41 protein-coding genes and 2 pseudogenes (2 of these 43 cut by a window edge) are annotated in these 57,671 nt (G+C 73.7%); 20 read left to right on the forward strand and 23 right to left on the reverse strand.

The window, feature by feature from the left end:
- The 4 genes from BS72_RS09705 to BS72_RS09720 form a co-directional block, all read left to right on the forward strand.
- A protein-coding gene (locus BS72_RS09705; protein WP_037908694.1) for a LamG-like jellyroll fold domain-containing protein crosses the window boundary here: on the forward strand, positions 1-7,722 show its 3' portion. It extends 2,430 nt beyond the left edge of the window; the window shows 7,722 of its 10,152 coding nt (coding positions 2,431-10,152); the start codon falls outside the window, past its left edge; the stop codon is at positions 7,720-7,722.
- Entirely contained in the window at positions 7,719-8,369 is a 651-nt protein-coding gene (locus BS72_RS09710) for a hypothetical protein (protein WP_157856194.1), read from the forward strand. The genes BS72_RS09705 and BS72_RS09710 overlap by 4 nt, the downstream gene beginning before the upstream one ends.
- The gene (locus BS72_RS09715) at positions 8,357-8,878 is read left to right on the forward strand and encodes a hypothetical protein (protein ID WP_157856195.1); all 522 of its coding nucleotides are present in this window, start codon (positions 8,357-8,359) and stop codon (positions 8,876-8,878) included. The genes BS72_RS09710 and BS72_RS09715 overlap by 13 nt, the downstream gene beginning before the upstream one ends.
- Positions 8,879-8,991: 113 nt before the next feature.
- On the forward strand, positions 8,992-9,771 hold the full coding sequence (locus tag BS72_RS09720; RefSeq protein ID WP_051950879.1) for a hypothetical protein: 780 nt from the start codon (positions 8,992-8,994) through the stop codon (positions 9,769-9,771).
- A gap of 64 nt (positions 9,772-9,835) precedes the next feature.
- Here the strand turns inward: BS72_RS09720 and BS72_RS09725 are convergent, their stop codons facing one another.
- On the reverse strand, positions 9,836-10,909 hold the full coding sequence (locus BS72_RS09725; RefSeq protein WP_037908702.1) for an LLM class flavin-dependent oxidoreductase: 1,074 nt from the start codon (positions 10,907-10,909) through the stop codon (positions 9,836-9,838).
- Between the two features lie 537 nt (positions 10,910-11,446).
- Between BS72_RS09725 and BS72_RS09730 the strand changes: the two genes are divergently transcribed.
- The 4 genes from BS72_RS09730 to BS72_RS09745 all read left to right on the forward strand — a co-directional run bounded on the left by BS72_RS09730 (position 11,447) and on the right by BS72_RS09745 (position 14,498).
- Positions 11,447-11,959, forward strand: a complete 513-nt coding sequence (locus BS72_RS09730) for a SigE family RNA polymerase sigma factor (protein WP_037908704.1) — start codon at positions 11,447-11,449, stop codon at positions 11,957-11,959.
- A 196-nt stretch (positions 11,960-12,155) separates the two neighbouring features.
- Entirely contained in the window at positions 12,156-13,031 is an 876-nt protein-coding gene (locus tag BS72_RS09735) for a hypothetical protein (protein WP_051950880.1), read from the forward strand.
- Between the two features lie 368 nt (positions 13,032-13,399).
- The gene (locus BS72_RS09740) at positions 13,400-13,702 is read left to right on the forward strand and encodes a muconolactone Delta-isomerase family protein (RefSeq protein WP_037908707.1); all 303 of its coding nucleotides are present in this window, start codon (positions 13,400-13,402) and stop codon (positions 13,700-13,702) included.
- A 151-nt stretch (positions 13,703-13,853) separates the two neighbouring features.
- On the forward strand, positions 13,854-14,498 hold the full coding sequence (locus BS72_RS09745) for a GOLPH3/VPS74 family protein (protein WP_037908709.1): 645 nt from the start codon (positions 13,854-13,856) through the stop codon (positions 14,496-14,498).
- A gap of 73 nt (positions 14,499-14,571) precedes the next feature.
- Here BS72_RS09745 and BS72_RS09750 read toward each other — a convergent pair whose 3' ends face one another.
- Positions 14,572-15,267: a type 1 glutamine amidotransferase domain-containing protein gene (locus BS72_RS09750; protein ID WP_198545835.1), complete on the reverse strand. Its 696-nt coding sequence runs from the start codon at positions 15,265-15,267 to the stop codon at positions 14,572-14,574.
- A 441-nt stretch (positions 15,268-15,708) separates the two neighbouring features.
- Between BS72_RS09750 and BS72_RS09755 the strand changes: the two genes are divergently transcribed.
- Entirely contained in the window at positions 15,709-16,095 is a 387-nt protein-coding gene (locus BS72_RS09755) for a nuclear transport factor 2 family protein (protein ID WP_037909829.1), read from the forward strand.
- Between the two features lie 161 nt (positions 16,096-16,256).
- On the opposite strand, the gene BS72_RS09760 is transcribed toward BS72_RS09755, so the two are convergent.
- A complete protein-coding gene (locus BS72_RS09760; RefSeq protein ID WP_037908711.1) occupies positions 16,257-16,664 on the reverse strand; it encodes an ester cyclase in 408 nt (135 codons plus the stop codon).
- Positions 16,665-17,045: 381 nt separating this feature from the next.
- Entirely contained in the window at positions 17,046-17,885 is an 840-nt protein-coding gene (locus BS72_RS09765; RefSeq protein WP_037908713.1) for an SDR family oxidoreductase, read from the reverse strand.
- Positions 17,886-18,223: 338 nt separating this feature from the next.
- Here BS72_RS09765 and BS72_RS09770 point away from each other — a divergent pair, with 338 nt between their 5' ends.
- Positions 18,224-19,111: a helix-turn-helix transcriptional regulator gene (locus tag BS72_RS09770; RefSeq protein ID WP_037908715.1), complete on the forward strand. Its 888-nt coding sequence runs from the start codon at positions 18,224-18,226 to the stop codon at positions 19,109-19,111.
- Between the two features lie 462 nt (positions 19,112-19,573).
- Here the strand turns inward: BS72_RS09770 and BS72_RS09775 are convergent, their stop codons facing one another.
- Entirely contained in the window at positions 19,574-20,086 is a 513-nt protein-coding gene (locus BS72_RS09775) for an NADPH-dependent FMN reductase (protein WP_037908718.1), read from the reverse strand.
- Between the two features lie 305 nt (positions 20,087-20,391).
- Positions 20,392-20,481 carry a putative leader peptide gene (locus BS72_RS39820; protein ID WP_407638951.1) on the reverse strand — a complete coding sequence of 30 codons (90 nt, stop codon included), beginning with the start codon at positions 20,479-20,481 and terminating at the stop codon, positions 20,392-20,394.
- A gap of 768 nt (positions 20,482-21,249) precedes the next feature.
- Here BS72_RS39820 and BS72_RS09780 point away from each other — a divergent pair.
- From BS72_RS09780 to BS72_RS09790, 3 genes are all read left to right on the forward strand, one after another.
- Positions 21,250-22,362 (forward strand): ABC transporter substrate-binding protein, encoded by a 1,113-nt coding sequence (locus BS72_RS09780; RefSeq protein WP_107498720.1) that lies wholly within the window; start codon positions 21,250-21,252, stop codon positions 22,360-22,362.
- Between the two features lie 156 nt (positions 22,363-22,518).
- Positions 22,519-22,977, forward strand: a complete 459-nt coding sequence (locus tag BS72_RS09785) for an RrF2 family transcriptional regulator (RefSeq protein ID WP_037908720.1) — start codon at positions 22,519-22,521, stop codon at positions 22,975-22,977.
- Positions 22,978-23,106: 129 nt separating this feature from the next.
- The gene (locus BS72_RS09790; RefSeq protein WP_232792298.1) at positions 23,107-24,345 is read left to right on the forward strand and encodes an acyl-CoA dehydrogenase family protein; all 1,239 of its coding nucleotides are present in this window, start codon (positions 23,107-23,109) and stop codon (positions 24,343-24,345) included.
- A gap of 503 nt (positions 24,346-24,848) precedes the next feature.
- On the opposite strand, the gene BS72_RS32130 is transcribed toward BS72_RS09790, so the two are convergent.
- Positions 24,849-25,517 carry an SDR family NAD(P)-dependent oxidoreductase gene (locus BS72_RS32130; protein WP_157856196.1) on the reverse strand — a complete coding sequence of 223 codons (669 nt, stop codon included), beginning with the start codon at positions 25,515-25,517 and terminating at the stop codon, positions 24,849-24,851.
- A gap of 266 nt (positions 25,518-25,783) precedes the next feature.
- Positions 25,784-26,998 (reverse strand): TIGR03084 family metal-binding protein, encoded by a 1,215-nt coding sequence (locus tag BS72_RS09800; RefSeq protein WP_232792299.1) that lies wholly within the window; start codon positions 26,996-26,998, stop codon positions 25,784-25,786.
- Between the two features lie 1,066 nt (positions 26,999-28,064).
- On the opposite strand from BS72_RS09800, the pseudogene BS72_RS37985 reads away from it, so the two are divergent.
- The 3 genes and pseudogenes from BS72_RS37985 to BS72_RS09810 form a co-directional block, all read left to right on the forward strand.
- A pseudogene (locus tag BS72_RS37985) lies at positions 28,065-28,235 on the forward strand (helix-turn-helix transcriptional regulator); the annotation flags it as partial.
- A 75-nt stretch (positions 28,236-28,310) separates the two neighbouring features.
- Positions 28,311-28,760 carry a hypothetical protein gene (locus tag BS72_RS37990; protein ID WP_232792376.1) on the forward strand — a complete coding sequence of 150 codons (450 nt, stop codon included), beginning with the start codon at positions 28,311-28,313 and terminating at the stop codon, positions 28,758-28,760.
- A gap of 755 nt (positions 28,761-29,515) precedes the next feature.
- Entirely contained in the window at positions 29,516-31,168 is a 1,653-nt protein-coding gene (locus BS72_RS09810) for an MFS transporter (protein ID WP_051950883.1), read from the forward strand.
- Here the strand turns inward: BS72_RS09810 and BS72_RS09815 are convergent.
- The 6 genes from BS72_RS09815 to BS72_RS09840 form a co-directional block, all read right to left on the reverse strand.
- A complete protein-coding gene (locus BS72_RS09815; protein ID WP_198545837.1) occupies positions 31,137-31,790 on the reverse strand; it encodes a hypothetical protein in 654 nt (217 codons plus the stop codon). The genes BS72_RS09810 and BS72_RS09815 overlap by 32 nt on opposite strands.
- A 196-nt stretch (positions 31,791-31,986) precedes the next feature.
- Complete coding sequence (locus tag BS72_RS09820) at positions 31,987-32,580, reverse strand: flavin reductase family protein (RefSeq protein WP_063836014.1); 594 nt, start codon at positions 32,578-32,580, stop codon at positions 31,987-31,989.
- A complete protein-coding gene (locus BS72_RS09825) occupies positions 32,577-33,116 on the reverse strand; it encodes an acyl-CoA thioesterase (protein WP_051950884.1) in 540 nt (179 codons plus the stop codon). The genes BS72_RS09820 and BS72_RS09825 overlap by 4 nt, the downstream gene beginning before the upstream one ends.
- Before the next feature lie 70 nt (positions 33,117-33,186).
- On the reverse strand, positions 33,187-39,132 hold the full coding sequence (locus BS72_RS09830) for a type I polyketide synthase (protein ID WP_037908724.1): 5,946 nt from the start codon (positions 39,130-39,132) through the stop codon (positions 33,187-33,189).
- A complete protein-coding gene (locus tag BS72_RS37995; RefSeq protein WP_051950885.1) occupies positions 39,129-40,124 on the reverse strand; it encodes a hypothetical protein in 996 nt (331 codons plus the stop codon). The genes BS72_RS09830 and BS72_RS37995 overlap by 4 nt, the downstream gene beginning before the upstream one ends.
- The gene (locus BS72_RS09840; RefSeq protein ID WP_322942179.1) at positions 40,124-42,082 is read right to left on the reverse strand and encodes an ASPIC/UnbV domain-containing protein; all 1,959 of its coding nucleotides are present in this window, start codon (positions 42,080-42,082) and stop codon (positions 40,124-40,126) included. Before BS72_RS09840 ends, BS72_RS37995 begins: the two co-directional genes overlap by 1 nt.
- Before the next feature lie 392 nt (positions 42,083-42,474).
- Here BS72_RS09840 and BS72_RS09845 point away from each other — a divergent pair, with 392 nt between their 5' ends.
- The 3 genes from BS72_RS09845 to BS72_RS09855 are packed head-to-tail and all read left to right on the forward strand — an operon-like array spanning position 42,475 to position 45,734.
- Positions 42,475-43,005 (forward strand): DUF5987 family protein, encoded by a 531-nt coding sequence (locus BS72_RS09845; protein ID WP_037908728.1) that lies wholly within the window; start codon positions 42,475-42,477, stop codon positions 43,003-43,005.
- Complete coding sequence (locus BS72_RS09850; protein WP_037908731.1) at positions 43,002-44,657, forward strand: FAD-dependent oxidoreductase; 1,656 nt, start codon at positions 43,002-43,004, stop codon at positions 44,655-44,657. Before BS72_RS09845 ends, BS72_RS09850 begins: the two co-directional genes overlap by 4 nt.
- Before the next feature lie 3 nt (positions 44,658-44,660).
- On the forward strand, positions 44,661-45,734 hold the full coding sequence (locus BS72_RS09855) for a carboxymuconolactone decarboxylase family protein (protein ID WP_051950886.1): 1,074 nt from the start codon (positions 44,661-44,663) through the stop codon (positions 45,732-45,734).
- Positions 45,735-46,247: 513 nt separating this feature from the next.
- Here BS72_RS09855 and BS72_RS09860 read toward each other — a convergent pair.
- From BS72_RS09860 to BS72_RS09900, 9 genes and pseudogenes are all read right to left on the reverse strand, one after another.
- Positions 46,248-47,531: a cytochrome P450 gene (locus BS72_RS09860; protein ID WP_078901282.1), complete on the reverse strand. Its 1,284-nt coding sequence runs from the start codon at positions 47,529-47,531 to the stop codon at positions 46,248-46,250.
- Positions 47,532-47,614: 83 nt separating this feature from the next.
- The gene (locus tag BS72_RS09865) at positions 47,615-48,601 is read right to left on the reverse strand and encodes a DUF1702 family protein (protein ID WP_037908736.1); all 987 of its coding nucleotides are present in this window, start codon (positions 48,599-48,601) and stop codon (positions 47,615-47,617) included.
- A pseudogene (locus BS72_RS09870) lies at positions 48,598-49,628 on the reverse strand (DUF1702 family protein). The gene BS72_RS09865 and the pseudogene BS72_RS09870 overlap by 4 nt, the downstream one beginning before the upstream one ends.
- Positions 49,629-50,320: 692 nt before the next feature.
- Entirely contained in the window at positions 50,321-51,793 is a 1,473-nt protein-coding gene (locus BS72_RS09875) for a sulfatase-like hydrolase/transferase (protein ID WP_037908738.1), read from the reverse strand.
- Positions 51,790-52,815 (reverse strand): aliphatic sulfonate ABC transporter substrate-binding protein, encoded by a 1,026-nt coding sequence (locus BS72_RS09880; protein ID WP_037908741.1) that lies wholly within the window; start codon positions 52,813-52,815, stop codon positions 51,790-51,792. The genes BS72_RS09875 and BS72_RS09880 overlap by 4 nt, the downstream gene beginning before the upstream one ends.
- 51 nt (positions 52,816-52,866) lie before the next feature.
- Positions 52,867-53,655, reverse strand: a complete 789-nt coding sequence (locus BS72_RS09885) for an ABC transporter ATP-binding protein (protein ID WP_037908743.1) — start codon at positions 53,653-53,655, stop codon at positions 52,867-52,869.
- A complete protein-coding gene (locus BS72_RS09890; protein WP_078901196.1) occupies positions 53,652-54,392 on the reverse strand; it encodes an ABC transporter permease in 741 nt (246 codons plus the stop codon). The genes BS72_RS09885 and BS72_RS09890 overlap by 4 nt, the downstream gene beginning before the upstream one ends.
- Positions 54,393-54,515: 123 nt before the next feature.
- Positions 54,516-55,793: an ROK family protein gene (locus BS72_RS09895; RefSeq protein WP_037908746.1), complete on the reverse strand. Its 1,278-nt coding sequence runs from the start codon at positions 55,791-55,793 to the stop codon at positions 54,516-54,518.
- Between the two features lie 206 nt (positions 55,794-55,999).
- The gene (locus BS72_RS09900) at positions 56,000-56,977 is read right to left on the reverse strand and encodes a formylglycine-generating enzyme family protein (RefSeq protein ID WP_037908749.1); all 978 of its coding nucleotides are present in this window, start codon (positions 56,975-56,977) and stop codon (positions 56,000-56,002) included.
- A 483-nt stretch (positions 56,978-57,460) separates the two neighbouring features.
- Between BS72_RS09900 and BS72_RS09910 the strand changes: the two genes are divergently transcribed.
- Positions 57,461-57,671: the 5' portion of an arabinofuranosidase catalytic domain-containing protein gene (locus BS72_RS09910; protein WP_063836015.1), read on the forward strand. It continues 1,487 nt past the right edge of the window; only the first 211 of its 1,698 coding nucleotides appear in the window; its start codon is at positions 57,461-57,463; the stop codon falls past the right edge of the window.

A 57,671-nucleotide genomic window follows, 5' to 3' on the forward strand; every position in this document is an offset into this window, starting at 1 on the left:
CAGGTCGGCGACTACACCACCTCCGCGACGGACGCCTCCGTGGCCGCGGTGGGCCCCGCGCTCGACGTGTCCCGTACGTACAACTCGCTCGACCCGCGTACCTCGCTGCTCTTCGGCGCCGGGTGGTCCTCTCGGTACGACATGACCGCGCAGCCGGACAACGACAGCTCCGGCGGCGTCGTGGTGACCGGGGCCGACGGGCGGCAGGAGCGGTTCGGCCGCAACAGCTTCGAACTCGACCAGATCGCGGGTGTGGGCGACCAGACCGGCGACGGGGTGGACGACGCGGTCGCCGTCGACCAGAGCACCGGAAAACTGTGGCTGTACAAGGGGCCGGACTACTCGGCGCTGTCCCGGATGCAGATCGGCAACGCCGGCTGGAACGGCATGAAGTGGCTCACCGGCGGTGACGTCAACGGCGACGGCATCGGTGACCTGATCGGCGTGCACACCGCGGACGCCACCCTGCGCATGTACCCGGGAACCGCCGGCGGCGGCCTCGGCACCCCCGTGCAGATCGGCAACGCGGGCTGGAACGGCATGGCGAACCTCGCCCTGACCGGCCCGCTGGGCAGCGACGGCAAGAAGGACCTGGTCGCCTCCGAGATCTCCACCGGCGAGCTGTGGGCGTACCCGGTGAACAGCGACGGCACCCTCGGCACCCGCATCGAGATCGGCGACGGCGGCTGGAACGGCATGACCGAGCTGATGGGCGGCGACTTCAACGGCGACGGCCACGGTGACGTCGTCGGCGTCGAGATCTCGACCGGAAAGCTGTGGCTCTACCCCAGCTACGGGTCCAACGCCCTCGGCACCCGGGTGCAGATCGGTAGCAGCTGGGGGCAGATGGAGGACCTGGCGCCGGTCAGCGGCATCAGCGGCGACGGCACCGTCGACTTCCTGGCCACACTGAAGTCCAGCGGCGTGCGGTACCTCTACCACTCCGGTGCGAGCTTCGTCGCCAACACCTCCTACGCCGGCCCCACCAGGACGCCCACGGCCATGGCCGTCTACACGCCGGCGGCGGGCGAGTTCGAGACCTTCGGGCCGCTGGCCGGAGCCGCCGGGGGCTGGGAACTCCAGGACAAGTCCGGGACCACGTACACCTTCGGCCAGCAGGCCGGCGCGGTGTGGAAGCTGACCCGGATCACCGACCGGCACAACCGGGCCGAGACCCTCGGGTACAACACCGACGGCACCCTGGCCACCGTCACCAACGCGGTCAGCGGCCGAACACTGCACTTCACCTGGAGCGGCGGCCACGTCACCCAGGTGGCCACCGACCCGGACAAGGCCGGGGACCCGCCCGCGACCTGGACGTACTCCTACAGCGGCGACGACCTCACCGAGGTCTGCCCGCCCACCTCCACCACCGCGTGCACCGCCTACTCCTACACCGGCGGCTCGTCCTCCGGCTCGCACTACCGCTCGGCGGTCCTGGACGCCAACCCGTCCTCCTACTGGCGGCTGACGGAGTCCTCGGGCACGGCGGCGGCCAGCGAGGTCGCCGTCAACGAGGGCACCGACGCAGGGAAGTACTCCGCGTCGGGCGTCACGCTCGGCGCCGCGGGCCCGCTGCCCGGCTCGCCCACCACCGCGGCCACGTTCAACGGCACCGGTTACGTCACCGTCCCGTCGGCCGGCCTGCACGAGAACACCGACGGCCGGGCCGTGTCGCTGTGGTTCAAGACCTCCTCGGAGGGCGTCCTCATCGGCGACCAGTCGGTGTCCGTCAGCGGCGCGACCGCCGCGTCGGGCAGCTGGACCCCGGTGCTCTACGTCGGCTCGGACGGGAAGCTGCACGGGCACTGGTGGAGCGTCAGCGGCTCCGGCGGCACGGCCTTCGGGTCCGCGTCGGCGGTCAACGACAACACCTGGCACCACGCGGTCCTGTCCTCCGACGGCACCACGCAGACGCTGTACCTGGACGGCACCGCCCAGGACACCTTCACCGGACTGCCCAACGACCAGGCCAACACGACCACCTACATCGGCGCGGGCTTCACCACGACCTGGGTCGACTCCCCGGGCGCGGTCAGCTACTTCACCGGTCAGATCGCCGAAGTGGCCTTCTACGCGCACCCGCTGGGAGCCCCCGCAGTCCAGCAGCAGTACGCCGCCGGCAGCAGCCCGGCGCGTGAACTGACCTCCGTCACGCTGCCGTCGGGCAAGACCCGGATGGCCGCGACCTATGACGCGGCCAGGGACAGGGCCTCGCAGGTCACCGACGCGAACGGCGGCACCTGGAAGCTCGGCGTGCCCTCGACGACCGGGTCCGGCTCCTACTACCACGGCGCGGTGCTCACCGACGCGCCCTTCGACTACTGGCCGCTGTCGGACAGTTCGGGAGCACAGGCAGCCAACGCGGTTTCCACCACGAACGCCATCACGTTCGGTTCGGACGGAGACGCCGCCTACCACAACGTGACCCTCGGCGTGGGCGGCCCGTTCAGCGGCGGCACCGAGACCGCCGCGCAGTTCGACGGCACCAGCTCGTACACGTCGCTGCCCCAGGAGGTCTTCCCCTTCTACGGGGGGTCGGGCGAGGCGGCGCTCTCGATCGAGCTCTGGTTCAAGACGAGCACCGCGGGCGAGACGCTCTTCAGCTACCAGAGCGGCCCCATCGGAACCGCGCTGTCGGCCCAGTACACTCCCGCTCTCTACATCGGGGCGGACGGACACCTGTACGGAGAGTTCTGGGACGGCTACCTGTCCCCGATGGAGTCCACCGCCTCGGTGGACGACGGGGCCTGGCACCAGGCGGTGCTCACCGTGGACCTGGACGACCAGGAGACGCTCAACGTCGACGGCCAGCAGGTGGACACGCGCAGCGGCAGCGACATCCAGTTCACCCAGCCCTACGTCTCCCTCGGCGCCGGCTACCTCTCCGGCGACTGGCCGTCGCTTCCCGGCGCCAACCCGCAGGGCTACTTCAAGGGCAGTCTCGCGCAGGTCTCCTTCTACGACGAGGCGCTCGACACCGCCGCCGTCGCCGACCACTACGCCGCCCGCGGAGCCGCCTCCGGGTCGACACCCGTCACCGCCGCCACGGTGACCGATCCCGCCGGGAAGGCGATCACCTACCGCTACGACGCCGGCCACAACGAGCGGCTGCTCTCCACGACCAACGCCCTCGGGCAGACCTCCTCCTACGGCTACGACAGCGACGGCTACCCGTCCAGCACAGCCGACCCCGACGGCACCGTCACCGCCCTCACCTACAACACCCGCGGGGACGTACTCTCCCAGACCACCCGGGACAGCTTCGGCAGCGTGACCGGCTACTACGCCTACCCCGCGGACGGGACCTACGGCGTCACCGATCCACGCGCCGACGAGCCCACGTCATACGCCGATCCGCGGTCCTCCGGGCCCAGCGACACCACCTATGCCACGGCGTACACGTACTCGGCCAAGGGCGACCTGCTCACCAGCACGGACCCCGACGGGAACCGGTCCGTGGAGACGTACACCGACGGTACCGAGCCCGCGACGGACGGCGGTACCGAACCGGCCGGCCTCCTGGCCACCAGCAAGGACGCCGACGGCAACACCACGAACTACAGTTACGACGCGTCCGGTGATCTCGCCCGGGTGACCGCACCGACCGGCAGCGCGACCAGCTACGGCTACGACGCACTCGGCCGCCGGGTGACGGCGACGCAGGTCTCCGACACCTACCCCGACGGCGTCACGACGAGCTACGCCTACGACCCGGACAACCGCCTCGCCGGTCAGACCGGCCCGGCAACCACCGACGCGGTCGCCGGCACCACCCACACGCCGCAGGTGAGCTACGCCTACGACGACGACAGCGACGTCACCACCCAGACCCTGGCGGACACCACCGGCGGGGACGACCCCCGCACGACCTCGTGGACGTACAACGACCACGACCAGGTCAAGGAGGTCACCGACCCGGCCGGACGGAAGACCGCCTACGGCTACGACGGCTACGGCAACCTCGCCGAACGGACCGACCCCGGCGGTGACGACTACCGCTTCGACTACTCGCCGACCGGCGAGCTGCTGACCACCACGCTCACGAACTACACCGCCGACCCGGTCTCCCCGTCGTCCGCCACCGCCCTGGTACTGGACTCCCGCGCCTACGACCCGGCCGGCCTGCTGTCCACGGACACCGACTCGATGGGCCGGACGACCAAGTTCTACTACGACGAAGAACACCGGATGACGGCCAGTTGGCTGGAGTACCGGAACGACGACGGCTCCACCTCGGACAAGGAACTCCAGCAGTACGACTACGACGACGCCGGCCACGTCGTGACGAGCTGGCGCACCGACGACGACATCGAGACCGACTACACCGTCGACCCCGCCGGCCGCACCACCGGTGAACTCTTCGACCCCGACAACCTGAACACCTCCACCGCCAGCACCTACGACCCCGACGGCAACGTCACCTCCCGCTCCGTCACCCCCGGCACCCCTGACGGCCCCGGCGACGGCCCCGCCACCGACCGGACCGACTACGCCTACAACGCCCTCGGCGAGGTCACCGCCACCACCGTCCACAACGGCTCCGACACACTGGTCACCAGCAGCACCTACGACCAGCGCGGCGCGCTCACCTCGACCACCGACCCGCGCGGCAACACCCCGGGCGCCACCGCCGCCGACCACACCACCACGTACACCACCGACGAGGCCGGGCGGGTCACCCAGGTCGTCGAGCCGGTGGTCAGCGCCGAGAGCAACGGCGGCACGGCACAGCAGGTGCACCCGATCACCCTCCACGGCTACGACACCTTCGGGGACGAGACCTCCACCGACGACCCCGACGGCAACATCACCACGTACACCTACGACGCGGACGGCGAGCAGACCGCCGCGTCGGCACCGGCCTACACCCCGCCCGGCTCCACCACGCCGATCACGCCGACCGCGACCGCGGAGTACGACGCGACCGGCAAACTCAAGACCGTCACCGACGAGCTGCACCAGGTCACCCACTACACCTACGACCAGTTCGGCGACCTCGCGCAGATCCAGGAGCCCCCGGTCGACGGCCACACGCCGACCACGCACGCCATCTACGACACCGACGGCGAGACGCTCCAGGTCACCGACCCGACGGGCGCGGTGTCGGCGGCGACCTACGACGACCTGGGCCAGACCCAGACCATGAGCCAGGCCGTACGCCAGCCGACGCCGACCACCGCGACGACGACGTTCGGGTACGACGGCGCGGGCAACCAGACGTCGGTCAGCCTGCCGGGTGGCGAGACCTACACCGCGGAGTACGACCACGCCGGAGACCAGACCAGCGCGACCGACCCCCTGGGCCACACCACCGACTACACGTACGACGTCGAAGGCCGGCTGACCAGCACCACGCTGCCGGACGGCACCGCCACCACGCGGACCTACGACGAGGCCGGCCGGCTCACCGACACGGCCAGCCTCGACGCGACCGGCGGCACACTCACCCACAGCTCCTTCGCCTACGACGCGGCGGACGACCCGGTCGCGGCCACCGACGCCGACCAGCACACCACCGACTACGCCTACGACGCCCTCGGCGACCTGGTGAAGCAGACCGAGCCGGTGACGTCCACCTCCAGCATCACGACCACCTTCGGCTACGACGCGGCCGGCAACGCCACCCGCTACACCGACGGTGACGGCAACGCGACCATCACCACGTACAACACGCTCGGCCTGGCCGAGTCCAGCGTCGAACCGGCCACCAGCGCCTTCCCGAACGCCTCGGACCGCACCACCACCGTGGCCTACGGCGCCGACGGTCAGCCCCGCACCATCACCCGGCCGGGCGGCGTCACCCTCACCGACACCTACGACGCCGACGGGCGGCTGACCGCCCAGACCGGCACCGGCGCCGAGGCGGCCACCGCCGACCGCACGTTCGGCTACGACGCGGACGGCCGCCTCACCTCCACCAGCGCCCCGGGCGGCACCAACACCTACACCTACGACGACCGCGGCGACATCCTCTCCGCCGCCGGCCCGTCAGGGACCGCCTCCTACGCGTACAACTCCGACGGCCTGCTCAGCTCGCGCACCGACAAGGCCGGCACCGCCGCCTACACCTACAACGGCGACGGGCAGGTGAAGACCGCCTCGGACCCGCTCACCTCCGCGAACCTCACCTACGGCTACAACGAGGTCGGACAGGTCAACGACATCTCCTACGGGGACGCCGCGGCCGACCAGTCCATCAGCTACGACGCACAGCACCGGCTGACCGACGACACCCTCACCGCCCCGGACGGAACCACCGAGGCATCGGCGTCCTACGGGTACGACGACGCCGGACTCGTCACCTCCCAGACCACCGCGGGCACCGCCGGCGCCGGCGCCCAGACGTACGCCTACGACGACAGCGGCCGGCTCACCTCCTGGACCAACGGCTCGGCCACCACCGGCTACGGCTACGACGACGCCGGCAACCGCACCAGCGTCACCGCCGGCGGCACCACGACCACGGCCTCCTACAACGCCCGCGACCAGCTCACCGGCACCACCGGTGGGTCGGCCACGACCAGTTACGCGTACAGCCCCCGCGGCACGATGTCCTCCGTCACCGGTAGCAGCGGCACGGAGAACCTGTCCTACGACGCCTTCGACCAGCTCACCTCCGACGGCACCACCAGCTACAGCCACGACGCGCTCGGCCGCCTGGCCACCGCGGGCAGCAGCACCTTCAGCTACGACGGCACCGGCGGCTCGATCGTCTCGGACGGCACCGAGACCTACGGACGCGGAGCGCAGGGCGACCTGATCAGCGTCGGCGGCAGCGGCGGCGCGGCTCTGGCCTACGCCAACCAGCACGGCGACCTGACGGGCACCTTCACCGCGACCGGCACCGGCCTCGCCGGGTCGACCGCCTACGACCCCTTCGGCCAGACCACCGCCACGGCTGGAACACAAGCCGACCTCGGCTACCAGGAGGGCTGGACCGACCCGGCCTCCAACCGGGTGGCCACCGGCAGCCGCTGGTACGACCCCTCCACCGGCGACTTCACCAGCCAGGACGCCACATCCCAGGCGCCGTTCCCGTCGGCCGCGGCCAACCCTTACGCGTACGGCGCCGACGACCCGGTCGACAACGCCGACCCCAGCGGTGACAGTTCCTGCTCCTCCAGCCCGTACCACGCACCGTCGCCCACACCCTCGGGCTCGCCGGTGTCCGGTTCCAACTACAGTGCCGAGCTGGCCCGCTGGGCGAACACGCTCGCCCGCTGGTACGGCTACCTCCAGGTGGCGTACTCGATAGGCCGCGGGCTGCTGTCCGCCCTCGGCTCCATGCACGCCACGTCCGGCGGCTCGCACACCAGCACCCTCACCAAGATCCGCAACGCCGTCGGATCGGTCAACAGCAGCGTCAGCTCGTCCGTCGGAGGCGGCGCCCTCGGCAAGGCCGCAGGAATGACCGCAGCCGGTGTGGTGCTGCTCGGCTTCGGGGCCGCCTTCGCCGGATACGGCAGCTGTGATGTCTCCGCCACCCGGTACACGCCCCCGCCGCCCCGCCGCCCACGGCCGAGACAGGACTGCACGAGAACCCGGGCGCGCGGCCGACCGGCCAGGCCACCGGCCCCGGAACCACCCCGGAGCCCGGCACCAAGACCGCGAACACTGGCCCGGGGGTGGTCGCCCCGGTCACACCGGCCGGTGCGGCCCCCGCCGGAACGTCCTACACACCTGCGACCAGCGCCGCCGCGGCCACGACCGCGGCGATGACCACCGCCCCGACCAGCAGCCTCGGCAGCACCCTTCCCATCGACCCGAGCGCGGCCAACGGCACCACGCTGGTCAACCCAGCCGACGGGGGCGCGGGCCTGCCCAACACGCTCATCACCCCGGCGGACCCGGCGGCAGGCCTACCCACCACGCTGCCCACACCACTCGATCCACCGGCGCCCTTGACGACCCTGTTCCCGTCCGTTCCGCAGACGGGGAACACCCTGCTGAAACAGAACGCGTGGGTCAGCGTTCAACAGGCGCCACCCGGTTGGACCGTTGATGGAAGAGTTTCGGACGCCGCTGCCCTGCGGGACGACCTGGGCCAAGCCGCGACCGGTAACCTCAGAACCTCCGCCTGGACCGGCGCGGTACACCTGCCGACGGGCACCATAGCGGTGGGCTGCTCGGGCACCTTGCTGGGAGCCGCGCAGGGCCAGTGCGCGGAGCCGAACATCCTCGACGTGACAGGCTGGCATCCGGCGGATGTCCTGTTCATCCGCGCCATGCGTCGCGAGGACCGTGGTGACGGGATGGGTAAGATCTGGCAGGAGAAGGAGATCTGCGAGAAGTGCCAAGTCCGTTATCCGCCGGATAACTTCGTGGAGGGAGTCCTCTCGGACATAGATGGGGTGTGGAACAGGTGAGCGTCAGAACATCCGTCCTGGAGATCGGACGGCACGACTGGGCGTCCCTGGGCTGTTCATGCGGCAAAGGGGCAGGGCATCTTGCGACGGACCTCAAGGCTCTTCTGGAGGCGGCAGATCCCAACGAGGTCATGGGCATAACGCTCGACGGCCACGTGGAGGACTGCTCGCTGCTTTTCGAATGCGCCGTCCCCGTCGTCCCTGTGATCCTCCAGGCCCTTCAGGAAGACCTTGCCGGATTCGTGCGGGGCCATCTGCTGATCACCCTCTGGCGTATTTCCCTGGGCGACGTCCACGCCGACGAGCCAGCCGCCCGGCGGCGCGATATCCCGGGGGAGTGCCGGGCTGAACTTCTGCGAGGAATCAACGTTCTCTACCGCGAGGCTGTTTCCGGTGACACGGAGACGGTCCTGGAGATCCTGGACGAGGTCGAACCGGACCGAGACCGCCTTGAGTACTACCGCCGCGCACTGAGCGAGAGGCTGGAGAAACAACGCCGGCGCTCCTGACCGGCGGGCGGCGATTCGTGGTGCTCATCCTGTCCGGAACCTCCGGTTGTGAACCTGGAACGAGACGTCCCCGCTTCGGCCGGCTGCTGGCCAGACTTCTGCGCCACCGCGGGGTGGACGCCGTCTGGCTGTCCGCCGCCTCCGGCGTACCGGAGAGCGAACTCCAGCAGGTGCTCGCGGGCGAGCCGCCGACGGCCCCGCACCTGGGCGCCCTCGCCCGCGCGCTCGGCTTCCACGCCGCCGACCTCCACGTGATGGCCGGAGTGCCGGTGCCTGACGCCCTCGCCCCCGTAGACCCGGCAGCCGGACCGGCGACGGCGCGGCTGCTCCGGATCACGATGGCGCTGCCGCCGGATCAGCGGGACCACGTCCACCGCTCGGTCGAGCGGCTCCCGCAGGAACCCCCGGACGGCACCGTCGAACGGCCGGGGGCCTACGACCAGGAGCACGCGGGCTTCGGCGCGATGCTCGTGAACCTGCTGTGCGGAAACCGGAACCTGCACCCGATGTCCGCCGCGGTCCACACCCTGGGGCTGCTGAGCGGGGGACATGTGGTCCTGTCCCCCTCCACCGTCAACGCGGTCGGCCGGGGACGCGCCGAGTTGACCCCCAGTCGCGTTGCGGGCTTCGCCGCCGCCCTCGGCATTCCGGCCGGGGACCTCGCCGCCGTCGCCGGTGTCGGACTCCCTGAGCCGTCGTGGCCCGACGATCCGCTGGCGGCCGAGGCGGCGGGGCTGCTCTGGAACTGCCGGCGCCTGACCGGCTCCCAGGCCGAGCGGCTGCGGGTCGAGGCCGAAGCGATGCTTGTGGCGGTGCCTGATGACGCCGCCGACGAGGACTGGAACCGGGTTCATCACATCGCCGGACGTTGGTGGGGTGCACCGAAGCGGTGACGGGACCGGCGTCAGACGGCGCTCGGGGGCGCCTGCCGGAGCTCGGTTGGCGGCCTTGGTGCCGTCAGACCGGGTCCGGCTTCTGCAACAGGGTGAGCAACTGGTCGCCTACGCGGGCGATCTCCGACCGGTAGGGGGTGTCGGAGAGCACGAAGTGGGTGACCCCCAGGGCGCGGTAGGCGCGCAGGGCCGCGGCCACCTCGTCCGGCGAGCCGACCAGCCAGGTGCTGCCCGCGCCCCCGCCGCCGAGGCGGGCGGGGGCGGTGTAGAGGCACGAGTCCAGCACGTCGCCGCGCCGGGCGAGGTCGTACAGGCGCTGCTCACCGACGGCCCGGCGCCGTTCGTCGGTCATCGTGGAGTCGGCGCGGCCGGCCATCGCGGCGACCTTCTGCTCGGCGTCCCGCCACGCCTCCTCGCTGGTGTCCCGGACGAGTGTGGTGACGCGCAGGCCGAACTCCAGCGGAGCGTGCTCCCGGCCCAGGGAGGCACTCAACTCCCTGAGTCGGCTGATCCGTTCGGCCACGCCGTCGAGCGGCTCGCCCCAGAAGAGCTGCACGTCCGCCTCGGCGGCGGCCACCTGTTCCGCTGCCGCCGAGGCGCCGCCGAAGTAGAGCCGCGGCGTCCTGCCGTGCTCGGCGCCGTACGGCCGCGGGTTCAGCGTCGAGTCCTCGACGGTGTAGAACCCGCCGCGGAAGGTGACGTTCTCCCGCGTCCACAGCCGGCGTACCAGGCGCAGGAACTCCCGGGTGCGGTCGTAGCGGCGGGGCTGTTCGGCCTCGCCGTCGCCGTAGGCCCCGGCGTGGTCCAGGCCGCTGACGACGTTCACCAGCAGTCGGCCCTGGCTGAGGTGGTCCAACGTGGCCGCGGCGGCGGCGAAGTGCGCGGGCTGCCAGTAGCCGGGGCGGACCGCGACCAGCGGTTGGAAGGTGGTGGTGCGGGCGGCGAGCGCGGTGGCCACGGTGAAGGTGTCGGGCCGGCCCCACCCGGCGCCGATGAGCGCGCCGCCCCAGCCGTGGCGTTCGGCGGCGAGGGCGAGGTCGGTGGCGAAGTCGAGGGTCCCCCAGCCCGTCGTCGTGGTGTCGCCGCGATGGCCGGGCTCGACGGTGTTGGGGATGTACCAGAGGAACTCGGACGTCATGGCCGTACTCCGAATCGTCAGGGGGCCGAGGGCGCGGGCGCGTGCGGTGCTTCCGGGCGGCGGACGAACGTCCGTCGCGCGGGCGGTCCTGGCAGGTGGGCCGGCGAGCGGGACGCTCCGTAGCACCTCGGAGGGCGCGATCAGGCCGGCCGCCGTCCGCGGAGGAGCACCGAGCGGCGCGCGTCGGCCGAGCCGGAGGAGTCACCTCGCGCCGCGCGCGACGGCGCGGCCACGGCTCAGGGGGCTACGGGCGACAGAGCATGCCGGCCGACCGGAGGAGGTCGACGTAGGCGCGCGTGGTCAGCCTTGTCCCTTCATGCACGGCTCAACGCTAGGCGACGCCGCCCGGCCCTGGCAATGGCACCCGAAATGCGGCATGGGGCAAGAGGGCGAGGTTCAAGTGGCAACGGACGGACGGTACTTCGACCCCGTCCCCGTCGCCCGGGGCGGGCGCGACCCGCGGGCCCCGGCCCGTAACGTTTCCCCGCCCCCATCGCGTCATTGGAGTGTCGGACCGTAGGGGAGGGGCGAGGCAGGATGCGTAGTGCGGCGACCGATGCGTACAAGGAGTTCGCGACAGCGCGGGCGGGGCACCTTTTCCGCTCCGCGTGCCTGCTGGCCGGCGGGGACACCCACCTGGCCGAGGATCTCGTCCAGGAGACGCTGGGCCGGATGTACGTGGTGTGGGGGCGGATGGGCAAGGTCGCCAACCCGGCGGGCTACGCCCAGACCGTCCTGGTGCGCACCTTCCTCACCCACCAGCGGCGGCGCAGCAGCCGGGAGAGCCCGTCCGCGGTGCTGCCCGACCGCGCCTCGCGCGACTCCGGCGGTGACGCGGCGCTGCGGGTCGCCCTGTTGACGGCGCTGGCCGCGCTCGGGCCCAAGGACCGGGCCGTGTTGGTGCTGCGCTACTGGGAGGACCGCAGCGTCGAGGAGACCGCGACGGTCCTGCAGTCCAGTCCCGGCGCCGTACGCACTCGCGCGGCACGTGCCCTGGCCCGGCTCCGCGAGGAGTTGGACGGAAGCCTCGCCGATCTCGTGGCGGGCTGAACGCCCCTCGGCCGCAGCGTCGTTCGGCCGATCCCGCCTCCTGATTCCGGCCCGGGTCGCCGTCCCGGTGCCGCGTGCCCGAATCCGGTCCGTGGCCGCGTCCACGCCGCGCTGTCGCTACCGCTCTACCGCCGCACCGCCTTGCCACCCCCATCTCCATCCCATCCCACTGCGACACAGGAGACGGTGATTCGCCATGCCCATCGACCCCGAACACGCCCCGCACACCGATCCGGCGGAGGCCGCCGAGGCCGCCGCGTTCACCACCGCGCTGCACCGCACCGCCGACGGGCTGCCGGCCGCCGACGGCCTGTCCCTGGTGTCGGCCGGGTACGCGCGCGGCCGTACGCTGCGTCGCCGCCGCGCGGCGACCGTCACCGCGGGGGCGGCGGTCCTCGCGCTCGCCGGCACCGGCGGGGTGCTGGCGACGGGCGCCGGCCATGGCGCCGCCCACGGCGGGGTCGCGAACGGGCCCGCGGTCGTGGCGCCCCCCGCGTCCTCCGGCCGAGCGTCCGGGACGCCCTCACCCACGGCAACGGCCGCACCGGGATTCACCGCGCGGCAGGTGGAGGACCTGCTGGTGTCGATGCTGCCCCCGGGCACGATCTCCGGTCGCGAGGGGCGCGGCACCGACAGCGAACTGCCGCCGTACGCTGACGTGGTCTTCGACGACGGCCACGGCCTGTCCTCGATCGGGGTCTCCGTCCAGCCCGACGGCCAGCTCCCGCCCTGCACGCAGACCAAGGCCGGCGGCTACTCGTGCACGCAGTCCCACGTCCACGGCGGCACGCTGGTCGTGCTGAAGGGGTACGAGTACCCCGACCGCCGTGTGGACACCAAGGACTGGACCGCCGAGTTCCGCGCGAGCAACGGGTCTCTGGTGACGGTCGACGAGTGGAACGCGGCGGCCGAGAAGGGCGCCCCGGTGAGCCGCCCCGAACCCCCGCTGAGCGCGAGCCGGCTCGGCGCGATCGCGACGAACAGCACGTGGCAGCAGGTCATCGCCGCGATGCCGACCGATGTCAAGGGCGGCCTGCCCGCGTCCACCGTCAGTCACGCGAGCACCGGCTGACGGGGGCGGGTGCAGCACCCACCGAGTGGTTGAAGTTCGAACGGAGTCGGTCAGGAAAGCAGGAAGGAGGGGAGCAGGAAGGAGGGAGGCAGGAAAGCGGGAAGCGGGAAGCCGGAAGGCCGGCCGTGGCGGGGCTTCCTCGATGGACGGAGAATGAGAGAACGGAGGCCGGGCCGACGCGACGTGCGCGCACCGTACCGCCGCACCGGACCTGGGGCCTGCGGTGGTGTGCGGCACGCGCTCGCGGTCGCGGTCCGGGTCGAGGGCACGGTCGTGGTCGCGGTCCGTGGCGCGGTCGTGGTCGCGGAGCGTGCGCTGGGTCGGGTGCTCAGGTCGCCGCCGGACGCGCCGTGGAGTGGAGGAGGACCATGCGGGAGTTCCTGGTCGAGATCACCACCACCATCCCCGAGGGGACCAGCCAGGAGGAGGTCGACAGGCGGCGGTCCGCCGAGGCGGTCCGCGCGAGGGAACTCGCCTCGACCGGCCACCTGGCGCGGCTGTGGCGCCCGGTGGGCGAACTGCGCAGCATCGGCGTCTGGCGGGCCGCGGACGAGGAGGAACTCCGCGAGAAGGTGCTGGGCACGCTGCCGCTGCACCCCTGGATGAGCTTCGCGGTCACCCCGCTGGAACCGCATCCCAACGACCCCGGGCGGACCGGCGGCACGTCGTGACGGCGGCACCCGCGCCGGGGCGGCGCCGAAACCCGGCGGCGTCGGGCCGTCGGCCGCCCGTACGTGCGCCCCTGCCTGAGCCGTCCGTACTTCTGCCCCCGCCTGTGGAGCCGTCCGTACTTCCGCCCCCGCATGTGGAGGGAAGCCTCGCATGACCACCTCGCGAGACCTGCTGATCGTCACCATGGACGACGCGGAAGGCGGTCCGGCCGATCCGGACGACCTCTCGCTCGCCCTCGCCGGAGCCGAACTGCTCGACCTGATCGATGCCGGGGCGGTGGCGCTGGACGGCGACGTGGTCGTGCCCGGACCGCCGACGACCACCGGCGACAGCCTGCTGGACCAGGCGGCGTCGTCGCTCGTCCGGCAGGAGCCGTACGAGACCGTCGGGAAGTGGTTGTTCCGTCGTGGCGACAGGCTGTCTTCGGCCTATCTGGCCGCGCTGGAGACGGAAGGCGGTGCCACCCGGCCGCGCCACCGCTGGGTGCCCGTCCGGGCCGACCGGCCGGTCCTCGCCGACTCCCCGGCCCGTTCGCACGCGGCCGAACGGTGGGCGTCGGGTGAACCCGTCCTCGCCGTCCTCGCTGCCGCCGTCGGCATCCCCGCCCGTCCGACCGGCAGCGTGGAGCCCCTCGCCGACGACGAAGCGTCCGACGCGGGGGACACGGACGCGAGGGAGACGGTGCTGGCCGCGGTCAACCACGCGGTGACGCAACTCGAAGCCGTACGGCAGCGGCGCAGCGTCGAGGACGCGGCCTTCGACAACATCTGGGCGAGCCCCCTGACGTCCCCCTGACGTCCCCGTCGTCCACGCCGCCGCGCCCGTTGCCGGGGCGTGGACGACGGGGACGTCACCGTGCTCGGAGCCCTCACCCGAGGATCTGCAGCAGACGGTCCGCGAGAACAGCGGCGGAATGGGGGTTCTGCCCGGTGACGAGGTTGCGGTCCTCCACCAAGTACGGCTCCCACGCCTTGCCGCGGCTGTAGTCCACGCGGACCTTGTCCTTGAGTTCGTCCTCCAGCAGCCACGGAGCCCGGGAGGCCAGCCCCACGCCCTCTTCCTCCTCGTTGGTGAAGCCCGTGACCTTGTAGCCCTTGAAGGGCGACTCGCCGTGGATCCGGGTGGCCAGCAGCGAGGCGGGCGCGTGGCACACGATCGCGAGCGGCCTGCCGGAGGCGAGCTGCGCCGTCAGCAGCCGGCCCACGTCGGCGTCGAACGCCAGGTCCGACATGGGGCCGTGACCACCCGGCAGGTAGACCGCGTCGTAGTCCTCAAGGCGGACGTCCGACAGTTCGAGCGGCCGCCGCATCACCTCGGCGTCGCGGATGACGGCCTCCAGGTCCAGGGCTCCTTGCTCGCCGCCCGCCATGGAGGGGCGCAGGCTCATCATGTCGACGTTCGGCGTCACACCCCCGGGGGTCGCGACCACGACCTCATGGCCGGCGTCGGTGACGGCCTTGTACGGGTTCGCGAACTCCTCGGCCCAGTAACCCGTCGCGTATCTGGTGCCGTCCTTGAGTACCCAGTACGTCGCTCCGGACACGATGAAAAGCAGCTTCGCCATCAGCAGTGCGCCTCCTCGTCCTCTGTTCGGCGCTTTCAGGTGAGTCGCGGTTCGGTGGATCGGCGATTCCACGGGATTCCACGGGATTCCACGGGATTCCACGGAGTTCCACGGGAGTCCGCGAGACGACGTGGTTCGGTGATCCGGCGGAGTCGGCCGCGCATCGCACCGGATTCCAGCCTAGGCACGCGTTCGATCGGACGCACGCGCGCGGCTTTGCGCGGCTTTCCGCGCCCTGCCGCGGCTTCCCGCTGGTTGTTCGCCGAGCCGTGCGACGGCGCACCCGGCAGCCTTCGCCGTCGACGTCAGCCTGGTTTTCAAGGAGGCTTGAGGTGCGGAGGACGGAGTTCGTCCGGCGGTTTCCATGATCAGACGCAATCAGACGCAATCAGACGCGACCGGACGCGACCGGACGCGACCGATGTGATCGGAGGGAAGGCGATGGGAGACCAGGAGATCCGCGCGGCGCTGGACCGGCACTGGGCGGCATCAGCCGCCGGGGACCAGGACACCGAGCACGACATCTACCACGACGACGTCATCACCGACTATCCCCAGTCGGGTGAGCGTATCCGCGGCCGCCGCAACCTGCAGGCGCTGCGCTCGCACCACCCCGCCAAGCTCACTTTCACCATCCGCCGGATTCTCGGCAGTGGGGACCTCTGGACCACCGAATACGTGATCGACTACGACGGGAAGCCGGCATCCACCATCAGCATCATGGAGTTCCGCGACGGCAAAGTCGCCCACGAGACACAGTACTTCGCGGACGATTTCGCCCCACCCGCGTGGCGTGCCCAATGGGTGGAGCCCTTGCCCGGCCGATGACGCTCGGCCCGACGACGTCAGGCCGGTATGGCCTCCGGCCGACGACGCCCGCACGATGGCACCCGCGCGCGGCGGCGGAGAAGGCGGAGGCGACGACGGGGACGCGGGGTTCCCGGAGCTGGTGGGAGAAGGAGGCGCCCTCGCCCGGTGGCGGCGCGCCCTCAGACGAGGCCGAGTTGGCGCATCATGCCGAGTTCGTCGCTGCTGCCCCAGCGCTCGACGAGCCTGCCGTTCTCGAAGCGGCTGATCTGCAGCCCGCGGAAGCTCACCGCCCTGCCGGTCGGTGCGTGGCCCGCCAGCTCGCCGCGGTGGGTGCCCGTGATGGTGTAGGCGAAGGCGAGTTCGTCCTCGGTCGCCAGCAGGTGCTCGACCTCGACGTGCAGGTCGGGGAAGGCACGCCTGAGGTCGCCGAACATGGCCTGGTACCCCTCGGGGCCCGGTCCCTGACCGGGGGCGGGGTCGTGGTCGACCGCGCCGGGGGCGACCACGTCCGCGATGGCGGCGAGGTTCCCGCTGTTGACGGCCTCGCCGAAGGCGGTCTGGGCGGCGATGTTGTCCTGCTGGGACATGGCGCTCCTCGGTCTCTGAAGGCGGTGTCGGCCGCCTGGCCGCTCCGTCGGAACAGCCCCCACAGCCACCGATCCTCGGCAGCGGGTCCGGCGGCACCCTCCGACACGCCAGGAACCACCCCCTAACGGGCCCGCCCCGTGCGCCCGTCCGTCCCAACGCCCGCCCGCCCGCGCGTCCTGCCCCCGCACCCGCCCCTGCGTTGCGCGGGGCGTTGTGCCGCTTGTCGGCGACGTGCTCGACCAGGTGGTCTCGGGATGCCGGCGCCGGGGGCGGAGCGCACCGTGTCGGCGCCGGCGCGGGGCGGGTCCCCGGCGGCCGTGCGTTCCGGACGAGGCCGGGCGGTCACTCCCCGGTCGGGCGGTCACTCTCCGGCCGGGTGGTCACTCCCCGGTCGGGAAGTCCGTGGAGGCGGCCAGGTCGTGCTGCGTCTCGAAGAAGCCGATCCGCGTGCGCAGCGCGTCGAGTGTGCTGTTCAACGCCTGCGAGCCGAGGACCATCCGCAAGGGCGCCGGTTCGACGTCGACCGATCCGATGATCGCCGCGGCCATCCGCCGCGGGTCGCCCGGGGCCAGGCCGCCCGCGGGGTCGAGCATCGCCGTGAAGGCGTGGGCGGGGGTGCCGGCGTAGACGTCCGTCAGGTCGGCGACCTGCGCGCTGCCGTAGCGGAACTCGGTCCGCGCGCCGCCCGGTTCGACGAGCGTCATGCCGATGCCGAAGGGTGCGACCTCCTGCGCCACCGACTCGACGAAGCCCTCGATGCCCCATTTGGTCGCGTGGTAGAGGGAGTTGCCGGGGAAGGCGACCTGCCCACCGTAGGAGGAGAGTTGGATGACGCGGCCGCCGCCCTGGGCGCGCAGGTGCGGGAGCGCGGCGCGGATCAGGGTGATGGAGCCGGTGAGGTTGGTGGCGATGATCCGGTCGACCTGGCCGTCGGTGAGCTCCTCGGCCGCGCCGAACAGTCCGTATCCGGCGTTGGAGACGACCACGTCGACCCGGCCGGCCGCGAAGGCCCGGTCCACCGCGTCGCGCACCGCGGCGGTGTCGGTGACGTCGAGGACCTCCGCCCGGAAGGCTTCCGGATGGCTCTTCTCCAGATCGGCGGCCTTGTCCCTGGAGCGGACGGTGCCGATGACGCGGTCGCCGCGCTCCAGCAGCTGGGTGGTCAGGGCACGGCCGAAGCCGCTGCTGACGCCGGTGATGAGCCAGGTGCGATCCGTCATGCTTCTTCCTTCGCTGTGGTGGCGGTGGTGGCGGTGGCGGTGGGCCCGCGGGAGGTCACAGGTGTTCCCGCACCATGGCGCCGGTGCGAGTACCCCCTGGACGGGGGAGGACGCGACGCGTGCGCAGGACCGGGTCCGCGGGTGGCTTGTCCCACGGTCCCCCGGGCCCGGGAGGCGGGCCACCGGGGAAGGGCCGTGGGCGCCAGGCGACGCGGTCCAGCCTGCCGCCTCCTGCCCAGGTCAGGCAGGCCGAGGTGAACAGGGGTTCGGCCAGCGGGGGTGTGACAGGGCCCCTCTCTCGGGACGTGCCATATCGGAGGAGGGGCAAGACTGGCCTTATGGCATCCGAGCAGCACAGCGGCGGCGAGGAGCTGGGAAGGTTTCTGCGCGCCCGCCGTACCCAGACCAGCCCCCAGGCGGTCGGCCTCACCCCCGGGCCCGGCGTACGGCGTACCCCGGGGCTGCGCCGCGAGGAGCTGGCCACGCTGGCCGGGGTCAGCATCGACTACTACACCCGGCTGGAGCGCGGCAAGGAGACCCGCCCCAGCCCCGCCGTGGTCGACGCCCTCGCGCGGGGCCTCCAGCTCGACGACGCCGAGCACCAGCACCTGCGCGACCTGGCGGTGCGCGCCGCCCGCCACGCGCCCCAGCCGGCCCCGGCGCCCAGCCGCACGGTGCGCCCCCACCTGAGGCTGCTGCTGGAGACGGTACGGCCGAACCCCGCGTACGTCGTCAGCCGCAGCATGGACGTCCTCGCGCACAACCCCGGCGGGCTCGCACTCTACGCCGGCATCGCCGACTGGCCCGCCACCCAGCGCAACCTCGCCCGCTACCTGTTCCTGCACCCCGCCGCCCGGCAGGTCTTCCCCGACTGGGACCAGCAGATCCGCGGCTGCGTGGCCCGGCTGCGCGCCCTGGCCGGGACCGACCCCGACGCCCCCGACCTCACCCGGCTGGTCGGCGAACTCCTGCTCAAGAGTCCCGACTTCGCGGGTCTGTGGGAGCGCTACGAGGTCACCGGCCGCAGGCACGCCACCAAGACCTTCCAGCACCCCCAGGTCGGTGCGATCACCCTCGCCTTCCAGGGCATGGCCCTCGAAGGCACCCCAGGGCACCGCATGGGCGTCTACACGGCCGAACCCGGCACGCCGGACCACGACGCCATGCTGCTGCTCGACATGGCCGCGGCGCACACCGAGTCGGAGCCGTCCCGGCGGAACCGCTGACGGGCGGTGCGGGACAGAGCTGTTCGGGTGACTTCATGGGGCGTGCGGCAGCACGCGGCGGAAGGGCCGGTGCTTCGTGCGCGGACTGTGATCAGCTCGACCCTCTGACTACTTTCTGTAGTGAGTCGATCGCGGAGAGGTATGCACCACTCCCGCGGCGCCGCAGTGCTGGTCGGAGGGTCCGGGCATGTGTATGGCCATGCCGTGGGCCGGGTGGGGCACCTGATCCGCCGGGCGCGTCCGTTCGCGGACCGGCCGGCGAAGACGGGGCGGGAGCCCCTTCCCCGATGCTCCCGCCCCGTGCGAGGCCCGAGAAGGCCGACGGCGGTGACGGCTGCCGACGAGCGGCGGGCGCGCCCGAGCGGCCGCGCCCGTGACTCGGGCGCGGCCAGCGGCCAGTGGCCAGCGGGCGTGTCCGTGTCCGTGGCTACGCCCGTGTCCGTGGCTACGCCCGTGGCCGCGTCACGGCGCGGTGCGCTCCGCGAGGGCGTCGACGGCCGCGGCCACCTGGCGGCGCGCCGGGGGCAGCCAGGCCGTCAGCTCCGGGGAGTCCGCGTACTCCGAGTCCAGCAGGAACAGGCCCCGGGTGGGCACGGTGGCTCCCAGCTCCACTAGCACCGGCTTGAGCAGCAGGTCCGCCGCCAGCCCGTGCCGCCAGTGCGCGCCGAGCATCAGCGGCACCGCCGTCACGCCGGTGAGGGCACCGTGGTCGAGGCCGTCGAGGAAGAGCTTGAGCAGCCCGGTGTAGGACGCCTTGAAGGTGGGGCTCGCGACCACCAGCAGGCTCGCTCCGGTGACCGCGGCGGCGGCCTCGGCCACGCCCGGGTCGCCGGGGGTGAGCAGCGCGGGGCCGAGCTCGGAGAGCTCGACGACGTGGTCGGGGCGGCCGCCCGTCAGCTCCTCCGCGACGCCGAGGGCGGCCTTCAGGGTGCGGGAACCGGACCGGGGGTTGCCGGAGAGGACGACGACGCTCATGGAGGCTCCTTCGAGGGCGGCGGGACCGGCACGGCGGTGTCCGTGCGGGGCCGTTGTCGATTCGTGCGGGTTCCTACGACAGGCGTGCGGAGCGTGAAGACAGTGCGGGGGGTGCGGGGAGTGCGGGGAGTTGCGGGGCGGCGCCGGGGCAGGCGGGGAGCGGCGAGGGAGCCGATCGGAGACCGGTTCCGGCATGGGTGAGAGGGCGGACGCTGCCGGGAGGGCGGGCGCCGCCGGCGGGTGCCCGGGATTCGAGCGCGCCCGCGAGGGGCCGGGGCTTCGGTGGCCGGTGCGGGACGGGTGGGTCAGGCGCCCGGACACAGGGCGCTGGCGACCCTGCGGAGGTCGACGTGCCTCCGGCGGAAGGTGCCGAGCCCTTGATCCTCTCGACGCACTCCGGACCCCGCCTTCCCCTCGCGTCCCCCGCGACCGCTCCGGTCGCTCCGCCCGTCGGCTCGGTCGCCCCGTCCGCCGGAGCGGGGGCTGAGCGGCCTGGGCGCCGCCCCCGCCGCCTCGCATCACGCTAAACCGCGGCGGCGTCCGGCACAATCCCCGCCCGCCGGGACGGCAATCCGGCGGAAGTCCGCTCGGGGTCCGCTCGGAGTCCGCTCGGAGTCCGGTCGGAGTCCGAGCGGAACTCCGGCAGGAGTCCGACGGTCCCGGCCCGGGGGGTGTCCGGCGGGCGCGCCGGACACATATCTGACGTCATGTCAGATCCGGAGGAGGAAGAGCGGTTGGAAGACGCGCCGGCGGTCACCGCGCCGGCGCGCGTTTGACCGGGCTCCGCGTCGCCGGTTACCTTGCGCGGCATGCAGCGGACCACACACCTGACGACGCGGGGTCACATCGACCTCAAGCGCGTGTGCTCCGCAGCGTGTCGCCGGGGCTGAGCGCGGCCGCTCCGTGACGGAGCGCCCCACGGAGGCACCGCCGCCGGCCCGGAGCCGGCCGACCGATCCCGAGGCCCTGCGCGGTCCGCGACCGCGCCGAGCGGGAAGCCCCCGACGCCCTCGGCCCGCGAACTCCGCGACACCCCGCCATGCCCCCACATGCCCCGCCATGCCCGGCCGCATCCGGCGGCACCCGGCCGTACCCGCGACTCCTCACCGCTCCTCACCACCACCACTCCTCGCGACACTCCTCCGTACCCTGACAGGAAGTCCATGTCGACCACCGCCGTTCCTGACGTGCCGGAGACGACGCCGGCCCCGCAGTCGATGGCGAAGCTGCGTGCGGCCCATCCAATGCGTCGGCGCCCCTTCTTCGCGCTGTCCGCGGACGCGGCGCTGGCCGCGTCCGGACAGGCCCGAGGGCCGGCCGGCGCGGACCGCGACGCGCGGGACCTGCCGTCGGGGGCGCCCGCCGGCGGCACCGGGCTCGCCATCGCGATCCACGCCGTCCAGTGCATGCTGCGCGAGTCCGGGCTCGACGCCCAGTTGCCCTTCGCCCTTTCGAGCTGGCCCGGCCTCGGCGCGGGGCGCCACGTCATCGAGGGCTTCCGCACGCACGCGGTGGACCTGGCGGGCAGTTCCGGCATCGTGCCGATCCAGGCCCGGGACGTCGGAGTCGGCGCCCGGATCGTCTCCGTGCGGACGCACTCCAGGCCCGGCTTCGTCCTCGCCACCGCCCCCGGCGGCTCCATCGCCTCGGCGGCCGGGTTCCGGGGCGGGCGGATCGGCATCCCCGAAGAAGAGGCCCAAGGCGTGGCCGTGCTGCGGGCGTTGCGGGAGGCGGGGCTGGAGAGTGCCGACGTCACCCTCGTCCCGCTGCCCGGCGACCAGCTCCTCGGCGCGCTCCAGACCGGGCGGGTGGACGTCGCCCCGCTCGGCGAGCCGGCGCTCACCGCGTACCTGGCCCGGCACGGCGGCGACGGCGCGCGGAGGGTGACGACCGGCGTGGTGGACGAGCTGTCGGTCCTCTGGGCACCGGCGGAGGTGCTGGAGGACGACGCCAAGGCCGAGGCCGTCCGCGCCTTCCTGCCGCTGTACGCGCGGGGCGTCGTCTGGGCCTGGGAGCACCCGGAGCAGTGGGTCCGCTCCTACTACGCCGAGGAGCAGGGCCTGTCCACGGCCGACGGGCACCGGATCGTCGCGGCGGGTGGCGCCCCCGCCTTCCCGGTCGCCTGGGACCGGGCCGTCGCCTGGCAGCAGGAGACCGCCGATCTGATGCGCCAGAGCGGGTTCGTCGGGGAGGTCGACGCGGCGCAGCTCTTCGACCGGCGCTTCGAGGGCGTCACCGCCCAGGCCGTCCCGGCCCGGTACCGGACGACGTCATGACCTGGGCGCCCCCCAGGACCGCGCGCGGGTCCGGCGCGTCCGGTCGGTCCGGCCGATCCGGCGCCTCCAGTGGGTCCGGCGCGCCCGGTACGGTCCCGTAGCCGGTGTGCGGGACCGGGCGGGGAGCGGAGCCGGCCGGCTGGGCATAATGACCCGGTGCGAATCTCGGCCAGGGCGGACTACGCGGTGCGGGCGGCGCTGCAACTGGCAGCGGCCGCTCCGACCGGACCGTTGACGGCCGAGGCGATCGCCTCGGCGCAGGCGATCCCGCACAAGTTCCTGGAGGGCATCCTCAACGACATGCGGCGCGGCGGGATCGTCCTCAGCCAGCGCGGGCTCAACGGCGGCTACCGGCTGGCCCGCGCGCCCGAGGCGATCTCCATCGCCGACGTCGTGCGCGTGGTCGACGGCCCTCTGGTGTCGGTGCAGGGGCTGCGCCCGCCCGAACTCTCCTACGACGGCCCCGCCGCCTCGCTGCTCACGCTCTGGGTCGCGCTGCGGGCCAACGTCCGGGAGATCCTGGAGGGCGTGTCCCTCGCGGACGTGGTCTCCGGGAGCCTGCCGGAGGCGGTCGCGGCCCTCGCGGCCGATCCCGCGGCCTGGTCCAACCCCTGAGATTCCAGGGGCTGTTCGGGCCCCTGACCGGAGTCGCCCTTGTCCCAGGGGCCTCAGCGGCGCATAATCCTACTGTTCCGGTAGGGAAACTAGGGAATACCGCGGGCCGACGACAGGGACGGGGGCGGCGTGCAGGGCACCATGACCGGCGACGCGCCGGCTCCCGACACCTTCTGGCAGCGGGTGGTCCGCGAGGTGGCCGACGACCTCGCCTCCGACGCGCTCGACCGCGACCGGGCGGGGAAACCGCCGTACGACGAGGTGGCGCGGCTGCGCGAGGCCGGACTGCCCGCGGTGCTCACGCCGCCCGGGCCGGACGGGCGGGGCACGGCCTGGCCGTGGGCCTGCGCCGCGGTCCGCCGCACCGCCGCCGCCGACGGGTCGGTCGGCGAACTCCTCGGCCGCCACGCCGCCCTGTCCTGGAGCGCCCGGTTCTTCGCCGCGCCCGAGCGCGCCGCCGTCCTGGAGCGGACCGCCGCCGACGCGGGCTGGCTCTGGGGCGGCGACACCGGCGCGTACGGTGCCGGCGGCGGCCACCTCGCCGCCGCCGAGCCCCTGTTCCTCACCCCGGTGGCGGACGGCTTCCTGCTCGGCGGCAGCCGCGAGTTCGCCACGGCGGTGGGCCTGGCGGACCGGCTGGCCCTCGACGCGGTGCGCACCGACACCGGTGACGCGCTGGTGGTCGTCGTCGACCCGGCGCACCCCGCGGTGGCCGGCGACCCGACCCCCGGCCGGTTCGGGCAGCGGCTCGCGGGCGCGGGGACCGTCCACTTCGACGACGTGCCGATCGCCCCCGACCAGGTGCTCGGCGCCGCCGCGCAGGACGAGCACGCCACCGTGCCCTTCGCCACGCTCGCCCCGCTCGCGCTGCGGCTGATGCTGGCCAACGTCGCGCTGGGCGTCGCCGAGGGCGCGCTCGCGGAGGCCGGGGACGCGGGGCGGGCCGGCGGCTTCGGCCCCGGACCGTACGGCGCCGCCGATCCCGCCGGGTGGCGGCCGCCCGGCGCCGACATCGACGCCGACGCGCTGCTGGCCTACGGCGAACTCGCCCTGGCCGTACACACGGCGGCCGCGGTGGTCACGGGGGCGAACGACGCCATGGACGACTCGCTGGGCGCGGGCCGGGAACTGACCGCCGACCAGCGCGCGGAGACCGCGGTGGCGGTCGCCTCCGCGGAGACTGTGGCCACCCGCACCGCGCTCCTCGTCGGCGAACGCGTCCTCGGCCTCGCCGACAGCGAGGGGCTCGACCGGTTCTGGCGCAACGCGCGCGTCCTCGTCGGACGCGGCCTGCCCGCGGTGGCCCTGCGGTCCATCGGCGACCACTTCCTGCACACCGCGCACCGCGCCTCCCCGCAGTGGATGTGACGGAACGCCGCGGATGAGGCTCGGCCGACGGTGCCCCAACCGACCGGCGGCCCCTCTGCCGCACGCCGGTTGGGGCACCCAACCGACCGGCGGCCCCTCTGCCGCACGCCGGAGCCCGCCACGGCCTGACGGCCTGACAGCCCACCGGACAGCCGTTCCCACCTGCCGACCGGGACGGCCGTTCCCGCCGTTCCCGCCTTCCCGCACATCCCGGGCGCCCGGGCCTCCCGGGCGTCTCGCTGAAGGGGCTGCCCGCTGCGCTGGGACCGGTGGCCGTGCCGGAGCCGGCGTGCCCTCGGCACTGGGGCGGCACCGGGGCGGCGTCGGCGGGCCTCGGGGGCGGGCGGCCTGCCTCCGAACGGGCCGCTCCGGCCGCTAGGCCGTTTCGGCCGTTTCGGCCGTTTCGGCCGCCAAACGCCGGCCCCCGGCCCCGGAAGGCCGCCGCCGTGGTGTCGGCGCGGCGCGTCCGGGGTCAGGGGGCGAGCGGACCGGATCGCGAGAGCTCACTCCAGCGGGCGTTCCGCGATCGGCTCGGTGTGGGTGCCGGCGGCGAGACGGGAGGTCCAGGAGACGAGCTCGCGGGCGAACCCGTCCAACGCGGCCGGCGGGATGGGGGACGGACGGATCTTCCTCCTGTGGTGCGGTGGGGTCGCTCCGCGGATGAAGCGGGAGCGCGGTACGAGGCGCAGCCGGATTCCCTGTGCGTCGGCCTCGCGGACCAGGCTGCTCATTTCGGGGTTGACCAGGATTTCACGCGTGATGAGCACGATCAGCCCCGAATGCCGCGCGGCCATGTGGGCGATGTTCGCGCGGGCGATGGAACTCTCGGCGGCCGAGAGGCGGTCGGCGGGCGAGCGACCGCTCAGGTGCGCCGGTTCGATGTGCGGTAAATGAGCGGCCTCCAGGACGCTGAGCGCGATGTCGACGCCCCCCGACCAGGCCGCGATGTCCGCGCTGTACTCCTGCACCGCCGTGTGGTCGAGGAGATCGACCGGGGTGGCCTCGGCCACCCCGCCCTCCTCTGCGATCTGGTGTTCCAGCGTGTTGACGGCGTCCTGCGAGCGGTCGGCGAGGAACACGAAGGCGCGTTCACGGGCGAGAGCCCTGGCGACGGCGCTTCCGAGCTGGCCGGCCGCGCCGTAGACGACGGCCATGGCGTTCTCAAACGACAATGATCCACCCCTTGTGGCCTGCGGCCTCAGCCATGGGCGCGGGAAGAGCGGTCCGGGTCGGGCGGGCCGGGCCCGGTGGCGTCCATGGATCACCCGGTGGCGGCGTCCGGTGTCCGGGACGGTGCCCGGTGGGAAAGTGAGTGTAGATGTCTGATCGGCGTGCGGCGTGCGACGGCTCCCCTGGAACCGTGAACTCTTCCGATTTCCTGTCTTCCATGTCCAAAGCGTCTGGTTGGCGCCTGCTCGGCTCCGGGACTTCCCCTGCGTTACGCCATCTTCCGGAAGATTAGGGGGCCGTGGGAAGGGAATGCGTCTTTTCGTGTGCGCCGTGGTGGTGACCTGTCCTTCGCGGCGTCCGCGGACTCCCGCCGGCGCGTTCGAGCACCCCCGGAGCGCCCGCGGAGCGACCTGCCGCGCGCTCCACGGCACCGCCTCCGCCGATCGCCGCCTTCGGCCACCGCTTTCTCCGACCGCCTCGAACTGGCCTGTGGCCGACTCTCTCGCCCCTCCGCGGCGCTGCCCGGCCGACCCGCCGCGGCAGGCGCCTCGGCGGGCGCCGTGGGCGGGCGGCAGCGGCCGGGCGGGCGCCGGGTACCGGCCACGCGGGACGCGACCGCCCCGGAAGCGCGGGCGGCTTCCGGGGCGGTCGCGTCGGGGCGCGGGTGGCGCGGGGCGTCAGCCGGTGGGCGCCGCCGAGAACTGGCCGGGGCGGCGGCCGGGCCCGCCGGGCCCCGGTACGCCTGCGCGATGTCGAGCCAGTGGTCCGCCACCGCCGACGACGCCGTGACGGCGAGGTCGTCACGGTGCCGGCGCCGGGTCACCAGCAGGCAGAAGTCGACGGCGGGGCCGCTGACGGTGTGCGGGGAGTCCTGGTTCCCGAGGATCCACACCTCGCCCGAGGGTGCCGTCAGTTCGTACCGGAACGCCGCGTCGGGAGGCGTCTCGCCGCGCACCTGGTAACCGAAGTCCCAGTTGAGCAGGGCGAAGTCGACGAGGTGCCGGATGCTGTCGTGGTAGGTGCGCTGGACGCCGATCCCGTCGGCGATGTCCTGGCCGTGGGCGAAGAGCTCCATCACGCCGGCCGCCACCAGGACCACCGCCGGGAGCGGGCGGACCAGCCACGGGACGGACGTACCGGCCGGGACGGCGGCCAACGCCTCCGCGGACGCGGTGAGTTCCTGCTTCCAGCGGGGGAGCAGCTCCTCCGGCGGCAGCGCCAGATCGCCCGCCATGGCCTTGTCCACGTTGTCGTCGAAGTCGTCGGAGAGCTGTGAGACGACGTGGCGGAAAGCGGCCGGATCGGAGCCGGAGAGCGCGGCCAGGCGGAACGTCGCCGCCATGTGGGCGACCTGGTGGGCGACGGTCCATCCCGGCGCGGGGGTCGGCCGCTGCCAGTCGCCGGGGGTCAGGTCCGCGAGCAGGGCACCCAGCCGGCTGCCCTCGGCGAGGAGGTCGGAGACGACAACTTCTTTGTCCTTCATGCGGTTTCCTTCCGGTCGGTCCCTCTGCCACGGAAGTGCCCGGGGGAGGCTCGCTCCATCGTGGGGGGCCCGTGACGCCTGGCGCGTCTCTTCGAGTGCCCAGTGGCCGGCGCTGCCGCACCCGTGTCCGCCGGGCGGCGCCGGGCCGTCGGAGCGGCGCGGAGGCCGCTGCCCCTGTGCGAGGACTCAGCCAGCACCCAGCCGGGAATCAGGCCGGACCCAGGCCGGACCCAGGCCGGAATCAGACCGGACGCGGGCTGGATCAGGCCGGACCCGGGCAGGGTTCCGCCAGGGTGCGCCAGGGCTCCGCCGCCCGTGACCGGTGGCCGCTGTTTCACGTGGTGGACTAATGGGTCGTCAATCATGTGCGTGAAAAGCAAAGTTGACGGTTCGACAGTGTGCGTTCGGCGAGGTGGCGGACGCCGGCGCCGCCCGTCGCCCGGTGGTCGTGCCGGGCAAAGCGGACTGCCCGGGAATCCTGTCCGGCCGTCACCACCGGGAGGGATTCCGGCCAATAGGCCGGGCGGGTTTCAATTGCCTACAAAACGGGCGGACGGCGGGCCTGAGAGGGAAAGCGGGGGTGCCCGCGGGCCGGAGGTGATCGGATTGTTTCGGTCGAAACGCCCGGATGTCCCCGCGCCGGAGGAAGCGGAGGCGCCGCCGGGCCGGTGAAGTAGTCTGCCCGGTCGGACCAATTGGCGTACCGGCGGGTAGGCGGCAGTGACCTGAGGGTTTGGACTGCGGGTGGAGGCTCCGGTGAAGGCACAGGTCAGCGAGCGCCGCAATGCGGAAGATGCACGACTTGCCCGCTGCTGCGACCGTCAGGGGGTGAGGTCGGCATGCGAGCCAGGTTCGGTCCATACGACCAGCCGTCGTCTGTCGGGTCTCGGTGCCGCAAGGTCATGAGTCGCGTCGCGGAATGCACAAGAGGCTAGTCTGAAGAAGGCTTCACAGAATCGAGGGCTCCTTGCGTGATTCAAACGAAATGGCCATGGTTCGTGTCGTCGAGGCAATGCGCGAGAACTTGGGCGAGCCCTTGACTCTGGATGATCTTGCCAGTGTCGCGATGTTCAGCAAGTACCATTTTTCGAGGATGTTTCAGCGCCAAACCGGTGTTTCTCCGGGGAGGTTCCTCTCCGCGCTCCGCCTGCAGCAGGCGAAACGTCTTCTCGTCACCACCGACTGGAACGTCGTCGACATCAGCCTGCGCGTCGGCTATCGGAGCGTCGGGACCTTCAGCTCCCGTTTCAGCCGCAGCGTCGGCCTGTCGCCCACCATGTACCGGCGGTGCGGAGGTCACACCCCGTCACCTGTGGGGTGTCGGGTCGTCAGCCGGATGGAGCCGGGCGGCGGCCTCGTCGAAGGGGAGCTGCGGCTGCCCGACGACGGCGACGACGAGCGGGTGGTCTTCGTCGGCCTCTTCCCGAGCAGGATTCCCGAGGGGAGCCCCATCAGCTGCACCGTCACCTCCGCACCCGGGCGCTACCTGCTCAACGTCCCGGCCGGCACCGACGGCCACATCCTGGCCTTCGCGCCCGGCAACCCGGACGGGGTCGAACCGATGCTCGGCGACGAGCAGTCCCGGCGGGTCGCCAGTACGCCGGTCGCCCTCCCCCCGGGGCTGGGCGGGCGGGCGCACGCGGACCTGATCCTCGAACGGCCCGGACCGCTGACCCCGCCCGTCCTCGTCGCCATGCCCTCGCTCAACGGCGCGGCGGGTCTCCAGCAGCACCAGACCCTGCGGCTGGCGGTCCCGGCCTAGTGCCGCTCCCGGCAGGGTGTGCCCCGCTCGCCGCCCTTGCACGGCCCGTCCGCCGCGTTGCCGTACCGGCCGAGTAGGCCCACTACGAGGCCGGTTCGGCGCCTTGCGGCTGACCGCACCAGGACACCTCGCTACCGGGCGAACCCTGCCGGTCGCGGCCCTAGACGCGGCGGCTCCGGCGTACGGGCGGCGGGGCCGGCCTGCCCGGACGGAAGCCGGAGACGCCGCCCCGGTGGCCGGCGCGGGAGGGTCCCCGCGGGCGGGAGGGGTCGGCGGCCGGAGCCGGGCACCGGTCGGCACCCGGAACGAAGCCGTCCGGTGGCCGTCCGCGGCTCGACCGGACGCTCCGGGAGGCCGGCCCGTCCGGGTGCCGCGGGAACCTCGTCCACCGGGGCTGGCACATCTGCTGTCCGGTCGCCAACTGTGCTTGTTCTCAAGGAAGTTGGGCTCCCCCGGACTCCGGCTGGGCTGTTCGGCGTCCGGCGCGCCCCGTCCGGCCGGGATGAACCACTCCCCATCAGCTGGGGGATGTTGCTTCCGGTTTCCGGTGGTTGCCTCTACGATCACTCCCGCGCAGCCGCACTCGCACGCCTATTCGCCTTGGCGGCCTCGCGCCCGTACCGCCCCCGCACGCTCGCGACGCCGTACGACCCGCTCCTTTCGCAACGCCCCGCCGGGGGACCGACGCGCCCCGCCGGGGGCGCTCCGGCCCGCGGACCGCCTTCCCCACACCGCGACTCGTCAGGAGACAGCCGATGGCTGACAGCAGCACGACGCAGGGCCCACAGGCCGGCCGGCCACTGTCCCGGGGGGGCGACTTCGAGCACCCCCTGGTCTTCTGGCTCGGGGTCCTCGCCTGCACCGCGGGCGTCCTGCTCCACCTGCCGATGTACGTCCAGGCACGCCACATGGGCTACATGATGGTCGGCATGCGCCCGGACGCGCCGATGCTGACCGGCATGGCGCTGATCGTCGCGGGGCTGCTGGCCGTCTTCTACGGGATCGTGCCCCGGCGCAGCGGGGAGATCGCCCGGACCGCCTCCCACCTGAAGGTCACCTCCCTGGACGACGCGCCGATCCGGCGCCAGCACGTCGTGCTCCTGCTGCTGATGTCCCTCGCCGTCACCATCGACGTCATGAAGCCCGCCTCGCTCGGCTTCATCGCGCCCGGCGCCGCCAAGGAGTACGGGCTGAAGTCCCCGGCCAACCCGGCCGGGCACATACCGGTGTCGTGGCTGCCGCTGACCGGCATCGTGGGCACCGTCATCGGCTCCTGGCTGTGGGGCGCGCTGGGCGACCGGATCGGGCGGCGGGCGTCGATCGTGCTGTCCGGCATGCTCTTCGTCACCACGTCCATCTGCGGCACGATGCCCGGCTTCAAGTGGAACCTGCTGATGTGCCTGCTGATGGGCATCGGCGCGGGCGGCATGCTGCCGGTGGCGTTCACCCTGATCGCCGAGATCATGCCGGCACGGCACCGGGGCTGGCTCCTCGTCCTGGTCGGCGGCAACGCGGCCGTCGCGTACGCGGCCACCAGCTGGCTGTCGGGGGAGCTGATGCCCACCTACAGCTGGCGCATCATGTGGCTGATCGGGCTGCCCACCGGCCTGTTGCTGATCCTGCTGAACCGGTGGATCCCCGAGTCCCCGCGCCACCTGCTCGCCGTGGGCCGCGCCGAGGAGGCGGAGACGGTCCTGGCCCGCTACGGCGCCGTCCTGCGGCACACCGGCGAGGAGCCGGCCGCGCCCGTGGCGGAGGGGCCGCGCGGCGGCTACCTCGGGCTGTTCCGCCCGCCGTTCGGCGGGATCAGCGCCGCCATCACCGTACTGGGCCTCGGCATCGGGCTGGTGACGTACGGCTTCCAGCTGTGGATTCCCACCAACCTCCAGCACCTGGGCTACTCCTCCGTCAACTCCGACTACGTGGTGCGCAACGCCGCGCTGATCGGCCTGCCGCTGACGGTCGTCGGGGCCTGGCTCTACGCCCGCTTCGGCAGCCGCCGGACCATGGTGGCGATGTGCGTCGTCACGGCGGTGGTCCTCGGCGTGATCGCGGCCGCCGGCGACTCGCTCGCCCACCACGAACTGCTGCTGTCCCTGCTGCTGGTGGTTCCGCTCTCCGGGATCAGCTCGGTCGTCGCCGTCGTCTCCGGGTACGCCTCCGAGGTCTACCCGACGGCGGTGCGCTCGCGGGGCAGCGGCCTGGCGGCGGGGATGACCAAGCTCGGCGGGGTGCTCATCCTCGCCGTGATCGTCAGTGCCGGGACGGTCCCGTCGATCACCGAGACCGCGCTGATCGGCGCCGCCCCGCTGCTGGTGGCGGCCGTCGCCCTGCTGCGCACCGGCCCGGAGACCAAGCGCCGGCAGCTGGAGGAGATCAGCCGGGAGGTCGCGGAGGCCGCCGGCTGACGCCCCGGCTCACCGGCGACACGTATGCCCCCCGCCGGCCCGTCGCGCAGGCCCCACGCCTGCGCTCAGGGCCGCCAGCGGGGGGCTTCGTCGTCCGGGTGTCAGGGCTGCCGAAGTGGAAGGGGACGGCCAGCTGTGCGGCCAGGGCCCGGCCGCACCGGTCGGCGGCCACGGCGCTGGGGTAGGTCCGGCCGGCCTCGCCGCGTTCCCCTCCGTCCCCCAGGTAGCGGACGGCGGTGCCGTGGTAAACGGTGGCCAGACGCCGCTCGCCGTCGGGATCGGCCGTGACGGCCAGCAGGCGGACGAACCAGTCGTGGACGGTGTCGCCGTCCCACACCGCCTCGACGGCGACGACCCGGCCGTGGCAGCTCTCGGCGCGCGCGGTCAGCGACTCCAGGTCCAGCGGGCTGTCGGGGGTGCGGGCGATCCGGTCGCCGTGGTGGGCGTAGCGGTCGCTGACGATCTGCTGGGCGTCGCCGAGGCTCAGGCCGCGGGCCCGGCCGACGTCGAGAACGGTGCGGACCGCCTGCATGAAAGCGTCCTGGAGCACGTATCCGTCGACCTGTTCGCGGATGCCAGCCGGCAGCCGCTCCCACGACGCGGACGTCTCATCGCCGGCCACGCCGACCCCCTCTCGCGGCGGCCCCGGCGGCCGCTTCCGGTGCGGGCCACTGTAGGAGCCGCACACCGGCGCGGGCGAGGGGATTTCCGTACCCCGGGCGGGTCCCGGCGAGGCCCCGGCCGGACGGACGGGACGGCGCCGCCCGGCGCCCGGGCCCGGCGCGAGCAGCGCCGGGCCCCGGACACAGCGCGACGCCTCAGCCCCTGGGACGCGGCGCGGCCGGGGAGGGCTCCGCGCGCAGCGGGCCGCGTGTGAGGTCGCGCGGCGGCGGCTCCGCGCAGTTGCCGAACCGGCCGCGGAAGAAGAGCAGCCCGCCGTCGGCCGGCCCGAGCCCGCACTCCAGGACGGAGCCGACGAGGATCGCGTGGTCGCCGGCGTCGTGGACGGTGGCGAGCGCGCACTCCAGCCAGCCCAGGCCGCCCTCGATGAGCGGCGCGCGGGTGTGCCGGCCCGGCCGCCACGTCACGCCGGCGAAGCCCTTCTCGCCGCGCGGCCGGTCGTTGTCGGCGAAGTGGCGGGCCAGGTCCTCCTGTTCGGCGGAGAGCACGGAGACGGCGAACCCGCCTCCGGTGACCGCCGCCTCGTGCACCGCCGACCCCGGCTTGACGCAGACCAGGGCCAGCGCCGGGTCCAGCGAGACGGAGGCGAAGGAGTTGGCGGTCATCCCGCACGGCTCGGTGCCGTGGGCGGTCAGCACGGTCACGCCGGTCGCGAACGTCCCGAAGACCCTGCGCAGTTCGGCCGGGTCGCGGGAGACGCGGGCGAGCCCCGGCGGCGGCTCGACGCTCACCTGGCCCCGTCCCCGGTCGGCACGGCGGCCTGGACCGCCGGGGACGGGACCACCGCGGTCCGGACGGTGCTCTGCGCCGCGGCGGCCGACCGTGCCCCGGTCCCGGGGGCGTAGCGGGCGAGGGCGGCGCGCAGCGGCTCGGGGACCCGGGTCGGGTGGGTGGCGGTGTTCGGGCCGGCCATGCAGGCGATGCGCTGGCGCCCGCGGGCGACCAGCTCCTCCACGCCGTCCCGCAGCCGCAGGTAGTCGAAGGCGAAGCCGATCTGGGTCTGCGTGAGGTCCTCCAGCGTCATCCGGATGGACAGCTCGTCGAACGCGGAGATCTCCGCGAAGAACTCGCACGAGCAGCTGAGCGTGAACAGCTTCAGGTCGCCGCGGATCTCGTCCAGGACGGCGGGGGCCTCGTCCCGCAGGAACATCTCCCGGCAACGACCTTGCCAGCGCATGTAGTTGACGTAGTAGACGTTGCCGACGAGGTTGGTCTCCTCGAAGCCGACCAGGTGCCGGTACTCGTAGTAGTCGCTGTGATCGGTCATGTCACTCCCAGTCCGCAGGGGGAGCGGCGCGGGTGCCGGGCCTCCCGGCCCGGCACCCGCGCCGCGGCGTTCAGCGGTCGGCCGCCGCCATCAGGCTGAGGACCACCGGCTCCGCGACGCCGTTCAGGGCCGTCGCGAAGGTGGCGATCCGCGCGTTCCCGGAGCGCAGCAGCACCCATCCGCCGCTGTCCGGGCCGGTGTCGGCGGCACCGCCGAGCGCGAGGTCCGCACGGGCCTCGCCGGCCTTGCGCAGGCACTCCACGGCGCCCCACACCCGGGTCGCGGCGAGGGAGAGGTCCTCACCGCGCTCGGCCGCCAGCAGCCGGGCCAGGGCCAGGCCGTCGGCCCCGAGCAGGCCCGCCCAGTCCCGGTCGGAGCGGTGGGCGGCCGGCTCCACGTCGCACGCGACCCGGCCGGCGCCGGCCACCGCGAGCGTCACGCCCGCGCCGTGGGAGGCCGAGACGGTGAGCGCCCCGTCCACCTCCGGGCGGCCGTCCGGGCGGTACCGGACGACGGCCGCCGGGTCGCCGAGGGCCACCCGCAGCGCCCGCTCGGTGGCTCCGCGCCGCGACGCCGTGCCGCCGCCGGACGCGTCCCCCGGGCCGTCCGGGGTCCCGTCCGCCGCGCCGTCCGGGTGGACGGCGCACCGCAGTTCGGCCGGCAGCACCACCGGCGTGCGGCGTTCGAGGAACGGCCCGAGCAGGGCCGGCACCCACGGGCCGCTGCCGTCCTGCTTGCGGACGGCCTGGAGCCGCAGCCCCTCCCAGCGTTCGAGCGGCCGCCCCTCGGGGTCGAGGACGTCCAGGTCGTACACGTAGGAGTCGCCGTCGCGGCTGCGCTCGCGGGCCCGCAGCAGGACCTGCTCGGCCGCCGCGGCCCGCTCGGGATCGGCCAGGGTCAGCCGGTCCACCGCCGAGGGCAGCAGGGTGGCGTCCGGGACGCAGGACTGGAGCGAGTGCATCAGCGCGTCCCGGGTGCCGGGGTCGGCCAGCACCAGGCCGGCCGGCAGGTAGCCGCTGAACCACGGGGCCGACGGCCGGGTGGAGATCTCCGCGGTGCAGCCCTTCGCCTCCAGCGCCCGGTACCCCAGCAGGCGCTGGAACCGGGCGCCCTGGAAGAGGACCGGGCCGTACAGCTGCGTCGCCGGGTCCACCGGCACCCGGCCCCCCTCCGCCGCCGTCCCGTCCGCCGCCGTCGCCGGCTCGTCCGTCGCCGCGCCGTACCGCAGCACGGCGCGGAAGTGGTCGGCCTGGAAGGCGGTCTCGCTGCTGCGGACCACCGCCCGCACCGTGCCGCCGTCCTCGGCGAGGACCGCGACCCGTACGGTGGTCGACCCGTCCACGGGGACGACGATCGGCCGGACGAACTCCATGTCCTCCAGCACCGGCGTGCCGCGTCCGGGCAGCAGCGCCTCGCCGGCCTGGGCCATCGCCTCCATGCCGATGACGGCCGGGAAGAGCAGGTCGCCGTCGAGCAGGTGGTCGGCGAGGTACGGGTCGGACGCGGCGCTGAGGTCGGCGTCGGCCACCAGCTCCACCTCCGGGTAGTGCACCCGCACCCGCTCGGTGAAGCGGCGCAGGGGCAGCTCCCGCTGCTCCAGGGTGATGGTGGGGAGCCCCTCGGCGCGGCCCATGACCACCGTGCTGGTGGGCACCGACGGGTCGCACAGCAGCTGCTCCAGGAACGCGATGCCCTGGTCGGCGGGGATCGGCGAGATGCCCTCCCGCATCAGCGACTCCAGCACCCCGAGCCGCTCGCCCATGCCGGCGCCGGACCACACCGACCACTCCAGGGCCAGGCAGCGCAGCCCCGGGAACTCCTCCTGGGTGCGGAGGGTCAGGTCGGTGAGCCAGTCGTTGGCGACGGAGTAGTCGGCCTCGCCGCGCAGGCCGGCCCGGCCGATGATGCTGCCGAACGTCACCAGCAGCCGCAGGGCGGCCGGGTCCGCGGCGGCCAGCACCGCCTCCAGACCGCCGATCTTCGGGGCGAGCGTGGCGCGGAACGCCCCCTCGTCCAGTGCGGTCAGCGCGTGCGGCTGGTTGCGGCCCGCGCCGTGCAGGACGGCGGTGACCGGCCCGAAGTGCGCCTTGACCTCCTCCACGGCCGCCTTGACGGCGTCCGCGGCGGTGACGTCGGCCCGCAGGTAGCGGAAGCGCAGCCCGGCCGCGGTCATCCGGTCCAGGTTCGCGGCGAGTTCGGCGTCCTCGGCCGGGTCGGAGCGGCCCAGCAGCGCGACCGCCGCGCCGGTGCCGCGGGCCAGCGACAGGGCGCACTCCGCGGTGATGCCCTTGCCGCCGCCGGTCACCAGCAGCACGTCGTCCGGGCCGAGCGCCCGCGCGCCCTCGCGCGCGGCCACCGGCAGCGGGCGCAGCACCGGTACGGCGCGGCCGCCGGCCGCGTCGTAGTGGACCTCGCTGAAGCCGGCGGTGGCCGCCACGTCGGCGGTGATCCGCTCGGCGAGCGCCGCGGCCCAGCCGGGGTCCGGCGGCGCGGCCGGCAGCGGCACGACGACCACCGTCGTCGCCACCGACGGCGCCTCCAGGTGCAGGGACTTGGCCAGCCCCGCCGCGCCGCGCCGGTCGCCGACCACGACGAACCGGGTGCCCTCCGGGGCGATCCGCCCCAGCGCGGCCCGGGCGGCGGCCAGCATCACGCCGACGTGCCGCTCGTCGCAGTCCCGGGGCAGGAACAGCAGCACGCCGCCGCCGAGGCCGGCCCGGCCGAGCGCCCGGCGCAGCTCCTCGGCCAGCGGGTGCTCCCCGCCGGTGAACAGCTCCCACTCCCCGCCCGGGCCGGCGACGGCCGCCGCCGGCTCCGGCTCCGCCGGGACCAGGTCCACGGAGAAGGCCCGCACCCACGGCCCCACCCCGGCGACACCGGCCCGGGAGGCGTCGTCGTCCCCGGCCGTCTCGCCGAGTTCGTCGAGCATCGCGGCCAGCTCCGTCAGCGTGGACGTGGCGTACGCGGTGGTGGCCACCGGCGCCGACAGGCCCAGTTCGCGCACCGCCTGGTTGACGATCTGGCCGACGGTGATCGAGCTGAGGTGCAGTTCGTCGACGGGGTTGCTGTCGGGGGTGACGGCGTCGAGCGGCAGCTCCGCCCGCTCGGCCGCGAGCCGCCGCAGCAGGTCCACGGTGCTCTCCCCGTCGGGCGCCGTGCTCTCGCCCGCGGTGTCCGCCACCGCGCTCCGCGGCGCGGGCACGGACGACGGCACGGGCGCCTGCAGCGGCGCGGGACGCGGCACCGGCGCCGTCCCCGGCCCGGCCGGGAGCGCCGCCACGGTGTCCCGGGGCGCCGACTCGCACGGGTTCTCCAGGAAGGAGAACGTCCGGTCCAGCGGCATCGGCCGGGTGAACCGGCCCTCGAACAGGGCCGCGTGGCGCACCGGCGCGCCCAGCGCGAAGGCCGCCGCGACCGCGTTGAGCAGCCCGGCCAGCGAGTCGGAGTCGGTGTCCAGCGAGATGGCCGGCAGCGCCGGCGCGATCTCCCTGGCCAGACCGCTCAGCACCCGCCCAGGACCGACCTCCAGCAGCAGGTCGACCTCGTCGGCGAGCCCGGACACCGCCTCGGTGAACCGGACCGGCTCCACCATCTGGCGGGCCAGCAGGTCCGGGACGGCCGTGCCGTCGGGGATCGTGCCGCCGGTGACGGTGGAGAACACCCGCCGTTCCAGGGCGCCGAAGGCGGTGCCGTCCAGGTGGGCGCGCAACGCCGTCGAGGCCGGGGCGACCGCCGGGGAGTGGAAGGCGTGCGAGACCGCCAGCCGGGTCGTCACCAGGCCCTGGCCCGCGGCCCGGGCGCACACCCGGTCCACGGCCTCGGCCGGTCCGCTCACCACGGTCTGCGCCGGGCTGTTGTAGCCGGCGATCACCACCGGCTCGCCGTCCAGCAGCGCCCGGACGGTGTCCGAGTCCGCCGCGACGCCCGCCATCGCGCCGCCGCCGGCGCTCTCCTGGGCCATGAGCCGGCCCCGGTCGGCGGCCGTGCGCAGCAGCGCCTCCTCGTCCATCGCGCCGGCCCAGTGCAGCGCCGTCAGCTCGCCCAGGCTGTGCCCGGCGGCGCCGGCCGCCTCGATGCCGAGCAGCTCCAGCATCCGCAGCCCCGCCGCGGAGGAGGCGACGATCCGGGGCTGCGCCACCGCGGTCGCCACGAGGTCCTCCCCGGCGGGCATCCGCAGCGAGCCGTAGAGCGCGTCGACGGTCTCGAAGCGGCGGCGCAGCGCACCCCCGTCAGCGCTGCGCCCCGTGCCCTGGCCCGGGAAGAGGAAGCCGATCCGCGGCCGGGCCGAACCGCTGCCGAGGAACACCCCGCCGACCGGGTCCAGGGCCGAACGGGCCCCGCCGGCCACCAGCGCGGACAGCGCCCGCAGCCGGGTGGCGGCCGCCTCCGGCGTGGCCGCCACGACCGCGGCGCGCACCGGCCGTCCGGCGAGCTCCTGCTGGAGCGAGGCCGCCAGGTCCGCCAGCTCGGCCAGCGACAGCCGGTCGCACAGCGCCGCCGCGGACTCCGCGCGCTCGCGCAGCTCCTCGGGGCTCGCCGCGTCCAGCAGCAGCACCTCGGTGTCCTGGCGCGAGCGCACCAGGGCGCGGGTGACCTTGCCGACGGACGTCTTGCGCACCCCGTCGGCGTGCTCCACCACCACGTGGGCGTTGATGCCGCCGAAGCCCATGGCCGACACGCCGGCCCGGATCGGCTCGCCGGCCGGCCACAGCTCGGCCGACTCCGCCAGCCGCAGCGCGCGGTCCGGGCCGGTCAGCTCCGGGTGCGGCTGCAGGCCGCCGGTGGCCGGCGGGATGACCTGGTGGCGCACCGCCAGGATCGCCTTGATCAGGCCGGCGACACCGGCCGCGGCCTTGGTGTGGCCGATGTTGGCCTTCACCGAGCTGATCGCGGCCGGTCCGGCGTCCGGTCCGGTCGCACGCCGCTCCTCCGACAGCGCCCGCAGCTCGGTGGCGTCGCCCACCGCGGTGCCGGTGCCGTGCCCTTCGAGGTAGCGGACGGAGTCGAAGCCGAAGCCGGCCATCCCGTAGGCCCGGCGCAGCGCCAGCCGGTGCCCTTCGGCCTCCGGCCGGGTGATGCCGCCCCGGCCGTCGGAGGACATGCCCCAGCCGGCGATGGTGGCGTAGCGGAACCGGCCCTCGGCGACAGCGTCCTCGTCCCGCATCAGCACCAGCATCCCGCAGCCCTCACCGGGCCAGAAGCCGTGCGAGCGGCGGTCGTAGACGCGCATCTCCTCCGTGGCCAGAGCGCCGGTCTTGGCGAAGCCGATCAGCTCGAACGGGTCGAGGCTCAGGTCGACGCCGCCGGCCAGCGCGGCGTCGACCGCCCCGCCGGCCAGGGCGTTGCAGGCGGTCGCCACGGACAGCAGCGAGGAGGAGCAGGCGCCGTCGACGGTGTAGCCGCCGCCGTTGAGGTCGAAGTGGTTGCAGATCCGGCCGGCGATGGTGTTGGCCAGGCCGCCGGCCAGGGTGTCCTCGTTCGGCGCCGGGAACGGCTCCTTGAAGCGCTCCTCCAGCTGCGGCAGGAACGCGGCCAGCGCGGCGTCGTCCCAGCCCTGCTCGCGCAGCGCCGCGCTGACCGTGCGGCGCACGTAGGGCCAGCGCAGCCGGGTCAGGCCGGCCCGGGTGAACTCGCCGGCCAGGCTGTTGCCGACGACCACGCCGGTGCTGCGCCGGGGCAGGCCCTCGCCGCCGGGGAAGCCGGCGTCCTCCAGCGCCCGTGCGGCGGTGTCCAGCGCCAGCCAGTGCGTCATGTCGGTGGAGCGGAAGGTGCTGCCGGCCACCCGGTACTTCACCCGGTCGAAGGAGAACCCCTCCAGCACGGCGGCCTTGAGCGTGTTGAACCGGTCGGGTGCGGCCGGGTCCGCGGCGTAGTAGTCGTCGAGGCTGGTGCGCTCCTCCGGCATGCGGCGGAAGGCGCGGCGGCCGGCGAGGATGTTGCGCCAGAACTCGTCGGGGGAGTCGGCGTCCGGGTATCGGCAGGCGACCCCGACGACGGCGATGCGCTGAGTGCTCACGCGGCCACCGCCCCGTCCGTCGCGGGCTTGGCACCGCCGCCGAGCCCTTCCGCCTCGCGGCGCGCCCGGCGGCGGCCGATCAGGTGTGCCGTCCACCAGCCGAGGCCGCGCAGCAGGCAGACCAGGCTGGTGGCGAAGAAGAGGGTGTACACCACGTTGAACTCCATGAGCACCGCGTAGACGAGGGCGACGGAGGAGCCGAAGGCGAACTGGTTGCGCGCCTTGGAAGGGGTGGTCCCCGGGTCCGAGATCATGTAGTTGGTGAACAGCACGAACGCCACCCCGGTCATCGGGCCGAGAGCGGAGAACAGGGCCACGCCCCAGATCGCGTGCCGGACGACGGCCTGGATGAAGAACGTCCCCAGCCAGCCGACGATCAGCGGGGTGCGCTTCGTCAGCAGGCCGTTGATGACGGTGCCGGCGGTCATGATGACCAGCGGGATCATCACCCGGAAGTAGGTGTTGGCGTTCTCCGTGAACTGGTACGGCGGCGCGATGCTCAGCCAGGAGCCGAAGCACAGCAGGGAGACCGTGATCCCGAAGTTCGACGGGTTCATGAAGTGCCGCATGCGGCCCGCGACCGGCGCCTGGAAGGCGTGCTTGCCGCCCACGCCGACGACGACGCCGAAGACGACCGCCAGGAGCTGGTTGTTGGTGTAGAGCAGCATGTTCACCGCCAGGGCGGTGATGTGCGCCGGCAGCAGGAACTCGTAGACGCCGCGCGCCCCGCGGCCGAGGAAGCGCGGTGGCCGGCGGTGCGCCCAGCCGCTGACGATCTCCAGGAAGAGCTCCGTCGCGTAGCCGCAGCCCACCGCGATGAACGGCCATATCCAGGGCTGCTCGAAGCCCAGCATGGTGTAGCCGAAGGCGTTGAGCACGCTGATCGAGATGGCGAAGTTGCGCAGCGCCAGGTAGCGGGGGTCGGGCTTGGCCTTGGCCGGAACGGGTGGCTGCCGCAGTCCGGCCGGCTGGTCGTGGAGTGTGGTGGTCATCAGCTGGTGACCTCTCGGGCGTCAGTGGACAGCATGAGGGAGTGGGTGCCCGGCTTCAGCTGGAGCGTCTGCTGGTGCAGCGCCCCGTTGGTGTCCCGCCACTGGATCTGGGCGCTGACCGGACCCATGTAGGACCCGAGGCCGAAGTGCACGCCGAAGCTGCGGTAGCCGCCGTGGCCGCCGCCGCCGTCCAGCTGGGAGACCTGGGTGCCGGACGGGGTGGTGATCCGGACGGTCGCGTCGTAGGCGGGCGAGCCGAGGTTGCACAGCCCGGAGCGGACCGGGTCCGTGCTCGTGCCCATGCCGGAGTCCATGCCGGGTTCCGAGGCCGCCTGGCCGGAGTCGATCGGCCGGTACAGGTTCAGGTCCAGGTAGTCGCCGCGGTCTGCGGCGGTGTTGGCGTAGAAGGCCGGCGGGCCCCACTGGCGGGCCACCGCGAAGTCCAGCGCGCCGGTCCCCGTGGTGTCACCGGTGGCGATGGCGCGGGTCGGGGTCTTCACCGCCAGGCCCACCTTGGAGCTGATGTTGGCGTACTTGCCGTTGGTGCCGGAGCCGGTCCGGGCGTAGAAGGCGAGCGCGTCGTCACCGGAGACGTCGTCACCGGGCTGCACCTTGGGCCACATCTTCGGGTTGCCGAGCAGGTCGTCGTTGGTCATGGCCATCTCCTGCAGCCAGTTCCAGCGGTCGGTGGTGCCCTTCACGAACCCGTCGGCCTGGATGATGTCCAGGTTGCCGTCGTTGAGGAAGTCGCCGGTCTTGACGTCCCAGGACCAACCGGTCCAGGCCACACCCTCGGCCTGCGCCTTCTGGGTGAAGGGGGCGACGCCGTCCGCCAGGTCCTTCTTCATCTCGGCGCCGCTCTTCGTCTGGTTCATCCAGGCGAAGTTGCTCTCCTCCAGGCCCCAGGCCGCGTCGATGTTGCTGACCATCATGTCGAAGCTGCCGTTGTGGTCGAGGTCGGCGAAGTCGACGCCCATGCCCTTGAAGGAGTCCTTGCCGAGGACGAAGGACTTCGGCGTGGTCGGCGTGCGCTTGCCGGTCGCCTCGGAGAACCTGATCTTGCCCGGCGTCGAGGTGTTGTACAGCAGGTGGTCGTGGCCGAAGTCGTTGGCGATGTACAGGTCGGGCAGGCCGCCGCCGGTGAGGTCGCCGCCGGCGATGGCGAGCGTCCACCCGGACGACGCCGCGTACGGGATGGCCTTCTCCTCCTCGGCGAACGACGCCGTCGGACGGCTGCCCGTGGTGGCGCCGGTCCAGCGCAGCACGTGGTCGCCGCCGGCGTTCTTGGCGGAGGAGAGGGTGTTGTTCATCACCACGTTGTCGATGCCGTTGGGATCGAGCACGTCGGAGTCGGGGAAGTAGTTCCCGATGACGATGGACGGGTGGCCGCTGCCGTCGAGGTCGCCCACGTACGCGGCGTCGGTGTTCCACCGCGGGCCGTGGTACTTGCCGTCCACGGTCTGCGACGGCACCACCTCGACCGGCTGGTACGAGGCGTTCGCCACGGTGGTCGCGGAGGACTTGGCCAGGAACAGCACCGGGGTGCGGCCCCAGTAGGTCACCAGGAAGTCGTTGCGGCCGTCCCCGTTGAAGTCCCCGGGCGTGCAGCCGGTCGGCGCCATGGTGTCGTCGACCGGGAGCGGCGCGGCGTTGAGGACGAACGGGGTGAACCTGTCACGTGCGCGGGCGGTGGGGGTGTACGTCACCACCACGTCGTTGGTGCGGGTGTCCACGATGCACATGCCGTCCGCCAGGCCGTGCCCGGTGACGTCGTTGATGGCGATTCCGGCGCCCACCGACGAGATCCACGAACGGATCTGCTCGTAAGCGGGATTCACGGTCCGCACGGTGTTCATGTGCTGGTTGTCGTACCCGGGCGGCATGGCGATGGGCATCTCTTTGAACCCGTACCGGGCGGCCGTCTTGCTGCCGTCCGGCGCGGCGACCGAGATCCTCACCGCGGAGAATAGGATGACCAGCACCACCATCGTCACCGCTGCGGGAACCGAGCGGCGAAGTCGCTCACCTACCGACACTGCGCTCTCCAGTCTCCGAAGTTGCTGCGAAGTGAGTCCGAACCTTTCCGAGGATGTATTCCGCGCGCCGTTTCGGCACCTCTCGTATTGCCGTTCCCCTACACGGATTCGGCGGCGGAGAAATGCGCAAGGAAAAAGGTGCTGAATGCCGCGCGGTGTTCGGATGATGGCGCTCCGGTGCCACACACGGATTCACGGATTCCCGGGAAGGCGGCGCACGCCCACCGGGAGGCGAAGAGGAGGAACCGTTGCATCCGGAAACAGCGCAGACACGGGAGGCCGCCGAAGGACCGGCGGCACAGGACGACCGGACGATGACGCTGGAGGCGTACGCGGACACCATCATCCCCGGCGCGAAGCGGTGGCCGCAGGACCGCGCCGTCGCCGGGCTCTCGCACGACGGCGGGGCCGTGGAGGCCGGCGCGGTCACCCTGCTGGAGGGCCCCGAGGGCGGGCTCGCCCCCGCGCTCGACGACCTCGCCACCGCCCTCAACGGCCACGCCGTCCGCCACCGCGACGCGCACGGCCTGCCCGAGGACCCGTCGGTGCCCGCCTTCGTGGCGCTGGAGGCCGACGAACGCATCGCCCTCGTACGTGAGTTGACGGCGCTGGGCCACCCCGAGCAGGCCCTCTGGGTGGGTCTGGCCATCTTCTCCACGATGGCCTTCGACAGCGCCCCCCACCTGCACACGGCCGACGCGGTCAGGGACGGCCACGTGGGCCTGAAGACCCTGGGCTTCGCCCAACCCGACGCCGACGGCCTGTGGCGCTTCGCCGACCACTCCTACCGCAGGGAGCTGGCACCCTCCCACCCCGACACCAACTCCACCGGGAGCCTTGCGTGAGCGCGACCGAGAGCACGGACGTCCTTGTCGTCGGCAGCGGCTTCGGCGGCTCCATCACCGCATACCACCTGGCCGCCGGCGGCGCGAAGGTCGTCGTCCTGGAGCGCGGGCCCTGGCTCGCCGGCGAGGAGTTCGAGCACGACTTCAAGTTCGGCTCCTCCTCCTCGCGGATCTTCGACTTCGTCATCGGCGACGGCATGGGCGTGCTCGGCGGCAACTGCGTCGGCGGCGGCAGCGTCGTCTACTTCGCCGCGCTGCCCCGTGCGCCCCGCTTCGTCTTCGAGCGCCACGGCAGCATCGGCCGCCGGATGTGGCCGGCCGCGGTCGACCGGGACGCGCTCGACCCCTGGTACGACCGGGTCGCCGAGTCGCTTCCGGTGACCCGCACCGACTGGAACGACGCCACCTACGCCGGCGGCCTGTTCGGCGCGGCGTGCGCCCGGGCCGGCCACACCGCCAACCCGGTGCCCGCCGCCATCGACCAGTCCCTGTGCGTCAACTGCAACTGGATGATGGCCGGGTGCCGCTTCGACGCGAAGCGCTCACTGCTGCTCAACTACCTTCCGGCGGCGCTCTCGCACGGCGCCGAGATCCGCCCGCTGCACGAGGTGCAGCGGATCTCCCGCCTCGACGACGGCTCCTACCGCGTGCACTACCGCACCGTCGACGACACCGACTACCGCGTCCTGGGCGACGAGGGCGTCATCGACGCCAAGATCGTCGTGCTGGCCGCCGGCGCCGGCGCCACCCCGGTCATCCTCCAGCGCTCCGAAGCCGAACTCGGCACCATGCCGCACGCGGTGGGCCGCTACTTCTCCGGCAACGGCGAACGCCTCAACACCGCCGTGCTGAACGAGGACAAGGTGGCCGAACTGCTCGGCCTGAGCCGCCCGGACGGCTCCGCCTACCGCGCCATGCAGATCGGCAAGGGCCCCACCGTGGCCACCTGGGACCGGCTGGACGGCTCACTGCCGGAGTACGAGCGCTTCTCCCTGGAGCAGCTCTACTTCCCGCCGGGGCTGGGCACCATCCTGGCCCAGGTCAAGAACCCGACCGGGCCGTCGTGGTTCGGCGTGGAGAAGAAGGAGATGCTGCGCCGCTGGCAGTCCTGGCTGACCATGTTCACCATGTCCGAGGACGACAACGAGGGCGTCTTCGGGCCGCCGCCGCCCACCGGCAACTCGGTCCGGCTGTCGCAGCAGCTGCTCGGGTTCGGCAACCTCAGCTACCGGCCCACCCCCAACACCCAGCGCGGCTGGGAGCTCTCGGACGCCGCCGCCCGCGAGATCTTCGAGCGCGACGGCCTGGCCGAGGTCACCCCGTGGACCAACGACCTGGTCGGCGCCTACACCGTCCACCCGCTCGCCTCCTGCCGGATCGGTGACGACCCGGACACCTCGGCCCTCGACGACCGGCACGAACTGCGCGGCCACGCCGGCATCTTCGTCACCGACGGCTCCGCCGTCCCGGGCGCGCTGACCGTCAACCCCGCCTTCACCATCGCCGCGCTCGCCGAACGGGCGATCCCCGGCATCGTCAAGGCCGCCCGGGAGCGCGGTGTCGACGTCCGCTACGGCGCCCCCACCCCGGAGGGCGAGACCAGCACCCGGCGCGCCACCATGGCTCGGGCCGCCGCGCTGACGGAGCGCTGACCGGTGGCGGCGCACCCGCTGCGCGCCGCGCTGCGCGGGTCCTCGCTCGGGCAGATCCTGCACCTCACCCCGGTCCGCCCGCAGGACGCCACCGGGCAGGTCGCGCAGGTGTACCGCGCCATGGAGCGGGAGTTCGGCGTCGTCGCACCCCCGGTCGCGCTGCACTCCCCGGTCGCGCCGCTGATGGCGGCGAGCTGGCTGGTACTGCGTGAGGCGCTGCTGATCCCGGGCACCGCGGGCCGTACGGTCAAGGAGACCGTCGCCACGGCGGTGTCCCGGACCAACACCTGCCCGTACTGCGTCACCGTCCACGGCGCGATGCTCCGTGCGCTGCAGGCCGCCCCCGCGGCGACCGGCGCGCTCGAAGCCTGGGCGGACTGGACCCGGTCCGCCCAGGACGTGGCCGCGGAGGGCGGGCTGGACGGCCAGGACGGGGCCGGGTGGCCGGTCCCGGCCGGGCAGGCCGGCGAACTCATCGCGGTGGTGGTGCTGTTCCACTACCTCAACCGCGTCGTCAACGTGTTCCTCGGGGAGGCCCCGATGCCGCCCGGAGCCCCCTCGGGGGCGCTCGCGGTGGTCGGGCCGGTCCTCGCGCGGATCATCCGCTCGGGGGCCCGCCGGACGGGCGGCCCCGGGGAGTACCTGGAGCTGCTGCCGGCGGCGGAGCTGCCGGGCGACCTCGCCTGGGCGGACACCCCGGCCCTGGCCGGGGCGTTCGCCCGCGCCGCGGCGGCGATGGAGGAGGCGGGCATGCGGTGGGTGCCGGACCGCGTACGCGCGCTCGTGACGCGGCGGCTGGCCGCCTGGGACGGCTCCGGCCCCGGCCTCAGCCGGAGTTGGGTCGCCGAGGCGACGGCCGGACTGCCCGAGGAGGAGCGCGCGGCGGGCCGGCTGGCCCTGCTCACCGCACTCGCCTCCTACCAGGTGGACGCCACCACCCTCGCCGACGTCCGGGCGGATCACCCCGGCGACGAGGCCGTCCTCGGGGTGGCCTCCTGGGCCGCCATGGCGGCGGCCCGCCGGGTGGGCCGGGCGATGGCGGACCGCGAGGCCACCCGCACGCCACCGGTCGGCTGACCCCGATCCCCGCCCGACGCGCCCGGCCCGGCTCCCCCGGGCCGGGCGCGCTCGTACGCCGACCCGCGTACCGGGGCGCACCGGTCCGGCGCGCGGCGGGACGGGTGGCGGGCGGTGCGAGGGGTGGTGGGACGGGCGGTGCGACGGGTGGCGCGACGGACGGCGCTTCCGCCGGGAACACGGTCACCCAGTAACTCCCCTGCGGCCAACGCACGGTTGAGGCCGCCGATCTCCGGCCCGGTCCGGCATCATCCCCGAGCGGGAAGCAGCCGAGCTGCTTCGGCAGCGGCCCACCGCGACGGTCCTGAGCGTCCCCGGCACCGGCCACGACCTGTGCCTGGGGCGGCCCGAAGCCCCGCACACCGCGCTCTCCGGCTTCCTCGACCGGCTCGCGTGAGCACACACGGGTGGTGCCGGACACGTCGACCGTGTCCGGCACCACCCGTGTCACGCGCCGGGCCGCTGCTCCGGCGGCGGCCCCCTGAACCGCCGCCGGTGCTCCGGCCCGGCGGCTCAGCCGGCCTCGCGGACCGTCATCGGCAGGCCGCCGCGCACCCGCAGCGTCAGCATCGGCTCGGCGCGCACCCGGTAGCCCGGCACGGTCTCCAGCCGCAGCTCCCGGGCCACCGTCGCCAGCACCACCACCGCCTCCATGAGGCCGAGGCTGGAGCCGACGCAGTAGCGCGGCCCGGCGCCGAACGGGATGTAGCTGTACCGCTCGCGGCCCGTGGAGCGGCCCGGGGCGAACCGCTCGGGGTCGAAGCGCTCGGGCTCCTTCCAGTAGTCCGGGTGCCGGTGCAGCAGGTAGGGGCTGACGACGACGTCGGCGCCGGCGGGCACCCCGTAGCCGCCGATCACGTCCGGCTCCTGGGCGACCCGGGGGAGCAGCCAGACCGGCGGGTTCAGCCGCATGGTCTCCTCGACCACCATCGAGGTGTACGTCAGCCGGTGCAGGTCCTCGTACCTGGGCTGGTCGCCGAGGACGGCGACCGCCTCCTCGTGCATCCGGTGCCACACGTCCGGGTGGCGGTCCAGCAGCTCGAAGGCCCAGGTGAGCGTGGAGGCGGTGGTCTCGTGGCCGGCCAGCAGCAGGGTGACCAGCTCGTCGCGCATCCGCCGGCTGCCGGCCACGGGGTCGGGCTGCTGGGCGTTGGCGTCGACCAGCCGGGAGACGACGTCGTCCCGCGCACCGCCGGGGCGGGCGACGCGGTCGGCGGCGAGCTGGTCCACCACCCGGGTGAGGTCGCGCTGGGCCCGGCGGAAGCGGATCTGACCGGGCAGCGGCAGCCACATGGGGACGGCGCTCAGCGACATCATCTCGAACATCGCCTGGTCCTGGACGGCCGCGAACGACTCCCCGATCGACTCGAAGGCGCTGAGGTCCGCGTCCAGCAGGGTGCGGCCGAGGACGCCCAGGGTCAGCGCGGTCAGCTGCTCGCTGACGTTGACCGGCCCGTTCGCGCCCGCCGCCCGCAGCGTCGCCACGAACGCGGTGGCCTCGGCGGCGATGGTCTCGAACTGCTTGGCGATCCGCTTGGGTTGGAAGACCGGCTGGATCGTCCGGCGCTGCCGCCGCCACGTCTCGCCCTCGCTGGTGAGCAGGCCGTCGCCCATGACCCGTCGGGCGTGCACCTGGCCGATGCCCTTGTGGTAGGCGGCGGCGTTGTCGGCGAGCACGTGCTTGGCGTGCTCGGGGTGGTTGAACAGGTACAGGGTCTTCGGCCCCAGCGGCACCCGGACGGCGTCCCCGTACTCGGCCGAGGCCCGGGCGAGGACCGAGAGCCGGTTCCGCATCATCCGCACCAGCAGCACCGGCGCGGCGCCCCGGCCGGGTCCGGGAACCCGCCGGGCCGCTCCCGGCGCGGCGGTGGTGGCCGCGCTCACGACAGGGTGTCCGGTGTGACGGGGAACTCGGCCGCGATCCGCCGCCGCCACGTCTCGTACGCCGGCTCCCGCCCGTCGCCCGCCACGTCCGGCCGGGTGCGGCGGCTCAGCTCGGCGACGGCCTCCGGGGTGGTGCCCAGCAGCACCTCCGTGGCCAGCCGGTTGTGCGGGACGAGCAGGCCGGCCTCCTCGCGGGCCGTCGCGGCGAACACCGCGCCCTGGGCCAGGTCCGAGCGGTACTCGCCGCTGCGTACCAGCAGTGCCTTCAACTCGTCCGCGTCCGCGCCGCCCGCGTAGGTGGCTGCCAGGCCCACCCCGCTGTACAGGTCGGACCGCCGGGAGGCCGGGAACGCGTCCACCAGGTCGGCGGCGCGCTCGGGATCGGTGCCCGCGACGAACCACAGGGCCCGTCCGATGCCCTGGTCGATGGCGCGCTGGGCGTACCAGAGCGGGCCGTCGGCCGGCCACGGGAACTCCGGCTCCTGGAACTGCCGGTGCACGTACTGCTCGGTGCGGAAGTACGCCTGGTGGAAGCCGTAGCCGTCCAGCACCAGCCAGCGCAGCAGCGGGTCGGGCGCGTACAGGGTCCGCCAGCGGAACCGCGGCAGCCGGGCCATCGCCCACCCCACCCCGACATAGGCCATGTACGAGTGGTGGCGGGCCGGACCGTCCACGAACGCCGCGGTGTGGCCGCGGCCGCCCAGCGGCAGCCCGTCACGCACCGCGAAGCCCATGGCCGCGCCCTCGTAGGCGAAGCCGCGGAACCGCTCGGGGATCTGCTCCAGCCGCTCGCGCGCCTCCTCCGACGACCCCGCCTCGGCGGCGTGGCCGTAGCCGGTCAGGAACATGGCGCCGACGGTCTCCAGCATCTCCCGGCTCTCCGGCGTCTTCTCGTGGAAGCCGCGGACCGACAGCAGCGTGTTCGAGATGCCGGGGGTCAGGACCCGGCGCCGCAGCGCCGGCCAGGCACGGGTTGCGCTCATGGGGAACTCCTCAGCTCGGTCGGCTGGTGCTCTGCGCCCTCGGCGCGCTCCGCGCTCCCGGCGTCTTCGGCCAGGGCCGCGTGGATGCGGCGGCGCCACTGCTCGTACGGGGGGAGCGGCCCCGGGGCGTCGGCCGGCACCTCGGTACGGTCGGCCAGCGCCACCGCGTCCTCGACGGACAGGCCGGCCAGGGCGCTCAGCGCGTGCCCGGTCCAGTCCGGCACGCACGCGGAGGTGTGGCGGGCCTTGGTCGCGAAGACCGCTCCGAGGCCGGCCTCGGCGCGGTGCGGTCCGGCCGCGTCGGCCAGCGCCGCCATGTCGCCCGGGGTGCAGCCCCGGCGAAGGTCGCGGCCAGGCCGACGCCGCTCCACAGGTCGGGCCGGCGGTCCTCGGCGAACCGCTCGACGGCCGCGGCCACGTTCTCCGGGACGCCGCCGTGGATGAACCACAGGGCCCTGCCCACGCCCTGGTCGAAGGCGCGCGGGAAGTAGTCGGGGCAGCCGGCCCAGGGGTAGGGCCGGGGGAGGCGCTGCTCGTCGATCCACCGGCGGGTGTCGAAGTACGCGCGGTCGAAGCCGTAGCCGTCGACGGCGAGCCAGCTCATCACCGGGTGGTAAGGGATGGGCGCCAGGTCCGGGAGGACCTTCGGCCACAGCGGGCGCGGCAGCCGGGCCATGGCGAAGCCGATGCCGATGTAGGCCAGGAAGACGTGCGGCCGCCCCGGGCCGAGCAGCAGCTCGCGGGTGCGGCTCCCGGAGATCGTGTCCCGGATGGTGAGCGCCATGGTGGCGCCCTCGTAGGCGAAGCCGCGCAGCTCCGGGACCACCATGTCCAGCCGGCGTTCGAGCTCGGCGTTGCCGGGCGAGGCGATGCCCCATTCGAACCCGACCACCACCGACTGCGGGACGGCCTCCAGGTGGTCCGCGCCGGGGGAGTCGCGGCCCGGGAAGCCGCGCCCGGCGAAGCCGACGTCGGCGAGCGTGGGGGCCAGGACGGCGCTGCGCAAGGAACCGAGAAGAGTGGGCATGTCCCTCCGTCGTACGGTGCGTCGCGGTGCGGTACGGGCGGTGGTACGCGGTCGAACGGCCGGACGTCCACGCCGGTTCGGGTTCGCATGGTGCTGCGGTCGCGCCCTGCCGGACGTGGTGGTGCGCGGTACCTGGTGCGGTGGTGCCTCTGCCGGTCCCGGCAGTCGGACGGGCGGTACGCCGTGCTGCCGTGCTGCCGTGCTGTCACGTGCGGTTGGCGTGCGTGGTGCGGTCCGGACGGGCACCGCCGACCGACGCGGGTGCGGGGCCGGGTTGCCGCGCCTGCCGTCAGCGCCTCATGGTGCCCTCTGGGGCGGCGGTCCGCACCTCCTCCGTTGCCGGAACGGCGGCGGGGCCGGCGCTGCTCCGGCGCGGCCCCGGGGCGAGCCTAGCCGCGTCGGGCCCGCCGATCGCCTCCCACGTTGCCGGGCCGTCCGCGTGCGGCCGGGCAGGGGGCGAGCGGGGCGGCGGACGGGCGCCTCAACCCGCCCTCGAAGCAGGGCAACCGGCGGTCGAGGCGGGGGCCTCGCGGCGCAGTCGGCGCTCAGGGACGTCAGCCCTCGGACGGAAGTCGCCGCGGCCGCCCCGACGCGACGGCGGCCCGGCCGTCCTCCCGCTGACCCGCTGATCCGCTGACCGGGTCGCGCCGGACCGCCGGGGCGGGGTGCTGCGGGAGGGCGCCGCGGGAGGGTCAGGCCGGCGGGGAGGCCGCCGGTTCGAAGGAGCTGAGGGTCGGGTCGTGGTCGAGGGCGCCGATGTCGTACATGGGCGTCATCCAGTGGTAGAAGTTGTCGCCCCGCTCGCGCAGCAGGTCGTACAGGCGGCGGGTGAGGCGGTCGCGGACCTGGCGCATCTCCGGGTGCCGGTAGCGGTTGGCCAACTCGTGCGGGTCGGCGTCCAGGTCGTAGAGCTCGTTGACCGACTCCGGATTGACGACGAGCTTGTAGCGGTCGTCGCGGATCATCCGCTGCGGGTACGGGAAGTGGTGCCCGTGGAACTCGGCGAGCAACTCCTGCGGCCACCGCGGATGTTCGCCGCGCACCAGCGGCAGCAGGCTGCGGCTGTCCACGGCCGGGGCCGGGTCGCAGCCGGCCAGTTCCAGGATGGTGGCGGTGCAGTCGGTGAGTGAGGCGAACTCCTGCCGCACCTGCGGGGGTTGTCCTGGTACGCGGACGATGCCGGGGATGCGGTAGATGTCCTCGTACATGGCCGGGCCCTTGTCGTGCAGCCGGTGGGCGCCGGTGAACTCGCCGTGGTCGGCGGTGAAGAACACCGACGTGTCGTCGGTCAGGCCGAGTTCGTCGAGCCGGGTGAGGATGCGGCCGATCTGCTCGTCGATGAGGGTGACGTAACCCCAGTAGACGGCGATGAGCTTGCGGGTGGTCTCGATCGGCATCGTGTCGAACGTCCAGTGCGCGCTGTAGTTGCGCTGCACCGGCGGCTTGCCCTCGAAGGTCTCGGCGATCGAGGGCGGCAGCTCCACCAGGTCCGGGTCGTAGCGGTCGTAGTAGGCGTCGGGCAGCAGGTAGGGCAGGTGCGGGCCGAAGAAGTGGGTGGCGAGGTAGAAGGGGCTGCCGCCGGCCGCGTACCGCTCCAGCTGCTCGATGGCGCGGTCGGCGAGGTAGTGCTCGAAGGTCGCCTCGACGGGCTGGTGCAGCCGCGCCGCCAGCAGGTTGCCCGGGTTGCCGTTGGGGCTCACACCGCGCACCGGATCGCTGATCCGGTACGGGGGCAGCCCGCGCTCGTCGAGGTAGGCCAGGTAGTCGGGGTGGTCGACGGGGTTGTGCCAGCCCGGCAGGTCCGGACCCTCGAAGCCGTAGGAGGCGGCGTTGCGTTCGGTGCCGCCGTGCCACTTGCCGACCAGCCCGAGGCGGTAGCCGCGCTCGGCCAGCGCCTCGGGGAAGGTGAAGACGTCCTCGCGCAGGTCCTCCAGGTAGCCGACGTTGCGCTCGTGGTTGGCCAGCAGCCGGTGCCGGAACGGGGCCTGGCCGGTGAGCAGGCTGGCCCGGGCCGGGGTGCAGATCGCGGTCGGGGTGTAGAAGCGGTCGAAACGGGTTCCGGACCCGGCGAGCCGGTCGAGGTTCGGCGTGGCCACGTGCGGGTTGCCGTAGGCGCCGAGGGTGTCGACCCGGTGCTGGTCCGTCATCAGGAAGAGGATGTTCACCGGGTGGCCGCCTTGGTGAACAGCGCGCCGTCGTAGAAGGTGGAGGCGGCCGGTGCCTTCTTCAACTGGCCGGAGCCGACGAAGAACTGGGCCAGTCCGTCCAGCCACGTGTCCACCGTGCCGTCCTTCGTCTTCGCCACCAGGTCGCTGGAGGTGAGCAGCTGGACGTGCGCGGCGTCGGCCGCCGCCTGCGACTGCGAGACCTGGAGCAGCCCGGCGGCCAGCTTGACGGCCTGGTCCTTGTTGGCCGCGCGCCAGTCGTTGGCCTGGGCGAGGACGGAGACGACCTTCTCGGTGAGCTCCGGGTCCGTCTTCGGGCCGGAGACGAACGCGGTGGGGAAGGCGTGGTCGGGGAAGTCGCTGTCGGCGGCGAGCTCGACGAGCTTCGGCACCCGCTTCTTGATGGTGTCGATGAGCGGGTAGTAGAAGCCGGCGCCGTCGATCTGCCCGGCGGAGAACGCGGCCACCAGCGTCGAGGGGTCCATCGGCACCTTCTTGACGTCCGACTCGCTCAACCCGGCCTTTTGCAGAGCCAGGTTGAGGATCATCTCGCCCGAAGTGCCTTCCGGAACACCCACCTTGCGGCCCTTGAGCTGGGCGAGGGAGGTGATCCCGGGCTGGGCGATCACCCGGTCGGCGTCGGTGAGCGTGTCGATGGCGATCACCTTCGCCTTGCCGCTGGCCGGCAGCCACATGGCGCCCGGGCCGATGTAGCCGAAGTCGAGGTCGCCGGCGCCCAACGCCGTGATCTGGATGGGGCCGTTGGTGAACACCTTCACCGAGGGCGACAGTCCGGCCTTCTTCCACAGGCCCAGGTGGTCGGCTATCGCGAGCAGGCTGGAGCCGTTGAAGTCCGCGATGTAGCCGAAGCGGATCTTTCTCGTCCCGCCGCCGGAGCCGCCGGAACCGGATGGGCTGGACGAACCGCCGGACGAACCGCCGGACGAGGAGCACGCGGCAGCGGTGAGCGACAGCGCGGCGACGGAGAGCGAGGAGAGCAGGGTGCGGCGGGAGACGGACATGACGCGTGGACCTTTCGGTGGATCAGCGGCGGGGATGCGGGGTGCCTGGATTCAGGCGGCAGGCTGCTGCTCGGCGGGCGGACCCTGGTGGTGGACGGCGCTCCACACCTCGTTGCGCAGCCGGGCGAACTCCGGTGACAGCCGGGTCTGTTCGGTCCTCGGGTAGGGAAGGTCGACGTCCACGACCCGGTGCACCCGGCCCGGCCGTGCGGCCATCACCACCACCCGGCGGGCCAGGTAGACGGCCTCCTCCACGTCGTGCGTGACGAAGACGACGGTGCGGGTCTGCCGGCTCCAGGTGTCCAGCAGCTGGTCCTGGAGCTGTACCCGGGTCATCGCGTCGAGCGCGCCGAACGGCTCGTCCATCAGCAGCACGTCGGGGTCGACGGCGTAGGCGCGGGCGATGGCGCAGCGCTGCTTCATACCGCCGGAGAGGGTCTTGGGCAGCGCGTCCGCGAAGTCGGTGAGGCCCACCAGCGCGATCGCCTCGTCCGCCCGGCGCCGCCGTTCCGCGCCGCCCACGCCGGCCACCCGGAGGCCGAACTCCACGTTGCGCCGGACCGTCAGCCACGGGAAGAGCGCGTACTGCTGGAAGATCACCCCGCGGTCCGGGCCGGGTCCGGTGACGGGCCTGCCGTCCACCACCACCTCGCCGGAGGTGGGCGTGTCGAGCCCGGCGGCCAGGTTCAGCAGCGTGCTCTTCCCGCAGCCGGACGGGCCGACCACGGTGACGAACTCGCGCTCGCCGATGTCCAGTGACAGCCGCTCCACGGCGGTGAACACGCCGCCCTTGACGAGGTGGGTCCGGGTGACGTCCCGGAACGAGATCTTGGGGGTCATCGCCGCTCCTGCCAGCGGGTGAGACGGCGCTCGGCGAGCAGCAGCAGCCGGTCCATGACCAGGCCCAGCACGCCGATGGCGACCAGTCCCACGAAGATGGTGTCGAGGTCGTAGTACGTCTCGGCGTGCTGCATCCGGAAGCCGAGGCCCTCCTGGGCGGCGATCAGCTCCGCGGCGACCAGCGTCGCCCAGGCCGAGCCGAGCCCGATGCGCATGCCGACGAGGATGAACGGCGCCGCGGCCGGCACCACCACCCGCACGAAGATCGTCCGGTCCTTGGCGCCCAGTACCCGGGCCGCGTCCACCAGGGTGCGGTCCACCCCGACGACGCCCTGGAGGGTGGCGACCACGCTGGACAGGAACGCCGCCAGGAAGATCACGAAGATCTTCGGCGTCTCGCCGATGCCCAGCACCACCACCGCCAGCGGGATCAGCGCCAGCGGCGGGATGGTGCGGAAGAACTGCACCCACGGCTCGCACAGCGCCCGCGCCACCGGGTACCAGCCCATCAGGAACCCGACCAGGACGGCGGCCACCGTGCCCAGCGCGAACCCGGCCAGCACCCGGCGCAGGCTGGCGAGCACGTCGCCCTCCAGCGTCCCGTCGCGCAGCATGTCCCAGCCGCGCCGGGCCACCGCCAGCGGCCCGGGCAGGTCCCCGACGCCGTGCGCGGCCAGCAGCGCCCACAGGGCCACCCCGGCGACCAGCGACACCGCGTTGAGCGCCGGCGCGGGCACCCCGCGGCGGCGGCGCGGCGCCGGGACCCCCGGCCGGTCCCGGGCGTGCCCTCGGGGGCTGACGGCGCCTGCGGCTCGGCCGCCCGGCCGGCGGCGGCTACGTCCATCGTGTCCTGCCTGCGGTCATCGGTCTTCTCCGGAGTCGGGTGCTTGCGGGTAACGCGACAGCAGCGGCGAGCGGTGCAGCACGAGGGCGATGCCGCCGAGCGCGGCGCCGACCTCGCCCAGCGCCGCGGGGCGCAGGTCGAGCAGCGGGCGGGAGAACGGCAGTACCCCGGCGGCCAGCGCCTCGCGCACCGGGACGGTCAACGCATCGCCTGCGGCGGCGAGTTCACCGCCGATCACCACCACGCCCGGCCCCACCGCGTTGCAGACCGCCGCCAGCGCGGTGCCGACGTGGTGCCCGGCCGACGCCACCACCCCGGCGGCCGGCTCGCGGCCCGCCCTTGCCGCCGCGGTGACCTCGGCGATGTCCCCGGCGGTGCCGCCGGCCGCCCGGTGGGCCTCCAGTACCGCGCCCACCGAGGCGACGGTCTCCAGGCAGCCGGTGCCGCCGCACTCGCACGGCCGTCCGCCCGGGTCCACCGTGATGTGGCCGAACTCCCCGGACAGCCCGTGGGCGCCGCGGTGCAGCCCGCCGTCGACGACGAGTCCGCCGCCGACGCCGTGCGACAGCCGCAGGTAGAGCACGTCCCGCTCGCCGGCCGCCGTGCCCCACACGGACTCGGCCAGGGCCGCCAGGCGGGTGTTGTTGTCGACGAGCACCGGCACCCCGAACAGCCCGCGCAGCTCGCGGGCCAGCGCCTCGCGGTCCGGTACGGCCGGCGGCAGGGCGCCGTCCGGGGTCACGGTCCGGTCGGCGTCCGGGGCGACGGACGTGGCTGACTGGTCGTCAGACTCGGTCTTCGCCGCGGGCCTTCCTGGCGCGGACGGGACCGGACCGACGACGCCGACGCCGATCGCGCTGAGCGCGGCCAGCCGCAGCGAGTCCCCGGCCAGCCCCGCGACCAGGCGTTCGGCGATGCCGATCCGCTCGGCCAGGGGCAGGCCGGGCCCGTGCGGGTGGCTCGCCGTGCCGACCACCTCGTGGGCGACGTTCACGGCTGCCACGTGCACGGCACGACGGGCGAAGTCGATACCGATCGCCTGCCCCGCCCCGGGGTTGAGGGCGAGGCGTTCCACCGGCCGACCCCGCCGGCGGCGGGTCGCCTCGGGCGCGTGCACGACCACAGCGCCGTTGGCGACCAGCACGCCGACGATGTCGTAGAGGGTGGTCCTGGACAGGCCGCACCGGGCGCCCAGCTCGCCGCGGCTGAGCGGACCGTTTCTGCGCAGCAGGTCCAGCACCAACTCCTCGTGCCCGCGGCGCAGCCGGGACAGAGGACCGTCGTGTTGCTGCATGCCGACCAGGATGCGGAGCCCGGGTTTTTTTCGTCAACAGCCCGGAAAAAACCCGTCGTCGCGCCACCGGACCCGACCGGCCCCGTCTGCGCAGGTCGGATGGGGTGCCGGCGGCTGAGCGCGGGGAACGGCGCCGGGGAAGGTTTATCGATCCCTTCGCAGCGCCGTTACACGCGTTCACGAACGGCGTTGCCGGGCTCGGCCGTTCAGCCGTCCCAGACGCAGCGGAAGCCGAGGTTGCCGGTGGTGCTGTCGGGGGTGTTGGAGGTGCGGGCGGCGACCCGGTAGCGGTTGCAGTACGAGCTGTGGCACAGGTAGGAGCCGCCGCGCATCACCCGGGAGGTCCCGGTCGCGGGGCCGGCCGGGTTGGCGCGCAGCGTGGCCGGGTGGTCGGTGGTCCACCAGTCGGCGCACCACTCCCAGACGTTGCCGGCCATGTTGAACAGCCCGAAGCCGTTGGGCTCGAAGGCGTCGACCGGCGCGGTGCCGGCGTAGCCGTCCTCGGCGGTGTTGCGGGTCGGGAAGCGGCCCTGCCAGATGTCGCAGCGGTGCTCGCCCCCGGGCGTCAGCTCGTCCCCCCACGGGTAGCGGCGCTGCTCCAGGCCGCCCCGGGCGGCGTACTCCCACTCCGCCTCGGTGGGCAGTCGGCCGCCTGCCCAGCGGCAGTACGCGGCGGCGTCCGTCCAGGACACGTGGACGGCGGGGTGCCGCTCCAGCCCCTCCAGGGAGCTGCCCGGCCCGAAGGGTGCCCGCCAGGTGGCGCCGCGCACCCCGCACCACCACGGGGTCTGCTCGGGGCGCGGCGCGCCGCGGCGCAGGGCGGCGGGCAGGAAGCCGGCGAAGACGTACGACCAGCCGAACCGTTCGGCGTCGGTGGTGTACCCGGTGGCGTCCACGAACGCGGCGAAGTCCGCGCCGGTCACCGCGTGCACTCCGATCCGGAACGGCCGCACGGCCACCGGCCGCACGGGGCCCTCCCCGTCGGCGGGGAAGCCCTCGGGGTCGTCGGTGCCCATCAGGAACGTTCCTCCGGGCAGGGCCGCCGCACCCCCCGGCCCGGCGGGCACGGCCGGGGCCGCGGTACCCGCGGTGCGCGGCGCCGCGAGGGCGAGCGGCTCGGGGGCGCCGGAGGAGGCGCGGCTGGGGGCGCAACAGGAGGGGGTGTGCGGCTCGTTCTCGCTCATCGGGTCCTTCTCGGCCGGGGCGGGCCCCGGGTCGGCTGGGATTCGGGTTCGGGGACGGGGTCGCGGCTCTTCGCGTCCGCGCGGGGGGGTGCGGGCGAGCGTGGGGCGGCGGGTCGGTCTCCGCGGCCCGCCGGCGCGCGGTACGCCCGTCGCGATCCCCCTCCACGCCCCGCCGACGCAGCATTACACCTGGTCAGCGGAGGCGGCAAGGTCCGACCGGGCGCGCACGGGTACGGCACGGGCCGCCAGCCGAGGGCACGCCACCCCGGTACGTGATGTGACGCAGCGTCATACAGGCTGTCGAGACGAGGAGGTTGACGGCCGCGATCGGCACTGCGTACGGTGTCCGGTCAGGCGCGGACCGCCACGACCGGCCGCCGCCCGTACGCCCGTCCTCGCGCGCCGCCGCCGCGCAGTGAACGGCCTTCTTCCGCGTTCTCCGACACGCGCACCTCCCTCCGACTCCGCCTGGAGCATCACGCCATGCGCAGAAAACGTCCCCCTGCCGTCACGTCCGCGGCGGCCTCCCGTCCCCAACCCGCCCCACCGGGCTCCCGCGCCCGGCGGTCCGGCCCGCTGCGGCTGCTGCTGGCCGCCGGATCGGTCCTCGCCCTCGTCCTCGCCTGTGTCGGGCTGCTGCCTGCGGCGGCCCAGGCGGCCGGCACGCGGCCCTGCGACATCTACGGCGCCGCCG

The sequence above is a fragment of the Actinacidiphila yeochonensis CN732 genome (assembly GCF_000745345.1).
Classification (GTDB): domain Bacteria; phylum Actinomycetota; class Actinomycetes; order Streptomycetales; family Streptomycetaceae; genus Actinacidiphila; species Actinacidiphila yeochonensis.

What these genes read in the sequence shown, in the direction of transcription:
- BS72_RS09845 (WP_037908728.1), top strand. Translation starts at nt 42,475, where the DNA reads ATGACGCTGGAGGCGTACGCGGACACCATCATCCCCGGCGCGAAGCGG.
- BS72_RS09755 (WP_037909829.1), top strand. Translation starts at nt 15,709, where the DNA reads ATGGGAGACCAGGAGATCCGCGCGGCGCTGGACCGGCACTGGGCGGCA.
- BS72_RS09745 (WP_037908709.1), top strand. Translation starts at nt 13,854, where the DNA reads ATGACCACCTCGCGAGACCTGCTGATCGTCACCATGGACGACGCGGAA.
- BS72_RS09760 (WP_037908711.1), bottom strand. Translation starts at nt 16,664, where the DNA reads ATGTCCCAGCAGGACAACATCGCCGCCCAGACCGCCTTCGGCGAGGCC.
- BS72_RS09750 (WP_198545835.1), bottom strand. Translation starts at nt 15,267, where the DNA reads ATGGCGAAGCTGCTTTTCATCGTGTCCGGAGCGACGTACTGGGTACTC.
- BS72_RS09775 (WP_037908718.1), bottom strand. Translation starts at nt 20,086, where the DNA reads ATGAGCGTCGTCGTCCTCTCCGGCAACCCCCGGTCCGGTTCCCGCACC.
- BS72_RS09780 (WP_107498720.1), top strand. Translation starts at nt 21,250, where the DNA reads ATGTCGACCACCGCCGTTCCTGACGTGCCGGAGACGACGCCGGCCCCG.
- BS72_RS09730 (WP_037908704.1), top strand. Translation starts at nt 11,447, where the DNA reads ATGCGTAGTGCGGCGACCGATGCGTACAAGGAGTTCGCGACAGCGCGG.
- BS72_RS37995 (WP_051950885.1), bottom strand. Translation starts at nt 40,124, where the DNA reads ATGACCACCACACTCCACGACCAGCCGGCCGGACTGCGGCAGCCACCC.
- BS72_RS09865 (WP_037908736.1), bottom strand. Translation starts at nt 48,601, where the DNA reads ATGAGCGCAACCCGTGCCTGGCCGGCGCTGCGGCGCCGGGTCCTGACC.
- BS72_RS09900 (WP_037908749.1), bottom strand. Translation starts at nt 56,977, where the DNA reads ATGAGCGAGAACGAGCCGCACACCCCCTCCTGTTGCGCCCCCAGCCGC.
- BS72_RS09740 (WP_037908707.1), top strand. Translation starts at nt 13,400, where the DNA reads ATGCGGGAGTTCCTGGTCGAGATCACCACCACCATCCCCGAGGGGACC.
- BS72_RS09895 (WP_037908746.1), bottom strand. Translation starts at nt 55,793, where the DNA reads ATGCAGCAACACGACGGTCCTCTGTCCCGGCTGCGCCGCGGGCACGAG.
- BS72_RS09800 (WP_232792299.1), bottom strand. Translation starts at nt 26,998, where the DNA reads ATGAAGGACAAAGAAGTTGTCGTCTCCGACCTCCTCGCCGAGGGCAGC.
- BS72_RS09880 (WP_037908741.1), bottom strand. Translation starts at nt 52,815, where the DNA reads ATGTCCGTCTCCCGCCGCACCCTGCTCTCCTCGCTCTCCGTCGCCGCG.
- BS72_RS09885 (WP_037908743.1), bottom strand. Translation starts at nt 53,655, where the DNA reads ATGACCCCCAAGATCTCGTTCCGGGACGTCACCCGGACCCACCTCGTC.
- BS72_RS09710 (WP_157856194.1), top strand. Translation starts at nt 7,719, where the DNA reads ATGACCACCGCCCCGACCAGCAGCCTCGGCAGCACCCTTCCCATCGAC.
- BS72_RS09765 (WP_037908713.1), bottom strand. Translation starts at nt 17,885, where the DNA reads ATGACGGATCGCACCTGGCTCATCACCGGCGTCAGCAGCGGCTTCGGC.
- BS72_RS09725 (WP_037908702.1), bottom strand. Translation starts at nt 10,909, where the DNA reads ATGACGTCCGAGTTCCTCTGGTACATCCCCAACACCGTCGAGCCCGGC.
- BS72_RS09735 (WP_051950880.1), top strand. Translation starts at nt 12,156, where the DNA reads ATGCCCATCGACCCCGAACACGCCCCGCACACCGATCCGGCGGAGGCC.
- BS72_RS09860 (WP_078901282.1), bottom strand. Translation starts at nt 47,531, where the DNA reads ATGATGCGGAACCGGCTCTCGGTCCTCGCCCGGGCCTCGGCCGAGTAC.
- BS72_RS09810 (WP_051950883.1), top strand. Translation starts at nt 29,516, where the DNA reads ATGGCTGACAGCAGCACGACGCAGGGCCCACAGGCCGGCCGGCCACTG.
- BS72_RS09825 (WP_051950884.1), bottom strand. Translation starts at nt 33,116, where the DNA reads ATGACCGATCACAGCGACTACTACGAGTACCGGCACCTGGTCGGCTTC.
- BS72_RS09770 (WP_037908715.1), top strand. Translation starts at nt 18,224, where the DNA reads ATGGCATCCGAGCAGCACAGCGGCGGCGAGGAGCTGGGAAGGTTTCTG.